This is a genomic window from Roseospira navarrensis (assembly GCF_009601025.1).
GTDB classification, from domain to species: Bacteria; Pseudomonadota; Alphaproteobacteria; order Rhodospirillales; family Rhodospirillaceae; genus Rhodospira; species Rhodospira navarrensis.
In genome coordinates this window covers 1-55265 of record NZ_WIVE01000015.1, presented here as the reverse complement: position 1 = coordinate 55265, position 55265 = coordinate 1, and the positions used below count along the sequence as shown (strand labels likewise).

General features: G+C 69.3%; 52 protein-coding genes and 1 pseudogene (1 of these 53 running past the window's edge). 23 read left to right on the top strand and 30 right to left on the bottom strand.

Going from position 1 to position 55265, the window contains the following annotated elements; all coding sequences use genetic code 11:
• The 3 genes from lhpI to gshB form a co-directional block, all read left to right on the top strand.
• A protein-coding gene (lhpI, locus tag GHC57_RS06980; protein WP_153342574.1) for a bifunctional Delta(1)-pyrroline-2-carboxylate/Delta(1)-piperideine-2-carboxylate reductase crosses the window boundary here: on the top strand, nt 1-134 show its end. It extends 826 nt beyond the left edge of the window; the window shows 134 of its 960 coding nt (coding positions 827-960); its start codon lies off the left edge, out of view; it ends in the stop codon at nt 132-134.
• Between the two features lie 86 nt (nt 135-220).
• A complete protein-coding gene (locus GHC57_RS06975) occupies nt 221-538 on the top strand; it encodes a P-II family nitrogen regulator (RefSeq protein WP_153342572.1) in 318 nt (105 codons plus the stop codon).
• A 128-nt stretch (nt 539-666) separates the two neighbouring features.
• Entirely contained in the window at nt 667-1620 is a 954-nt protein-coding gene (gshB, locus tag GHC57_RS06970) for a glutathione synthase (RefSeq protein ID WP_153342570.1), read from the top strand.
• Nucleotides 1621-1648: 28 nt separating this feature from the next.
• Here gshB and GHC57_RS06965 read toward each other — a convergent pair whose 3' ends face one another.
• From GHC57_RS06965 to GHC57_RS06940, 6 genes are all read right to left on the bottom strand, one after another.
• Nucleotides 1649-2125 (bottom strand): HEPN domain-containing protein, encoded by a 477-nt coding sequence (locus tag GHC57_RS06965; RefSeq protein ID WP_153342568.1) that lies wholly within the window; start codon nt 2123-2125, stop codon nt 1649-1651.
• Nucleotides 2126-2247: 122 nt separating this feature from the next.
• Nucleotides 2248-2592, bottom strand: a complete 345-nt coding sequence (locus tag GHC57_RS06960; protein WP_153342566.1) for a nucleotidyltransferase domain-containing protein — start codon at nt 2590-2592, stop codon at nt 2248-2250.
• Nucleotides 2589-3008 (bottom strand): HEPN domain-containing protein, encoded by a 420-nt coding sequence (locus GHC57_RS06955; protein WP_153342564.1) that lies wholly within the window; start codon nt 3006-3008, stop codon nt 2589-2591. Before GHC57_RS06955 ends, GHC57_RS06960 begins: the two co-directional genes overlap by 4 nt.
• A 9-nt stretch (nt 3009-3017) precedes the next feature.
• Complete coding sequence (locus tag GHC57_RS06950; protein ID WP_153342561.1) at nt 3018-4601, bottom strand: TRAP transporter large permease; 1584 nt, start codon at nt 4599-4601, stop codon at nt 3018-3020.
• Nucleotides 4598-5146 (bottom strand): TRAP transporter small permease subunit, encoded by a 549-nt coding sequence (locus GHC57_RS06945; protein ID WP_343031133.1) that lies wholly within the window; start codon nt 5144-5146, stop codon nt 4598-4600. Before GHC57_RS06945 ends, GHC57_RS06950 begins: the two co-directional genes overlap by 4 nt.
• A 159-nt stretch (nt 5147-5305) precedes the next feature.
• A complete protein-coding gene (locus tag GHC57_RS06940) occupies nt 5306-6406 on the bottom strand; it encodes a TRAP transporter substrate-binding protein (RefSeq protein WP_153342559.1) in 1101 nt (366 codons plus the stop codon).
• Nucleotides 6407-6699: 293 nt separating this feature from the next.
• On the opposite strand from GHC57_RS06940, the gene GHC57_RS06935 reads away from it, so the two are divergent.
• On the top strand, nt 6700-7434 hold the full coding sequence (locus GHC57_RS06935) for an SAM hydrolase/SAM-dependent halogenase family protein (RefSeq protein ID WP_343031132.1): 735 nt from the start codon (nt 6700-6702) through the stop codon (nt 7432-7434).
• A 12-nt stretch (nt 7435-7446) separates the two neighbouring features.
• Here the strand turns inward: GHC57_RS06935 and GHC57_RS06930 are convergent, their stop codons facing one another.
• Together GHC57_RS06930 and GHC57_RS06925 are read right to left on the bottom strand one after the other, a co-directional pair.
• Nucleotides 7447-7827, bottom strand: a complete 381-nt coding sequence (locus tag GHC57_RS06930; protein WP_153342557.1) for a DUF2237 family protein — start codon at nt 7825-7827, stop codon at nt 7447-7449.
• Between the two features lie 223 nt (nt 7828-8050).
• Nucleotides 8051-8575, bottom strand: a complete 525-nt coding sequence (locus GHC57_RS06925) for an Lrp/AsnC family transcriptional regulator (protein WP_153342555.1) — start codon at nt 8573-8575, stop codon at nt 8051-8053.
• A 164-nt stretch (nt 8576-8739) separates the two neighbouring features.
• On the opposite strand from GHC57_RS06925, the gene GHC57_RS06920 reads away from it, so the two are divergent.
• The gene (locus GHC57_RS06920; RefSeq protein WP_153342553.1) at nt 8740-9048 is read left to right on the top strand and encodes a hypothetical protein; all 309 of its coding nucleotides are present in this window, start codon (nt 8740-8742) and stop codon (nt 9046-9048) included.
• 75 nt (nt 9049-9123) lie between these two features.
• Nucleotides 9124-10260: a patatin-like phospholipase family protein gene (locus GHC57_RS06915; RefSeq protein ID WP_153342551.1), complete on the top strand. Its 1137-nt coding sequence runs from the start codon at nt 9124-9126 to the stop codon at nt 10258-10260.
• On the opposite strand, the gene GHC57_RS06910 is transcribed toward GHC57_RS06915, so the two are convergent.
• Nucleotides 10158-11474 (bottom strand): multidrug effflux MFS transporter, encoded by a 1317-nt coding sequence (locus GHC57_RS06910; protein ID WP_246152184.1) that lies wholly within the window; start codon nt 11472-11474, stop codon nt 10158-10160. The genes GHC57_RS06915 and GHC57_RS06910 overlap by 103 nt on opposite strands.
• Nucleotides 11475-11695: 221 nt before the next feature.
• Nucleotides 11696-12079 carry a GcrA family cell cycle regulator gene (locus tag GHC57_RS06905; RefSeq protein ID WP_153342549.1) on the bottom strand — a complete coding sequence of 128 codons (384 nt, stop codon included), beginning with the start codon at nt 12077-12079 and terminating at the stop codon, nt 11696-11698.
• A gap of 238 nt (nt 12080-12317) precedes the next feature.
• On the opposite strand from GHC57_RS06905, the gene GHC57_RS06900 reads away from it, so the two are divergent.
• Nucleotides 12318-12722, top strand: coding sequence for a carboxymuconolactone decarboxylase family protein (locus GHC57_RS06900; RefSeq protein WP_153342547.1), 405 nt, complete (start codon nt 12318-12320; stop codon nt 12720-12722).
• 45 nt (nt 12723-12767) lie between these two features.
• On the opposite strand, the gene GHC57_RS06895 is transcribed toward GHC57_RS06900, so the two are convergent.
• Complete coding sequence (locus GHC57_RS06895; protein WP_170294732.1) at nt 12768-14090, bottom strand: DUF2125 domain-containing protein; 1323 nt, start codon at nt 14088-14090, stop codon at nt 12768-12770.
• Nucleotides 14091-14221: 131 nt separating this feature from the next.
• On the opposite strand from GHC57_RS06895, the gene GHC57_RS06890 reads away from it, so the two are divergent.
• Together GHC57_RS06890 and GHC57_RS06885 are read left to right on the top strand one after the other, a co-directional pair.
• Nucleotides 14222-14821 carry a gamma-glutamylcyclotransferase gene (locus GHC57_RS06890; protein WP_153342543.1) on the top strand — a complete coding sequence of 200 codons (600 nt, stop codon included), beginning with the start codon at nt 14222-14224 and terminating at the stop codon, nt 14819-14821.
• Nucleotides 14822-14943: 122 nt separating this feature from the next.
• Complete coding sequence (locus GHC57_RS06885) at nt 14944-15228, top strand: hypothetical protein (RefSeq protein ID WP_153342540.1); 285 nt, start codon at nt 14944-14946, stop codon at nt 15226-15228.
• 61 nt (nt 15229-15289) lie between these two features.
• Here GHC57_RS06885 and GHC57_RS20420 read toward each other — a convergent pair whose 3' ends face one another.
• From GHC57_RS20420 to GHC57_RS06870, 3 genes are all read right to left on the bottom strand, one after another.
• Complete coding sequence (locus GHC57_RS20420; RefSeq protein ID WP_170294731.1) at nt 15290-16150, bottom strand: DUF4167 domain-containing protein; 861 nt, start codon at nt 16148-16150, stop codon at nt 15290-15292.
• 650 nt (nt 16151-16800) lie between these two features.
• Nucleotides 16801-17694 (bottom strand): peptide chain release factor N(5)-glutamine methyltransferase, encoded by an 894-nt coding sequence (gene prmC / locus GHC57_RS06875; RefSeq protein WP_153342537.1) that lies wholly within the window; start codon nt 17692-17694, stop codon nt 16801-16803.
• A gap of 76 nt (nt 17695-17770) precedes the next feature.
• Nucleotides 17771-21214, bottom strand: coding sequence for a LamG-like jellyroll fold domain-containing protein (locus GHC57_RS06870; RefSeq protein WP_153342535.1), 3444 nt, complete (start codon nt 21212-21214; stop codon nt 17771-17773).
• 432 nt (nt 21215-21646) lie between these two features.
• On the opposite strand from GHC57_RS06870, the gene GHC57_RS06865 reads away from it, so the two are divergent.
• The 3 genes from GHC57_RS06865 (at nt 21647) to GHC57_RS06855 (ending at nt 24888) form a co-directional block, all read left to right on the top strand.
• Nucleotides 21647-23059: an oligosaccharide flippase family protein gene (locus GHC57_RS06865; protein ID WP_170294729.1), complete on the top strand. Its 1413-nt coding sequence runs from the start codon at nt 21647-21649 to the stop codon at nt 23057-23059.
• A 152-nt stretch (nt 23060-23211) separates the two neighbouring features.
• Nucleotides 23212-24090 carry a class I SAM-dependent methyltransferase gene (locus tag GHC57_RS06860; protein ID WP_170294728.1) on the top strand — a complete coding sequence of 293 codons (879 nt, stop codon included), beginning with the start codon at nt 23212-23214 and terminating at the stop codon, nt 24088-24090.
• A gap of 330 nt (nt 24091-24420) precedes the next feature.
• Complete coding sequence (locus GHC57_RS06855; protein ID WP_343031131.1) at nt 24421-24888, top strand: helix-turn-helix domain-containing protein; 468 nt, start codon at nt 24421-24423, stop codon at nt 24886-24888.
• A 19-nt stretch (nt 24889-24907) separates the two neighbouring features.
• Here GHC57_RS06855 and GHC57_RS06850 read toward each other — a convergent pair whose 3' ends face one another.
• Both GHC57_RS06850 and GHC57_RS06845 read right to left on the bottom strand, forming a co-directional pair.
• Nucleotides 24908-25627, bottom strand: coding sequence for an alanyl-tRNA editing protein (locus GHC57_RS06850; protein WP_153342530.1), 720 nt, complete (start codon nt 25625-25627; stop codon nt 24908-24910).
• On the bottom strand, nt 25620-26645 hold the full coding sequence (locus GHC57_RS06845) for a threonine dehydratase (protein WP_246152183.1): 1026 nt from the start codon (nt 26643-26645) through the stop codon (nt 25620-25622). The genes GHC57_RS06850 and GHC57_RS06845 overlap by 8 nt, the downstream gene beginning before the upstream one ends.
• A gap of 186 nt (nt 26646-26831) precedes the next feature.
• On the opposite strand from GHC57_RS06845, the gene GHC57_RS06840 reads away from it, so the two are divergent.
• The 3 genes from GHC57_RS06840 to murA all read left to right on the top strand — a co-directional run bounded on the left by GHC57_RS06840 (nt 26832) and on the right by murA (nt 30478).
• Nucleotides 26832-28280, top strand: a complete 1449-nt coding sequence (locus GHC57_RS06840) for an aminotransferase-like domain-containing protein (RefSeq protein ID WP_153342528.1) — start codon at nt 26832-26834, stop codon at nt 28278-28280.
• A 280-nt stretch (nt 28281-28560) separates the two neighbouring features.
• The gene (gene dcd, locus GHC57_RS06835; protein WP_153342526.1) at nt 28561-29118 is read left to right on the top strand and encodes a dCTP deaminase; all 558 of its coding nucleotides are present in this window, start codon (nt 28561-28563) and stop codon (nt 29116-29118) included.
• Between the two features lie 76 nt (nt 29119-29194).
• Entirely contained in the window at nt 29195-30478 is a 1284-nt protein-coding gene (gene murA / locus GHC57_RS06830) for a UDP-N-acetylglucosamine 1-carboxyvinyltransferase (RefSeq protein WP_153342524.1), read from the top strand.
• A gap of 42 nt (nt 30479-30520) precedes the next feature.
• On the opposite strand, the gene GHC57_RS06825 is transcribed toward murA, so the two are convergent.
• From GHC57_RS06825 to GHC57_RS06815, 3 genes are all read right to left on the bottom strand, one after another.
• Nucleotides 30521-31063, bottom strand: a complete 543-nt coding sequence (locus GHC57_RS06825) for an EF-hand domain-containing protein (RefSeq protein WP_153342521.1) — start codon at nt 31061-31063, stop codon at nt 30521-30523.
• Nucleotides 31064-31127: 64 nt separating this feature from the next.
• Nucleotides 31128-32264, bottom strand: a complete 1137-nt coding sequence (locus GHC57_RS06820) for an outer membrane protein assembly factor BamB family protein (protein WP_153342519.1) — start codon at nt 32262-32264, stop codon at nt 31128-31130.
• 35 nt (nt 32265-32299) lie between these two features.
• Complete coding sequence (locus GHC57_RS06815) at nt 32300-33328, bottom strand: hypothetical protein (protein ID WP_153342517.1); 1029 nt, start codon at nt 33326-33328, stop codon at nt 32300-32302.
• A 548-nt stretch (nt 33329-33876) separates the two neighbouring features.
• On the opposite strand from GHC57_RS06815, the gene hisG reads away from it, so the two are divergent.
• From hisG to GHC57_RS06795, 4 genes are read left to right on the top strand one after another with little or no spacing between them, the layout of a single operon-like run.
• Nucleotides 33877-34539: an ATP phosphoribosyltransferase gene (gene hisG, locus GHC57_RS06810; RefSeq protein ID WP_153342515.1), complete on the top strand. Its 663-nt coding sequence runs from the start codon at nt 33877-33879 to the stop codon at nt 34537-34539.
• Complete coding sequence (gene hisD / locus GHC57_RS06805; protein ID WP_153342513.1) at nt 34529-35851, top strand: histidinol dehydrogenase; 1323 nt, start codon at nt 34529-34531, stop codon at nt 35849-35851. Before hisG ends, hisD begins: the two co-directional genes overlap by 11 nt.
• Nucleotides 35851-36354 carry a UPF0262 family protein gene (locus GHC57_RS06800; protein ID WP_153342511.1) on the top strand — a complete coding sequence of 168 codons (504 nt, stop codon included), beginning with the start codon at nt 35851-35853 and terminating at the stop codon, nt 36352-36354. The genes hisD and GHC57_RS06800 overlap by 1 nt, the downstream gene beginning before the upstream one ends.
• A gap of 5 nt (nt 36355-36359) precedes the next feature.
• On the top strand, nt 36360-36824 hold the full coding sequence (locus GHC57_RS06795) for an arsenate reductase/protein-tyrosine-phosphatase family protein (RefSeq protein WP_343031130.1): 465 nt from the start codon (nt 36360-36362) through the stop codon (nt 36822-36824).
• A gap of 24 nt (nt 36825-36848) precedes the next feature.
• Here the strand turns inward: GHC57_RS06795 and mdoH are convergent, their stop codons facing one another.
• The 10 genes from mdoH to GHC57_RS06745 all read right to left on the bottom strand — a co-directional run bounded on the left by mdoH (nt 36849) and on the right by GHC57_RS06745 (nt 49834).
• Nucleotides 36849-38945, bottom strand: a complete 2097-nt coding sequence (gene mdoH, locus GHC57_RS06790; protein WP_153342509.1) for a glucans biosynthesis glucosyltransferase MdoH — start codon at nt 38943-38945, stop codon at nt 36849-36851.
• A gap of 222 nt (nt 38946-39167) precedes the next feature.
• The gene (locus GHC57_RS06785) at nt 39168-39599 is read right to left on the bottom strand and encodes a hypothetical protein (protein WP_153342507.1); all 432 of its coding nucleotides are present in this window, start codon (nt 39597-39599) and stop codon (nt 39168-39170) included.
• Nucleotides 39600-39617: 18 nt separating this feature from the next.
• Nucleotides 39618-41192: an OpgD/OpgG family glucan biosynthesis protein gene (locus GHC57_RS06780; RefSeq protein WP_211369134.1), complete on the bottom strand. Its 1575-nt coding sequence runs from the start codon at nt 41190-41192 to the stop codon at nt 39618-39620.
• 321 nt (nt 41193-41513) lie between these two features.
• A complete protein-coding gene (locus GHC57_RS06775; protein WP_153342503.1) occupies nt 41514-42977 on the bottom strand; it encodes a RimK family protein in 1464 nt (487 codons plus the stop codon).
• Nucleotides 42974-44152 (bottom strand): GNAT family N-acetyltransferase/peptidase C39 family protein, encoded by a 1179-nt coding sequence (locus tag GHC57_RS06770; protein WP_153342501.1) that lies wholly within the window; start codon nt 44150-44152, stop codon nt 42974-42976. The genes GHC57_RS06775 and GHC57_RS06770 overlap by 4 nt, the downstream gene beginning before the upstream one ends.
• Before the next feature lie 125 nt (nt 44153-44277).
• The gene (locus GHC57_RS06765) at nt 44278-45915 is read right to left on the bottom strand and encodes an alpha-D-glucose phosphate-specific phosphoglucomutase (protein ID WP_153342499.1); all 1638 of its coding nucleotides are present in this window, start codon (nt 45913-45915) and stop codon (nt 44278-44280) included.
• Between the two features lie 84 nt (nt 45916-45999).
• Nucleotides 46000-47325 carry a UDP-glucose dehydrogenase family protein gene (locus GHC57_RS06760; protein ID WP_153342496.1) on the bottom strand — a complete coding sequence of 442 codons (1326 nt, stop codon included), beginning with the start codon at nt 47323-47325 and terminating at the stop codon, nt 46000-46002.
• Nucleotides 47326-47511: 186 nt separating this feature from the next.
• Nucleotides 47512-48768, bottom strand: a complete 1257-nt coding sequence (locus GHC57_RS06755) for a 6-phosphofructokinase (protein ID WP_153342494.1) — start codon at nt 48766-48768, stop codon at nt 47512-47514.
• A gap of 112 nt (nt 48769-48880) precedes the next feature.
• Nucleotides 48881-49375 (bottom strand): DUF2269 family protein, encoded by a 495-nt coding sequence (locus GHC57_RS06750; RefSeq protein WP_153342492.1) that lies wholly within the window; start codon nt 49373-49375, stop codon nt 48881-48883.
• A gap of 39 nt (nt 49376-49414) precedes the next feature.
• Nucleotides 49415-49834 (bottom strand): VOC family protein, encoded by a 420-nt coding sequence (locus tag GHC57_RS06745; RefSeq protein WP_153342490.1) that lies wholly within the window; start codon nt 49832-49834, stop codon nt 49415-49417.
• A 163-nt stretch (nt 49835-49997) separates the two neighbouring features.
• On the opposite strand from GHC57_RS06745, the gene GHC57_RS06740 reads away from it, so the two are divergent.
• The 4 genes from GHC57_RS06740 to tkt all read left to right on the top strand — a co-directional run bounded on the left by GHC57_RS06740 (nt 49998) and on the right by tkt (nt 54936).
• A complete protein-coding gene (locus GHC57_RS06740) occupies nt 49998-50636 on the top strand; it encodes a LuxR C-terminal-related transcriptional regulator (protein WP_153342488.1) in 639 nt (212 codons plus the stop codon).
• A gap of 187 nt (nt 50637-50823) precedes the next feature.
• Nucleotides 50824-51786 (top strand): class II fructose-bisphosphatase, encoded by a 963-nt coding sequence (gene glpX, locus GHC57_RS06735; protein WP_246152181.1) that lies wholly within the window; start codon nt 50824-50826, stop codon nt 51784-51786.
• A gap of 72 nt (nt 51787-51858) precedes the next feature.
• The gene (locus GHC57_RS06730) at nt 51859-52797 is read left to right on the top strand and encodes a phosphoribulokinase (RefSeq protein WP_153342486.1); all 939 of its coding nucleotides are present in this window, start codon (nt 51859-51861) and stop codon (nt 52795-52797) included.
• A 141-nt stretch (nt 52798-52938) separates the two neighbouring features.
• A complete protein-coding gene (gene tkt / locus GHC57_RS06725; RefSeq protein WP_153342484.1) occupies nt 52939-54936 on the top strand; it encodes a transketolase in 1998 nt (665 codons plus the stop codon).
• 138 nt (nt 54937-55074) lie between these two features.
• On the opposite strand, the pseudogene GHC57_RS19500 reads toward tkt, so the two are convergent.
• Nucleotides 55075-55265: pseudogene (locus tag GHC57_RS19500) on the bottom strand (IS110-like element ISEc32 family transposase); the annotation flags it as partial.

Here is a 55265-nt window from a genome sequence, read left to right as displayed (position 1 = left end):
ATCTGTTCCAGTTGACGCGCGGCGAACGGCCCGGGCGCGGCCGCGCCGACGAGATCACCATCTTCAAGTCCGTGGGCACCGCCCTGGAGGATCTGGCGGGGGCCGCCCTGGCCTACGAAACCGTCTCCGCCTGAATCGGGCTGGCCAAGCCGCGCCCCGCGCTCCAGTATAGCCACACACCTGATAGGGGCATACTGGAGCGCAGAAGAGGGGCCGAGCCATGGCGGTGCGCACGCATACCCGGAAGAAAGTGGAAATGCTGGTCGAGCGGCCGCTGCTGAAGCGGGTGCTGGAGGTGGTCAAGACCAGCGGCGCGCGGCGCTACACCGTTCTGCCGGCGCTGGAGGGGCGCGGACTCGACGGGGCCTGGCAGGACGGACAGCCGGTGGACGCCCAGCACATGGTGCAGGTGGTCGTTTTGACCAACGAGGCCAAGGCCGACGCCATCCTGGAGGGCATGGGCGCCCTGCTGGAAACCTGGCCCGGCGTGGTGTGCGCCTCGGACATCCAGGTGCTGCGGCCGGAGCGATTCACCTAGCGTCTCGGCGCGGGCATCTTCAAGGTCCGGCCCGAACCATCACGCAGTTTCCCGGTTGCTCGGACGGGGCCGAACGGTCATCGTCGGACCCTGTTCATATGAGACCCGCTGCGCGAGGAACCCCGTCCATGTCCCTGTCCGTCGCCATCCAGATGGACCCCATCACCCATATCGACATCACCGCCGACAGCACCTTCGTGCTGGCGCTGGAGGCCCAGGCGCGCGGCCATACCCTGTGGCATTATGGCCCACGCGACCTCAGCTTCCGGGACGGCAAGGTGCTGGCCCGCGCTCGCCCCATGGAGGTGCGACGTCTGGCTGGCGATCACTTCACGCTGGGCGACTCCGCGGTGCTGGATCTGGCCACGGTGGATGTGGTGCTGATGCGCCAGGACCCGCCCTTCGACATGGCCTACATCACGGCCACCCACATCCTGGATCACATCCACCCGCGGACGCTGGTGGTCAACAACCCGACCGAGGTCCGCAACGCGCCGGAAAAGCTGTTCGTGTGCCGCTGGCCGGACCTGATGCCGCCCACGCTGGTCAGCGGCGGCCTGGCCGAGATCAAGGCCTTCCGCGAGGTCCACAAGGACATCATCGTCAAGCCGCTGTTCGGCAACGGCGGCGCCGGCGTGTTCCACCTCAAGCCCGGCGACGAGAACCTGGGCGCGCTGGTCGAAATGTTCGGCTCGATCTCTCGCGAGCCGCTGATGGTGCAGCGCTATCTGCCGGAGATCCGTCAGGGCGACAAGCGCATCATCCTGGTGGACGGCGAGCCCATGGGGGCCATCAACCGCATCCCGGCGGACGGCGAGGCGCGCTCCAACATGCACGTGGGCGGGCGGCCCGTGGCCACCGACCTGACCGCCCGCGACCGCGAGATCTGCGCCGCCATCGGCCCGGACCTGCGCGACCGCGGGCTGATCTTCGTCGGCATCGACGTGATCGGCGACCACCTGACCGAGATCAACGTCACCTCGCCCACCGGGCTGCAGGAGGTGGCGCGCCTGGGCGGGCCGCGTCTGGAAGTGGCCCTGTGGGACGCCATCGAGCGGCGGGTGATGCCGACCGGGGGGTGACCGCCCCCGGTCTCGGCGGGAACCCGGGTCACCCCGTCATCTGCCGGGGCCCCGCAACGAAGCCGGGCCCCGCCAGTTCCGGCCCCAGCGGCAGGCCCCGACTGCGGGTGACGGTCGTCACCAGCGCCAGCACCCGCTGGCTGAGGGCCACGGCCGTCGCGGCCAGCGAGGCCGTTTCGTCGCGAGACCCGCCCCCTGCGGCCCGTTCCGGGTTGCGCACGCGGAGGGCCGTGGCCGGCAGGGTGTCCAAATCGCCCAGACCGGCCACATCGTCTTCGTCCAGGACCCCCAGTTCCATCAGGTCCATCGCCAGCAGCGCCGGATTGTCGGTCGCCAAAGGCCGATGCCCCGCATCCACGATCAGACCCTTCAGCGCCATCGCTGTGGCATGGTGCGCCGCGAGGCACGCCCAGTCCGCATGGCCGGCCTGCAGGGACCAGTGCGCATGAACAAGATCGTTCCGGGCCTGTCGCAGCCAACTGGTCGCAGCGTCTCGCGGTGACATCCCAATGCCCTCCGACGATGAATCCCCCCCATCGGTCAAGGATCGCAACAGTCCGGCGGCGCGGTCAATCGGCGCATTGGAAGGAGACGGCGCGAATCAAAAGGATCGGGCCTGTCGGTGGGTCAGGGCCAGAGCGGCACCGCGTCGGCGCGGAGATCCGCCACCATGCCGGCGTCGGCGTCGGCCTCTCCTGCCCCGTGCCATTGGGCGGGCGGAACGACCAGCACATCCACGGGCCGGTCGATGTCGGCGAACACACCGGACTCGAACGCCTCGCGCGCGCCGATGACCACGATGTCGGCGTCCGACAGACCGTCGAAATCCCCCCGCGCCACCGATCCCACCAGCATCACGGCCTCGATCCGCGCCGGATCACGGACGGCGGCGGCGCAGGCCGCCCGCAGCGCCGCGATCAGACCGTCGCGAACCCTCTCTCGGGCGTGTTGCAGGGCGGGCGCGCGGGTCATGCGCCGGTCTCGCCCAGAACCGCGCGCGCCCAGTCGAGGACGCGACCGGCGGTCTCCACGGCCTCGTCCACGCGACGGGGGCTGATGGCATCCCCGGGCGCCGTGAGGCCGTCGCCCAGCGGATACCGCGCGGTAATGCTGTACTCGGTGAGGGCGGAGAGGTCGCCCAAGCTGGCCAGGGTGCCCGCCTCCATCACTCCCGACTGCACCAGACGACGCGCCAGCGCCATCAGGTCATGGACCGACGGCGGTCGGGTTCCCTGGTCGATCAGCGCGGCCTTGAGGGCTTTCTCGGCGCACTGCTGGGCGGCATTGCAGGCCCATTCGGGGTCCCCAAGCTCGGCGGAACGACGAGCGTGCGCCAGATCCCGCTCCGCCTGCCTCAGCCATGCCGTTGCCCTGCGATCCGCGATCATGCTCCTGCCCTACCCGAAGATCACATCCGGCAGCCAGGTGGCCAGTTCCGGCCAGGCCGCGAGCACACCCAGCCCGATAATCTGGATCAGGATGAACGGCGCCACGCCCTTGTAGATGGACATGGTCCGGATCTCCGGCGGTGCGACCCCGCGCAGGTAGAACAGCGCGAAGCCGAACGGCGGCGTCAGGAACGAGGTCTGCAGGTTCATGGCGATCATCACCCCCAGCCACACCGGGTCGATGTCCATGCGCAGCAGCACCGGCCCGACGATGGGCACCACCACATAGATGATCTCGATGAAGTCCAGGAAGAAGCCCAGCACGAACATCACCAGCATGACCACCAGCATGGCCCCGAACACGCCGCCGGGCAGGTTGGTCAGGAACTCGTGCACCATCTCCTCGCCGCCCAGGCCCCGGAACACCAGCGAGAACAGGCCGGCGCCCACGATGATGACGAACACCATCGAGGAGATCATCAGGGTCTGGCGCATGACCTCCTGCAGGATGCCCATGGACCACACCCGGCGCAGGCTTTCGCCGATGCCCAGGAAGACGATCCCGGTGCAGACCACCGCGACCCAGATGCCGATCATGTCGCCCTGCCCGATGGTGTCGCGGGCGACGCGGAGGTCCACCCAGCGGGCCAGCATCAGCATGACCACCAGCGCGGCGAAGGTCAGCATGATCGGCCACCGGCGGCTATGCTCCAGTTTCATCCCGCCCAGCAGCAGGGCGCCCACCGCGCCCACGGCGGCGGCCTCCGTGGGGGTGGCCACGCCCGTCAGAATCGAGCCCAGCACCGCCACGATCAGGATGACGGGCGGCAGAAGCGCGTTGGCCAGGGTCTGGATGGTCTCCCAGGCGCTCATGTCGGCATCGGCCTCGTCCCGGATCGAGGGCGCGGCCTTCGGGCGCAGCCATGCGGTCAGCGCCACATAGGTGATGTACAGCACGACCAGCCCCAGGCCCGGCAGCAGGGCGCCGGCGAACAGGTCGCCGACCGAGACGGGCTCGGGTGACCAGTTGCCGATCGCCCGCTGGGCGTCGGTGTAGGCGTTGGAGATCTGGTCGCCCAGCAGCACCAGCACGATGGACGGCGGGATGATCTGGCCCAGCGTGCCGGCGGCGCAGATGGTGCCGCACGACAGGGCGGGATCGTAGCCCCGGCGCAGCATGGTGGGCAGGGACAGCAGGCCCATGGTCACCACGGTGGCGCCGACGATGCCGGTGGAGGCCGCCAGCAGCGCGCCGACAATGCACACCGAAATGCCCAGGCCGCCCCGCAGCGTGCCGAACAGCTTGCCCATGCTGTCCAGCAGGTCTTCGGCGACCCGCGAGCGCTCCAGCATCACCCCCATGAACACGAACAGGGGCACCGCGATCAGCACTTCGTTGGTCATGGTGCCGAAGATGCGCTGGGGCATCGCCGCCACGAAGCTCATGTCGAAAGCGCCGATGACCCAGCCGATGATGCCGAACAGCAGGGCCGAGCCACCCAGCGTGAAGGCCACCGGAAACCCGCAGATCAGAAACAGGCAGGTCCCGGCGAACATGATGAGCGCGAAAATCTCGCGTTCGAGGAGGCTCATCGCGCGGCCTCCCCGCTTCGGGCCGACGTGTCCTCGTCATCGACCCCCGCAAGGGTCAGGACCGAACGGGCGATCATGGAAAGGCCCTGCAGGATCACCAGGCCGCCGAACACCAGGATCACCGATTTCAACAGGTAGATGCCCTGAATGCCGCTGGTCTCCTTCGATCCCTCCAGGACCCGCCAGGAGTTCGCCACATAGCCGAACGAGACCCACAGGATCAGCACACAGAACGGAATCAGGAACAGCAGGCTGCCCAGCAGGTTGACCAGCGCCTTCCGGCGCGGCGAGGCCTCTCGGTAGAACACGTCCACGCGCACGTGCCCGTCCATCAGCAGCGTATACCCGGCCCCCACCATGAACAGCAGGCCGTGCATGTATGTGATGCTTTCCTGCATCCAGATGAAGCCAAGCCCGAAGACGTAGCGCAGAACGACGACCAGGAACTGCACCAGCACCATGATGAGCGCCAGCCAGGCGACCGTCTGTCCGACGCCCCGGCTGAAGCGGTCTATGGCACGAGCCAACGCGGAGAGCGAGGACACCGCCAACTCCTATAGCTGCGATGAAAGGGGGTGGTCCGGGGGGCGGACGCCCTTGACTGGCGTCCCGCCGATACGGGGAACGGCGCCCCCCGCCTGTCCCGAGGGAAGGCAGGGCGCGCCGCCCAGGAAGAGGGCACGCGGGGAGCCCCCCGCCGCCGATCAGCCCTTGGTGTACTCGTAGGGCAGCTCGCGGGCGTTCCAGTACGCCTGGTCCGCGATGCGGGCCCAGCCCATGGCCTTGGTCCGGAAGTCCAGGAACGAGTCGTAGACCTTCTGCGTCATCGGATCCTCGGCGGCGACCTCGGCCACCACCTCGCCGGCGGCCCCGCCGATGGCGGTCATCACCTCGTCGGAGAACTTCCGCAGTTCGACGCCGTGCTCGTTCACCAGCGTGTCCAGCGCGTCGCCGTTGCGGGCGTTGAACTCGGCCAGGGAATAGTCGTTCTCGGCGGTGGCGGCGGCCTCGATGATGGCCTTGTCCTCGCTGCTCAGGCCGTTCCAGACATCCAGGTTGACGCCGCCCGACAGCGTGGTGCCCGGCTCGTGGAAGCCCGGGTAGTAGTAGAACTTGGCGACCTTGTAGAAGCCGAACGCCAGGTCGTTCCAGGGGCCGACCCACTCGGTGGCGTCGATGGCGCCGGACTGCAGCGCCGGGAAGATCTCGCCGCCGGGCAGCGACACGGCGGCGGCGCCGATGCGGCGCAGCACCTCGCCGCCCAGGCCGGGCATGCGGATCTTGAGGCCCTTGTAGTCCTCCAGGCTGTTGATTTCCTTGTTGAACCAGCCGCCCATCTGCACGCCGGTGTTGGCCACCATCATCGGCTTGATGTTGAAGCCGGAGGACAGCTCGTCCCACAGGGCCTGGCCGCCGGCGTGGTGGATCCAGGAACTCATTTCGGTCGCGGTCAGGCCGAACGGCACCGCGGCGAAAAAGTTGAACGCCTTGGACTTGCCCTGCCAGTAGTACTCGGCCCCGTGGTACATGTCGGCCGTGCCGGACGACACCGCGTCGAACGCCTCGAACGGCGGCACCAGTTCACCGGCCGCGAACACCTTCACGGTCAGGCGGCCGCCGGACATGGCGGTGATGCGCTGGGCCAGACGCTCGGCGCTGGTGCCCAGGCCGGGGAAGTTCTTCGGCCAGGTGGTCACCATCTTCAGTTCGCGCATGTCCTGCGCGATCGCGGGCGTGGCCAGCGTGGACGCTGCGGCGCCGGCACCGGCGACGGCGGCGCCGGAGAGGAACTCACGACGTTTCATGGACAGTGTTCTCCCTCGATCTGTTGCGGACGGCCGCACCGTCCGATTGCCCGTCCGCCCCCCGGCTGAAACGGGCCCGGGGCGCCGGTGGGTGGTCCCCCGTGCCGTCCCCGAAGTGGTTCGTCCGCAGCATACACATGGACGGGAACGGGGAACAATGGCCAGGATCGGACGATCAGAGTAAAACAATCGATCGCACGACGTCTCGCGCACCGCCCGGTCGTTGCGCGGCCCGTCCGAACGCGCCCGGCCCCGCCCTCACCCCGGACTCAAGCAAAGGACCGCTCTCGTCCATGACCCTGATCGCCCTGTTCACGGATTTCGGGCTGGACGGCCCATACACCGGCCAGATGAAGGCCGTCCTGCACGCGGCCGCGCCCGATGTGCCCGTGGTGGACCTGTGCGCGGACGCGCCCCTGTTCGACCCCATGGGCGCGGCCTACCTGCTGGCGGCGCTGGCGCCGATCCTGCCGAGAGAGGCGATCGTCGTGGGCGTGGTGGACCCCGGCGTGGGTTCGGACCGGGGCACGATCATGCTGGAGGCCGACGGCCGCTGGTTCGTGGGACCGGACAACGGCCTGTTCGCGCTGATCGCCAGACGGGCCGAGACGGTGCGGGCCTTCCCCGCCTTTGCGGCCGAAGGCGCGGTCAGCGCCAGCTTCCACGGCCGCGACATCTTCGCCCCCGCCGCCGCCCGGCTGGCACGGGGGGAGCGTCCGGACGCGGCGACCGCGCTGCCCCCGGGCACGGTCGATCGCCCCGACTGGCCGGACGACCTGGACCGCGTCGTGTACGTGGACCGCTACGGCAACGTGATGACGGGCCGCCGGGCCTGGACCCTGAAGGGCGCGACCGACCTGATCGCCCACGGTCGCCCGGCACGACGGGCGCGCACGTTCTCCGACGTCCCCGTGGGACAGGTGTTCTGGTACGAAAACGCCAACGGCCTCGCCGAACTGGCCGTCAACCAGTGCCGCGCCGACACCGGCCTGGGGCTCAAGGTGGGCGACCCGATCACGGTGCGATGATCCGCCGGGCGATCACACCCGTGCGCGGTAGGCCTTCAGTTCCGGCAGTTCCAGGACCTCAAGGGCGCGCTCGTGGGTTGCCTCCAGCACCACCGGCGGGGCCAGCCCGGCCTCGAACGCCTCAAGCCAGCGGGTCGCGCACAGGCACCAGCGGTCGCCCTGCTTCAGGCCGGGGAAGCCGAACTCCGGCCGGGGGGTGAGCAGGTCGTTGCCCGCCCGTCGGCTGAACTCCAGGAACTCCAGGGTCATGACCGCGCACACGGTGTGCGCGCCCATGTCCGCCGCGCCGGTGTTGCAGCAGCCGTCGCGAAAAAAGCCGGTCAGGGGGCGCATGGAACAGGGTTCCAGGCGTCCGCCAAGCACATTGCGAGGGTCGGCGATCTGGTTGGGCATTGCGTCAAGGTCTCCCGTCCTGTGCCGGACTTAATACCAGCGGCGGGTGAGTGTGACTCACCCACCGAACGGCACCGGCCCTCTCCCCCACCCGACCCCCCATCGGATACTCTCGTGGGGGGTCGGGTGGAGGAGAAGGCGGGCCACGGACTTCAAGGGTCATCATCAGATGCCGGTGGTGGTACGGAGCACCGCCGCGTGCGGACCATCGGTGTCCCGGCCCTTATCGCGCAACGCCGCCGGCCCGTGCATCGAGCAGCGACGTTTCGGTCTTCAACTCCCGCAGCACGAAGCTGGAGCGCGAGTGCCGGATACCGGGGATCTTGTACAGGGTCTCGCGCAGGAAGCTCTCGTAATGCCGCGTCCCCGCCACCGCCACGCGGATCAGGTAGTCATAGTCGCCCGTCACCAGATAGGCCTCCATCACCTCCGGGATGTCCGCCAGCACCTGCCCGAAGCGCGCGAGCGTGTCCTCGTTGTGGCTTTCCAGCGTGACGTTGATGATGACGGTCTCCGGGAACCCCAGGGCCTCGCGGCTGAGGCGGGCGCCGTAGCCGATGATGAACCCGCGCGCCTCCAGCGCCTTGACCCGCTTCCAGCACGGGCTGGGCGACAGGCCGACGCGCGCCGCCAGATCGGCGTTGCTGATGCGACCCTCGGTGGACAGGGTCCGCAGGATGCGGCGGTCGATGGCGTCCAGTCGAACCGACGACGGGCCGGCGTCGGAGGACTCGTCCGGAGGTGACATGAGCGGCCTCCCGAGCCGGCGGGAAAGAATGTGCTCCCGGAATATGCGCCGTCCGCCAAAGGATTTCCAGAGCGCGTGACATCGGGGAAAACTTCAGCACCCGCTTTCCCGCCATCCGGAATAGAGTGGGGACAGGATCACACCCCCGCACAGGACCACTCCCCATGTTCGACACCGCCGCCGTGCTGGATCGCGACCCGGCCCCGACCTTCGACACCCCGTCCCACCCCGGCCGGCTGCGCTGCCGGATCGAGGGGGCGCGCGATCCCAACCTCCTGTCCCGCATCGTCGGGGAGCTTTGCCGCCGGTCCTGCGTGCCCGAGCACCTGGAGTCGGCCCCGGTGCCGGGCGATCCCGAGGCGCAGTGGGTGACCCTCTCGGTCACGCTGTCCGGCGCGCAGGAGGCCGCGCATCTGGCGGCCCGGTTCGCCTCCTGGCCCGTGGTGCGCACGGTGCAACGACTGGAGGGGTAGACCCGCTGGTCCTCCTGCCCGGGCACCCCCACATGTGTCCCTGAACCGATCACCAGGGCTGAAGGGGGCCGCGCCATGGCGGGATCACGGACCGGCACGACCAAATCGATCAACGTGGCCCTGCAGGGCGGCGGCGCGCACGGGGCGTTCACCTGGGGCGTGATCGACCGCCTGATCGAGGACGACCGGATCGACATCGACGGCCTGTCCGGCACCAGCGCCGGGTCGATGAACGCCGTCGTCTACGCCTACGGGCGGATGACGGGCGGGCGGGACGGCGCCCGCGCCGCGCTGCACGACTTCTGGGCGGACATCAGCCGCGCCGGCGACCGCTTCTCCCCCGTGCGCATGCTGCCCTGGGAGCGCTGGACCGGGTCGTGGAACATGGACGCCTCGCCGCTGTACCTGGCGTTCGACGCCCTGACGCGGGCGGTCTCGCCCTATGTCCTGAACCCGTTCGACTTCAACCCGTTGCGCGACGTGCTGACCCGCGCCGTGGACTTCGAGCGGCTGGTGCACTGCGACTGCGCCCGCCTGTTCATCAGCGCCACCAACTTGCGCACCGGCCGGGTGCGGGTATTCACCGCGCCGGAGATGACGGCCGACGTGGTCATGGCCTCGGCCTGCCTGCCGTTCCTGTTCCGGGCCGTGGAGATCGACGGCGAGGCGTATTGGGACGGCGGGTACATGGGCAATCCGTCGCTGTTCCCGTTCTACTATCACACCGGCACCGACGACGTGCTCATCATCAACATCAACCCGATCGAGCGCCAGGAGGTCCCCCGCACCGCCCCGGACATCATGAACCGGGTCAACGAGATCAGCTTCAACAGCCCGCTGCTGGGCGAGATGCGGGCCATCGCCTTCGTGCAGAAGCTGATCGACGAGGACTGGCTCAACGACGCCCACAAGGGCAAGCTGCGCCGCGTGCGGTTCCACGCCATCCGGGCCGATCAGGTCATGTGCGACCTGTCGGTGGCGAGCAAGTTCAACACCGGCTGGGATTTCCTGTGCGACCTGCGCGACCGCGGCCGGGCCGCGGCGGACTCCTGGATGCAGGCCCATTTCGACGATGTGGGCGCGCGCTCCACCGTGGACCTGCACCACGACTACCTGGGGCCGGACGGCTCGGTCGGTCCGGATCCGGTCGCGGAGGCGTCGGCAGATCCGTCGGCGGATGCGGCCGCCGCCGGGCGCACCAGTCCCCAATAGGCCAGCGCGGACGCCACCCCCATCACCGCCATGATGGTGGTCAGGGAATGGGTGGTGCCGTCGTGCAGCGCGCCCACCAGATAGCCCGCCGTGGCCCCGATGGTCATCTGGATGAAGCCGAGCAGCGAACTCACCGCGCCCGCGATGCGCGGGAACGGTCCCATGGCCCCGGCGGTGCCCAGCGGGATGATCCAGGCCGTCGCGAAGAAATACACGCTGATGAAGGGGATCAAGGTGGCCAGCGACTGCAGCCCCAGCCAGGACAGCACCGCCGCCGCCCCGCCCGCCACGACGGCGAGCGCGGTCCCCAGGGCCAGCAGCCGGTCGATGCCGACGCGCCCGCTCAGGCGACCGCCGCTGAAGGCGCCGATGATGTAGCCGACAACCACCGCCATGAACGCGAACCCGAAATACTGCGGCGGCAGACCCAGCACATCGATGATGACGAACGACGACCCGCTGATGAACGAGAACAGCCCGGCGAACCCGAAGCTCACCACCAGGGTGTAGCCCAGGAACGTCCGGTTGCGCAGCAGCAGCCCGAAAGTGCCGATCACCCGCGCCGGCCGGAGGGCGCCCGGGTCCTTGTGCCGGTTGGTCTCGCCCAGAAGACGCCAGGTGGCGACCAGGACCGCCACGCCGAACAGGGTCAGCAGCACGAAGTTCGCCCGCCAGCCGAACAGGGTGAACATCCAGCCGCCGACGATGGGCGCGATCGCGGGCGCCAGGGCCATCGCCGACGCCATGGTGGACAGCATGCGCGCGGCCTGGGCGCGGTCATGCACGTCGCGCACCACGGCGCGGCCGATCACCGGCCCGCAACAGGCCCCCACCGCCTGGAAGAAGCGCGCGGCAATAAGCGCGTCGATTCCGTCGGCCACCAGACAGGCGATCGAGGCGGCGACGTAGACCAGGATGCCGCCGAGCAGCACCGGCCGGCGTCCGAAGCGGTCCGCGAGCGGTCCATAGATCAGCATGCCCACGGCGAATCCGGCCATGAACATGGACAGGGTGAGCTGGGCGCGGCTGACGGACGTGCCGAACGCATCCACCATCGCCGGCAGCGACGGCAGATAGAGGTCCGTGGAGACGGGACCGAACGCCACCAGGGCGGTCAGCAGGACGGCGACGGTGCGCGAGCGGGGATCCGGAAAGCGGCCGCGCGCGGCGGCCATCGCCGGGTCGGCCGCGCCCGCCGGAAGGTCATCGGTCATGGGACTGGCGGTCTTTCGGGGTCTCGGGTCCGCGCCACCGCGCCCGCTGGCGCGGACCGGGGCCGAGACCCGTTGTGCCAACGGCCTCTGACGATGACCGTTGACGTCCGTTGCCGGCCCTCTCCCCCACCCGGCCTCCCACAGGATACTCACGTTGGGTGGCCGGGTGGGGGAGAGGGCCGGTGCCGCTCGGCGGATGAGTCATACTCATCCGCCCTTTTTCACGCGGCGTCCTCGTCCTTGTTGCTGCCACGGCTGGACGAGGAGACATAGGCGACGGCCGCATGCTCGGGGCAATACGGCTTGGCGGGAATCGCGGGCTTGCCGCAGAAGTGGAAGCCCGGCTCGCGCGGATCGCCGATCGGCCATCGGCAGGTGTGCGCGGACAGGTCGATCACGGAGCGGATCTTCGGTTCCTGCTTGGGCTTGGTCTGCTTGGCCCGCTTGATCGGAGACGGCCGGCCCTTCAGCCCGAGACGATGCGCCTTGCCCACCACGGCATTCTTGGACACGCCCAGGGCCTTGCCGATCTCGCCGGTGGTCAGCCCCTCCCCCCAGAGGCGTTTCAGTTCCTCGACCCGTTCATCGGTCCACACGACGGTCATTTCGACTTGGTCCTCCACGGAAAGCGTGCACTGACACGCGCTTTATCAACCAAAGGCGTCCGGCCCGACTGATGGCCGCCCTCCTGCCCATCATTCGGAGTATATCATCGGCCAGGGAGCCCCGTCACCATGCTGGGGCAACCCGTGAGCCCGGCCCCAGACGTCCCGACCCCGGCGGGTCGATCCCGGCCCGGGCCGCTCGCGCCCCGTTCGATACCGCACCTGGAGACACAGCGCCATGGCCACCATCACGCCGCCCGCCGCCCCCGAAGAGAACCCGCGCGTCAAGGCGGTCTTCGACGACATCCGCGCCACGCGCGGCACCGACTTCATCAACAATGTCTGGCGGTATCTCGCCTTCGACCCCGCCCTTCTGGAGAGTGTGTGGTCCGAGGTCAAGGCGGTGATGGCCACGCCCTCCGCGATCGACCCCAAGACCAAGGAGATGATCTACGTCGCGGTCTCCATCGCCAATGGCTGCGGATACTGCACCCACTCGCACACCGCCGCCGCCAAGGCCAAGGGCATGACCCCCGAAGAGCACGCGGATCTGCTGCGCGTGGTGGGTACGGCATCGCGGCTGAACGCGCTGCTCGGCGCCATGGACGTGCCGGTGGATCCTGCGTTCCAGGCGGATGGCTAGCCGTCGAGCCGACGCGACTCGCCGGAGTGGGCGACAAGTCGCCGGCTATTCATTCGGGATCACGGCGCCGTCGCGGTCGATGGTGAAGCCCGGCCGCACCCCGGCGTCGCCCAGACTGCCCGGCGGCGGCCCCCAGGGCATGCGCGGCAGCGGCATCAGGGCGATGGGGCCGGCCCACAGCATGCCGTCCCGCAGCACCACGGGGATTTCCAGAACCGGCTCTCCCTCCGGTCCCGGTCGGGACATCGTGCCCAGGACGACCTTGGCCATGGTGGCGTCGCGGCCCCGCATGACCCCCTCGCGGGCCAGCCCGTCGATGGTCTGCAGGAAGCCGGAAACACGGGTCCGCAGGGTCCCTTCCGGCTGAAGCGCCATGTCCAGGGCCAGCGACCCGCCCGCGTCCATGGTCAACGGCGCCCACTCCACGAACAGGCTGTTCACGCGCAGGCGTCCGTCCTCGGCCTTCCAGGACCGCAACGCCGTCTCCAGCGGTTCGGTCAGGTCCAGCGGACCCATCACGTCGGCGTCCAATCCGGCGGTCTGCACCGTGGCGGCGAACGGTCCCTCGGGACCCGCGGGCAGGTGCAGGCCTTCCAGGCGGCCGGTCAGGGACTGGGACACCTCTTCCGGCACGGCATCGTCAAAAAACCCCTTTTGTTGATTCGCTGTATACGCAACGTCAAGCGCGGCCAGGGTCACCGGCCCCTCCGGCCAGGCCGGCGACTCCACCACGGCATCCCGCACGGTCAGGCCCACCCCGTCCGGCGGCCCGTCGAAGCGCAGGGCCATGGTCAACGTGGCCTCGCCCGCCAGCCCGCTGAACCGCAGGGTCCGTCCCCGGGTCGGCACCGTGACCTGATGGGGAGCCGCGTGCAGGTGAACCGTCAGCTTCGACGGGTTCCAGGGCGCCACCTCGAACCGGATCCTTGGGGTACTCCAGGTCCAGCCCCCGTTTTCCGGCGTGGCCTGCGCCCGCATGTCCTCGACCGTGGCCGTGACCTTCAGAGGAAAGCCGCCGATCTCGGCCGGCCCGTAGGTCACATCAACACCGGCCGCCCGCTGTTGGGCCACCCAGGCTTCCAGGCCGCTCTGCATGCCGCGCGCCGTGACCACCCAGGCCCCGCCGTACCCCAGCAGCAGCAGCCCGAACAGGATGTTGGCCAGCACCAGCGGAGACAGCCGGAAGCGCCGCCGCCGACGGCGCGTCTTGCCAGCCGGGGCGTCCCCTTTGCCCGCCGCGTCGTCTTCCGGAGCGCGCGCCGCCTTGCCGTCGCGTCCGGCTGGTCCCGTTCGGCGATCCGCCGTCTCCCGGCGGCCTCCCCGCGCGGACCCGGCGGTCCGGTCTGAGCTGGATCGCGGCTGTCGCATGTCGAGATCTCCCGTGTCGCGGCGAGGGGTTGGCATGCCCCCCCGGGGGTGATGGTATACACGACCCCTGGGTGCGATCGCATCGGTCAATCGGCGGCACGGTTCCGTCGCGGCAGAACACGGGAGCGGACATGACGGGCAACGGAGCCATCGGGGACCCGGCGACGACCACCGAAGGGGACGGGGCGTATTGGGTGTTCGGATACGGGTCCCTGATGTGGAATCCCGGGTTCGTCTTCGAGGATCGCCACGCCGCTTTGCTGTCGGGCTATCACCGCGACATGTGCGTGCTGTCCCTGCGCTACCGGGGCACGCCCGAGCGTCCGGGCCTCGTCCTGGGCCTGCGCGGGCGCGGCTCGTGCCGGGGCATCGCCTACCGGGTGGCGCCCGAGCGGTGGCCGGAGGTCAGCGCCTATCTGCATGAGCGGGAGATGACCACATACGCCTATATCCCCCGCCGGCTGCGGGTGCGCCTGGACGACGGCCGCCGGGTCATGGTGCACACCTATGTCGCCGATCCGCGCCACGACCAGTACGCCGGGCACCTGAGCCTGGAGGACCGCATCCGCCTGCTGCGCCAGGGCGTGGGGCCGAAGGGCTCGGCCCGGGACTATCTGGCGAGCACGGTGGAGCATCTGGACGCGCTGGGCATCCGCGACGGCCACATGCATGATCTGCTGGATTACGTGGACGGCCGGCGGGCGGCCGGCGGCCCTGTTGCGGTTCGATGAAGACTGACGAACGGCCGCGACCGCCGCATTGGTCCGCGCGCCGGTCCTGGACTAGGCTACCCTGCCGTGGGCACACCGCCCCGCCCGCGCGGCCCCCGCCCAAACAAGGATGACCCGCTGCCATGGCCACCATCACCTATATGGCCCAGATGCTCGACGCCGCCGCCGGCCCGGATGCGACCTACGAATTCGAGGCCGACGACACCCTGTTCGACCGCCCGCGCATGGAACTCATCGCCCGGTTCATGGACCACGTGGATCACGTGGAGTTGCCGAAGGAAGACGTCGGCTACGAGATCTACTCGGCCTTCAAGAACCGCGACCTGAAGGTGGTCACGGCCATGGGCGCCCTGCGCCTCGCGCACGGCGACATCCCGTTCATGGTGATGATCTCACCGAAGAAGTAGGCGCGGCCCGTCCGGGCCCGGGCGTCGCGACGACGCCCGGGGTGCCGGATCGCGGGATCGGTCAGGCCGAGGAGCCGTCCGCCGCCGGGCCATCCGATGCCTCGGCCGCGCGCTCGCCATCGGCGCCCTTGCCGCCCGAGGATGCGGTGCGACGCGGATTGCGGCGGCTGCGGCGGGGCGGCGCCGCGTCCTCACCCGCCGTGGCGGACGCATCCTCGTCGCCGGACCCGCTGTCCTCGGCGGTTCCGTCATCGCGCCCGGCCGAGCGGGTCGAGGACCGGACCGAGCGACGCGAGGTGCGTCGGCGTGGCGCCTGGCCCTCGTCCGAACGGGCCGACTCGTCCGCCCCGTCCTGGGCGTCGGTGTCACCGTCGCCGCCGGGCTCACCATCGTTGCCGGCCGACATGGTCCGCGCTTCGTCAGACGACGCGCCCCCGCGCGATGTCCCGTTGCCGCGACGGCCACGATCCCGACCGACCTGATCGCGCCCGTTGCCACGCCGTGGGGCGTCGGCGGCAAAGTCATCGTCGCCTTCGGCGTCGCCCGTGCCGTCACCGTCACGCCGCGAGCCGGAGCCCTCGAAGCCGCCGATGTCGTCGGCGCCGCCGTTGGCGTTGGAGGGCCGCGCCCCCCCGCCCTGTCCCGGACGGGCCGCATCCGCCTGGCCGGTCAGGGCCATGTAGACACGGTAATAGTGGTCGGCGTGCTGCAAATAGTTCTCGGACAAGACCCGATCACCCTGGGACCCGGCGTCGCGGGCCAGGCCGGTGTACTTTTCCACCAGCTGCATCGCATTGCCCCGCAGCCGGATCCCCGGCCCGTTGCTGTCGAAGGTCTGGTTCCTGTTCGGAGTCCGCTTGCCGCCACTTCCGCCGCCGACACGGCCGCGAGGGCGTCCCCTGGTGTTCGAGCCTTGTTTCATGAGTCCGTCAAGTTCGATTCGAGATGAGGTTCACATTCTGCCTGTATCACCGTCCGGAAGAACCGATGGAGCCGGATCGACACGGCATTCGGACCGCACTCCGGTCCTGTCCTGGCCGGGGGCACGCCCTCCGGCCCGTTCCAAGTGCAGCAGCCCCGATGGCGCTGGTTCCGGCCAGGGTCCGCCGTCCCTCGGCGGAGCGTCCTGCCCGACCCGATCCGGCCGAACCGCGGCGCCGTTCTCTCGGCCCGCGCCGGTCGCCGGACCAGCCCTGTCCGTCATCGGTTGCCCTGAGGACTGGACGGAAACCCATGCCCCGACTGGGGCGCCGCAGAGCTTCGCGCGACCTGTCTCTCGCGGGAACAGAGAGGGGACCGTTTTCGTCGGTCTGGAGCACCCAGGGCCCCGGACCACGTTCGGGCATCCTCGTCGCCTGGGTTGGGCGGGAAATTCCCAAGCCCACCATTCGAACGCCTGATTCGAAGACACCCGCGTGCATGGCTTATGCGCCAACGGGTTACGACGTGCCAGCAGGCGTGTCGGAAAGACCGTAGGGCGAACGCGGCGGCATTCCAAGCCTTTTTTCGCCGCACGTGCGTGATTCTTCCGCGTCACGGCAGGGCAGGCCCGCCCATCGCGCCCCGGTCGGGTCAGCCGTCGCGCCGGGCGATGACGCAGCGGTCGATCCCCGCCAGGTCCCGGACCAGGGCCGGCGCGCCCAGCCCGGCCGCGGCCACCAGGGCCGAGACGGCCGCCGCCTGTCCGGCCCCCACCTCCAGGGCCAGCCACCCGCCCGGTCCCAGCCGCGCCGCGGCGAGCGGGATCAGGGTCCGGTAGGCCGCAAGGCCGTCTGCGCCGCCATCCAGCGCCCCCCGGGGATCATGGCCGCGCACTTCGGGATCCAGGGTGTCCAGCGCGGCGGTCTCGATATACGGCGGATTGGACGCGATGACATCGAACGGCCCCGGCGCCTCCGCCAGTCCGTCCGCCCAATCGGCGCAGAGGAACCGGGCCCGGTCCGCGAGACCGTGCCGGCGGGCGTTGTCCTCGGCCACGGCCACCGCACCGGGGGCGATATCGACGCCGATGCCCCGCGCCCGAGGCAGATCCGCCAGCAGCGCCAGCACGATCGCGCCCGTCCCGGTGCCCAGGTCGAGCAGCGTCAGCGGCGCCCCCCGATCCGGCAGGCGGTCGAGCACGGCGGTCACCACCGTTTCGGTATCGGGCCGGGGCTCCAGGGTGTCCGGCCCCAGAGCGAGGTCCAGAGTCCAGAAGCCGCGCCGGCCCAGGATGCGCCCCACCGGCTCGCGCGCCGCCCGCCGTGCGACCAGCGCCGCAAGGGCGCAGTCCGCCCCCTCCGGGACGGGATCGCCCATCCGTACGGACAGAGCGCCCGGCGACGGCAGCCCCAGCACGTGCGCCGCCAGCAGCCGGGCATCCAGACGCGGTTCGGGCACGCCGGCTTCGGTCAGCCGGCGCACGACATCGGACAGGGCCTGCCCGAGCGTGGGCGCGGCGTCGGAGGAAGCAGGACGGGAAGACATGGCGACACCATGCGGCAGCGCGCCCGCGCCCGCAACGCCGAAGAGGGGCCCAGACCCCGGCCCGTGCCCCGGCGCGTTATCCGATCAGACCATCCCCGCCGACGGGCGCGACGACCGCATCCGCAATGTCGTGGCCGACGAACCCGTCGTAGATGGCCAGGGACCCCACATCGCCGCTCAGACTGCGGCCCCAGTCCGTACCGCCCAGCCACAGGTCGTAGCGGGAGGTCTCGACCAGGGACACCCCCGAAAGGACCTCGTCCGCCACCAGGGCGCCGTCCAGATAGGCCTGAAAGGCCCCTGTTGTCGCATCCACCGCAAATCCCACCGTGTGCCACTGGCCGTCGATCACGCCCGGATCCGAGACCGTCACGGTCTGACGGTCCCCGTCCAGGAAGGTGAAGGCCAGATCCCCGTCCTGCCCCAGAATCACCCCCATGTTCATGTGGTGCCAGAACAGGCGCGCGTCCTCGAACGGCGCGGCATCCGTCCGGAATTCGAAGAACACGCTGAGCTGGTCGGTCCCGGTCAGGCCTGATGTGTCCGAGAAGCTCACATACCCATCCGTGGTGTCCACGTAGCCCGGTCCGTCTGCGCCGCCACCGGCGTCGCGAACCATCGTGGCGCCCCCCTCCAGGGTCGCCGCCGCGCGGCCTTGGCCATCCAGAGCCTGCACCCCATCGAAGCTCAGGGCGGCCTGAAGCGACCCGGGTCCGGACACATCGGACGGGGCGCTCCACGGCGTCAGGGCCGACAGGACGGCGGCCGTCTCCCGATCCACATGGGCGTTGTAAATCGCCAGATTGTCCACGGCGCCGTCGAGACTTCGCCCCCAGGCCGTGCCCCCGAACCAGATTTCGTAATCCGAGGTCTCCGCCAGCGACACGCCACGCAAGGTCTCGCTGGCGATCAGCGCGCCGTCCATATAGGCCTGGAAGGCCCCGGTGTCGGTGTCGACCGAAAAGCCCAGCCGGTGCCAACCGCCATCGGTCAGGCCGGGGTCGGACACGGTCACGGTCTGACGGTCACCGTCCATGAATCTGAAGACCAGATCGCCGTCGTCCCCCAGGATCACGCCCACGTTCAAATGGTGCCAGAACAGGCGGGCCTCCTGACCCGGCACCGTATCGGCGCGAACATCGAAAAAGACGCTCAGTTGGTCCTGCCCCATCATGTCCGCGTCATCACGGACCCTGACATAGCCGTCGGCGGTGTGCACGGACCGGGATCCGTCCGCGTCAGTGCGCACGGCGGCTTCGCCTTCCAGGCTGACCGTGGCGGGGTCGTAGGCATCGGCGGCAAAGGCGAACCGGGTCTCGGGCTGCCCCGTTCCGCGCGGCGGGTCCACCGGATCGATCGGAGTGACCGGGTCCGCGACGGCGGCGGCCGAGGTCAGGACCTCGGGCACCGACGCGCCGGCGCCCGTCAGATAGGCGTCGAACGCGCTGTCCAACGCGCGCACGTCCGCCGTGTCGCTGGCGTTGGCCGACAGGGTCAGGTGCGACAGATACCCCAGAGCCCCGCCCTTCCAGACGTTACCGATATGGGGGTCCCAGGACGCCCGGAGGAGGGTCGTCCCGGAGATGTCGCCGGCGCCGACCAGCCGGCCGTCCACATAAATGCCCAACTCACCCGCCGCCGAGTCGTAGCTGACAGCCACATGGTGCCAGTCGGTATTCTTGAGGGCGGCCCCGCGCGTGACGATGGTCACGTCCTGGCCATCCTGCGTGGCCATCCAGACCGCGATCTCGGCCTTCTCCGTCACGGACACGGTGAAGGATTGATGCATCCGGAAGATGTCGCCTTCCCCGTCGAGCGCATAGGCGCGGCGCAGGCCAAAATCCAGCGTGAAGCCGTCCAGCCCGTAAAGGTGTTCGTTCGGCCCCAGATCAAGGTTCAGACCCTGCGTTTCGGACAGGTTCAGGGCGGTGATCCCTTCGACGGTGGCGAACACCGCACCTGACACGGCCGATCCATCCCCGTCGTAGAGGGAAAGGTCATCAATGCGGCCGGATTGAAAGTCGAGCGCCATCAGCACGCTGTCGCCGACGTGGACCTGGGTCAGATTGGTCGCCTGCGTGCCGTCGGCCCCGGTCACCGTAAGCTCGGCGGTGTAGAGACCGGGGACCTCCGTCACAAAGGCGGCGCGGGGCCCGGTCTGGGTCGCGACCTGGGTGCCCTCGGCATCGCGGATCGTCCAGGTGAAGGCCGCCGAATCGCCGGACACGGGACCGCCCGGCCCTCGACTCAGGCTGGCGTCGAACGTCATGGGTTCGCCCGTCAGCACCTCGTTGTCCTGAAAGTGGATGGCGGCGGTCAGGGCATCCGGCCGCGCATCGAAGCGTGTCAGGCTGGCGCCGTAGCCCGCGGCCGGGCTGCCGGGCAGGACCTGCAGATCCTCGGGCACCGAGACCGTGCGCCCGCCCAGGGAGTCCACGAACACGCTCTGGACGTAGTGCGGCGCATTCGGATCGGCGGCCTGCGTCACATAATTGTCGCCGAGCGAACTCCTCGGATCGCGCGTCTGCAGAACCGGCGGGAACGGCACGATATTGCCGGTGATGGACACGTTGAAGGACTCGCCATTGGCGTTGATCTTCGGGATCGCCACGGTGGCCGTATCCCCGTTCTCCGATTGCACGATGGTGTTGTTCCGGATCACCAAACCGTCGGTCTCGCCAACCGTGATTCCGTGCGCCTGAGACGCGTGGATGACGTTGTTCTCGATCAACACGTTCCGGTAGTACATGTCGTAGCCGCCGTCTTGGGAGTCCACGACCTCGTTGCGCATGAAGATGGACTGGGTCGCGTCCCCGTCGCCGCGATCCAGGATGTTCCCGCGAATCACCACGTTGGTGGTGGGGCTGGTGGTGCCGTTGGTCCAGAACTGGATGAAGTCCATGTGGCTCGGATCGTCGGGGTGCTTCCGGAAGTCGTGGAAGTGGTTGTCCTCGATCAGCACGCCGGTGACGGCCGCGAAGTTCACCCCGTCGGACGACATGTTGGAAAACGTGTTGCCGGTGACGGTCAGGCCATCCACTTGTCCGAAAACCGCGGCGCGATGAAACGTGTCGAACGTGCTGTCCTCAATGACAACGTCCCGGCTCGCGCGGACATTCAGCCCGAAGCCCGTGCCGTAGCCGTCCGCGTGGGAGCCGGTGCCACTGGCCACGTCGCCGGTGAAGCTGGCGTTGCGGAATTCGATGCGCGCCGCTTCGGTCACCGAGAAGGGCTTGGTCCTGGATGTGTCACCCTCAACAAACGTATAGGAAAATTCGATGGAGTCGAATGTCAGATTGATCGCGTCATGAATTCCCAGGCCGGACAACGTGGCAGGATTATTGGGATCCTCTGATACAATCGTCACGGTAGAAGACAAGTTTTGAAGATTCGGCGCTTTGCCACCGACCAGTTTCAGCGTGCCATAATGACCACCTTCAAGAATGATTGTCTCGCCACCTCTTATTTTTTCAATAATCGAATTCAGTTCTTCACTGTTCGTGGCGTGATAGGTTGTCATAGTCCCCTCTTTCTAAACTTGAATTTCAGGAGTTCGCCCATCTTCTCGGGCGTCGTCACAGAATTCCCCCCAAGGCCATATTTTTTTCTCACGAATCAGCTTTAATTTTTTGATTTGGCTTGGATTTTGATTTCAGGCGGCAGTTTAGCCTGAATTTTGGCATTATTTTGACCATGTTCAGACCGGGCTCACCCAGGGGGCGCCGACGGCCGCGCCACGGCCCACGTCTCCGACGATGGCGACTGGACTCCTTGGCCGACCCGATGGAAACAGTCCTGCAGCGAGGCGGAAGCCCGCGATCATGCGATCCGTCGCGCCGCCGGAATGGCGTGCTTGCACTCAGCGGCCAGTGATGGGACCCATGACGCCCGGACTCACAAGAACCGGCCTTCGACCCCAAGGACGGTTCACATCCATAGGCATATGAACGGGATGGTCAGAAGCACCTTGGTCCTCCTCGGCGGCCGCACCTCGGAAGCACTGCTGCGGTTCCTGCGCAATGTATTGTTGGCCCGCCTGCTCGGCGTCGAGGACTACGGCATCGCGGGCACGTTCGTGTTGGCCGCCAGCATGGTTGAGGTCGTGAGCGATCTGGCCCTCGAACGCATGGTGGTCCAGGACCGCGAGGGCAACAACCCGCGCTTCGTCTCCGCCATCCAGACGCTGGTGGTGATCCGCTCGATCCTCATCGCGGGGATCGTCTACCTGTGCGGCGATCTGCTGGCGCTGCTGTTCGGCTTTCCGGAATTGGGCTGGGCCTATCAACTCCTCGCCGTCGTCCCCCTCATCCGGGGCTTCTTCCACCTGGACATCATGCGCGAACAGCGCGGCATGCGGTTCGGACGGCAGGTGCTCGCCGAGTTCCTGACGGTGCTTGGCACGCTGCTGCTCCTGTGGCCCCTGGCCGCCTGGATCGGCGACTTCCGCGTAATCCTGTGGATCATCTGCATCGACGCCGGCGTGCGCACGGTCTTCAGCCATGTCCTGGCCTCGGAACGGTTCCGGCTCGGGTGGGACATTCCCATTTTCAAGCGCGCCATCCTGTTCGGCGCGCCCCTGCTGGCCGCGAACATCCTGATGTTCCTGAACACGCAGGGGGATCGCATCATCATCGCCAACCAGTTCTCCGCTTTTGAACTGGGCGTGTTCACCGCCGCCTTCACCCTTTTCATGACGCCCGTCAGCACCGGGGCGAATATCATGCGGCAATTGTTCCTGCCCCTGATTGCTCGGGAGCGGGACAACCCCGTGCTGTTTGAACGGCGCTGTTCCGAGACCCTCCAGGCCAACCTCGTCCTGGGCTGCGCCGTCATGATCGGCGGCGCCCTCATCGGCGAGCCGGCCTTTCTGCTCGCGTTCGGACAGGAGTTCGCCGCGGGTCTGCCGTGGATCGTGCCGCTCTGCGTGATGTTCGGGGCGCGCTTCGCCTCCGTTGGACCCGTCGTGGTGGCCGTGGCCGGCGGCCGCACCATAAACGTAACGATCCGCAACGCCGTCCGCATGGCGTTTGTGCCCGTTGCCCTTGGCATCGCAGTGTCAGGAGGGACCATTCTGGCGCTGATCTACATCGCCGCCGCGGGCGAGGTCGTTGCCTATGGCGTGGGCATCGCACTGGTCCGGTACCGACTGGCCCTAAGGAAAGCGACGAACCGCATGTGGCTCCCTGCAGCTCTAGCAATCGCGATCGCATCTGTGGTACTGTCTGCTCGAATGTTGCCATTTGACTATTGGTGGATCCAGGTGACCGCCACAGGGTTGCTCGTCTTTCTGTTTGCGTCTTGCGTCGATTTTTGGACCTGGATGTATCGTGGCGCTTCAACCCGCCTTAAGAAAAAGTTGGCTTAGTCAAGATCTCTCTTCTCCTTTTCTGGGGCGCAGAAGTATGTCCCCGTTGTTAGGAATTGGTGGCTTCGTTCGAGACAGAGTATTAATATCGCGTCTGTCGCGGACATAAAACAAGATCAATCACAAACGCTCAGACGCCTAGGAGAATGGTAATGATTAACAGGATCGCTCGAAAACTGGGCAACCTGACTTATGGTACAGTTGAATCTATCTTTCGAATTTATGAGCATTCTAATTTGAGCCGTGCTCCTGGATTGGCAGATATTCCAAAATACAAGAAGCGCCAGGGCGGACTTGGGACGACAACCTATGGAGAATGGTGCTATACAGTCGGGTTGTTTCAAGGCATTCTGAAGCTTGCCTTGCCTGCAGAGCGGCCCCTAAAGATACTGGATGTCGGATGCGGAGTCGGCCGCTTGTATTTGGCGGCACGCCCAAGCATGAACGAAGAAGACCATTATACTGGCCTTGATCTGAGCAAACGTTGCATTGACATATGCAAGAGCACATACAAGGAAGATAATGCGACCTTTGTCTATTACAGCACGAACAACTCATACTACAAGAGCAAAGAGGCAAACAACCTCCAGCCTTGGCCACTTGAGGATAACTCTTTCAATATGGTAACCGCGCTTTCCGTATGGACTCACCTGCGGGAAGAAGATTGGGTCTTCTACTTGAGTGAAGTCAAAAGAGTTCTTTCTCCTGGGGGGAAGGCCGTCATTTCATTCTTTGTCCTGGACAAGGACTATGACGCCGCGTTGCCGAGAAAAACAGATGAGATTTCACCATACTATCCCCAACAAAAAAACAAGTGGATATTCGATAAAGGTGCGTATGGAAGTAAAAATTGGCTGTGTCCTGCCTGGGTCAGCGTTCCGGAAGTTGCAATAGGCGTTCGGGAGCATGCCTTCCTGGATGCGATCGAGAAGGCCGGCTTGCGCATTTCTCGGTTTCACTCTGGATCCTGGAAAGACCAGCCGGCCCTTTTCTTCCAGGATATCGTCGAGCTTGAACACAAACTGGATTGATTTGGGCACACTTTTCAATGAACGCCCTGGCGCCGAACCAAGGGCACGCGCCCGCAGGATGAACAGCGGGACCGACGCAACGCACGCGACCGAACCGGCGCTGCTCCACCAAGGATCGCGGCACCTGTTCACCGTCGCCACGCAAACGCCGTCCTGCACCGTCGTCCCGCCCTGCCAGGATCACGCGCATCCCCTGCCCGTGCGCGGAAAGTCGTTGAGGCCACGCTACGTGTGCACTACAACTTTTCGCGGGACAACCGCGAACAGCAGGACCGGGGCCGTCGGACACACGGGCTCCGCCACCGCAACCGGGCAGGAGGGGTCTCGGCCGTGAACAAAGTAACGTACGATCAGGACGAGGGCCGGCGCTCCCATCCCGACCCGGTGGACGTGTACGTGGGCAAACGGCTGCGCACCCAGCGGCTGCACCTGCGCATGAGCCAGGAGCAACTTGCCCAGGCCGTCGGGGTGACCTTCCAGCAGATCCAGAAGTACGAGCGCGGGGCGAACCGCATCAGCGCGAGCCGCCTGTACGACATCGCCTCGGTGATGGGCGTGCCCATCAACTTCTTCTTCGATCATATCGAGGACTTCATCAAGGACCGCCCCCAGGGCCACGGCGTGGCCGAGCCGCGCCCGACGTTCGAGGCGCCCTCGACCGTGCCGACGGAGCAGATCAACCTGGTCACGGCCTACTGGAAGCTGCCGTCGGACGACATCCGCAAGAAGGCGCTGGCCCTGCTGTGCTCCATGTCGGGCCTGAAGGAAAAGAAGGGCGAACCCGTCCCCGACGACTAGGCCGCGCCCGCCCCCCTGCCTATCCGACCGGCGCGAACGCCAGATTCACGCGCCGGTTCTGGCGGCCCTTCTTCTCGATCTTGGTGACCACGACCGGCCCGATCTCGCCCGTGCGCGCCACGTGGGTGCCGCCGCAGGGTTGCAGGTCGATCCCCGCCACCTCCATCAGCCGCACCCGCCCGGAGCCCGTGGGCGGCGCGACCGACATGGTGCGCACCAGCTCGGGCTGGGCCGACAGCTCGTCATCGGTGATCCAGCGCATGGAGACCGGCGCGTCCCGCGCGATCAGGTCGTTGAGGGCGGCGGTCAGCCCCTCCTTGTCCACGGTCTTTTCGGGCAGATCGAAGTCCAGTCGGCCCTTGCCGTCGCCCACGCTGCCGCCGGTCACCCCGCCGGCCACCAGGGAACTGAGCAGGTGCAGGCAGGTGTGCATCCGCATCAGGCGGTGCCGCCGGTCCCAGTCGATCTCCGCCGTCACCGTCGCGCCCACAGCCGGCAGGACGGCGCCCTCGCCCGGCAGGTGGAGGATATCACCGCTCTCCGGGTCCTTGCGGGTATCGACGATGGGCACCTCCGTCCCCGCGCCGGCGACCACCAGACGGCCGGTGTCGCCGGGCTGGCCGCCGCCCATGGGGTAGAACACGGTCCGGTCCAGCCGGATGCCCTCCGGCGCGGCCGCGATCACCGTGGCTTCGCAGGTCGTGAGGTAGGAGTCGGTCCGGAACAGTTCCTCAGTCATGGTCCCCCTGCTCCATCGTCGCCAGCGCGCGGGCGTACAGCGCCCGGTCGGGATTGCCGCCCGAGAGGATCAGACCGACCCGCCGGCCGGTCAACCCCAGGGCATCGCGATAGCGCATCAGCCCGGCCAAGGGCGCGGCGCCCGCCCCCTCGGCGATGGTGTGCGCGGTGGTGAAATAGCGCCCCATGGCGGCCAGGATCTCGGCATCGCTGACGGTCAGCACGTCCGCGACCCCGGCCAGGATCGCCTCCAGCGCCGTGGGATTGGGCACGCGCACCGCGATGCCGTCCGCCAGCGTGTCGGCGCAGTCGCAGGGCACCGGCGCGCCGGCCAGGAACGAGCGGCGGTAGGCGTCCACTGTCTCGCTGACCACACCATACACCTTGGTCCGCAGGCCCAGGGCATCCCGGGCCGCGACCACGCCGCAAATGCCCGAGCCCATGCCGATGGGCACGAACACGGCCTCCAGGTCCGGGGCGGCGGTGAACAGCTCCAGCGCATAGATGCCCACGCCGGCCACCAGCCAGGGATGGAACGAGGGGACCGGGTGCAGACCGCGTTCGGCGGCCAACGCCTTGGCGTGATCCGACGCCTCGACGAAATCGGATCCGTGGACGATCACCTCGGCGCCATAGGCGCGCATGGCGGCGTTCTTTTCCGGGTTGTTGCACCCCGGAACGACGATGGTGGCCGTCAGCCCGACCCGGGCCGCCGCCAGCGCCACCGACTGGCCATGATTGCCGCGCGTGGCGCAGACGACCCCCGACACGTCCGGGCGTTCGGCCTTCAGGCGGGTCATGTAGACCAGCCCGCCACGCACCTTGAACGCGCCGGTGGGATTGTGGTTCTCGTGCTTGACGAGGACCTCGCAGCCGGTCGCCTCGTCCAGCAGGGGCCAGCGGGTCTGCGGCGTGGGACTCAGCAGGCCGTCCAGCAGGGCGCGGGCGGCCTCCAGCTCGGCGCGGCCCACCAGCGCGCGGCCGTCGGGTTCGGGCGCCTGTCGGGGCATGGCGGTCATGGCGTGATCTCTCCGGTCAGGACGGAAACGGCACGGCACGCCCCCCGGCTCTCGATCATTGTCTTACCTCAATCATCCCGGAGTGCGTGGATTGTTCCGCATTCCCAAGTCTCCCTTTGACATTGTTCGGCTGTCAATGCTTAGATTGTCATACTGACAATCGCCCTGAAAGGCCCCCGTCCCGCCATGAGCGACGCCGCCTGGACTCCCCGCGCGCTGGCGCCCGACACGCCGGTCTATCGCGCCATCGCCGATGCCCTGGCGGCGGACGTGGCGGACGGGCGCGTGCCCGCCGGCGCCCGCCTGCCCACCCACCGCGCGCTGGCCGAGTCGCTGGGGGTCACGGTGACCACCGTCAGCCGCGCCTATGCCGAGGCCGCCCGGCGTGGCCTGACCGAAAGCACCGTGGGGCGCGGCACCTTCGCCCGTGCCCCCCACCCGACCGAGCCGGCGGCCACCGCGCCGCCACGCGGGCCGCTCACGTTCGACTTCCCCCAGACGCACGCGCCCGGGGTGCCGGCGGACCCCGGCGCGCCGGTGGATCTGGGCCCCAACCTGCCGGTCCCGCTGGGCCTGGGCCGCCGGCTGGCGGAGACGCTGGCGGACCTGTCCACCGCGCCGGCCGCTCTGGCGCCGCTGCTGGACTACCACCTGCACCACGAGGAAACCCGCCACCGCGCGGCCGCCGCCGCCTGGATGGCGCGGGCGGGGGCGCACGACGACCCGGACGCCGTGGTCATCACGGCCGGCGTGCAGCACGGGCTCGCGGTGGCGCTGATGACCCTGCTGCGGCCCGGCGACACGCTGCTGTGCGCCACCCTGACCTATCCGAACCTCAAGCTGCTGGCGGACCGGCAGGGCGTATCCCTGCACGGCGTGGCGCTCGACGCTGAAGGGCTGGTGCCCGAGGCGGTGGACGAGGCCGCCGCCCGCACCGGGGCGCGCGCCCTGTTCTGCATGCCCACGCTGCAGAACCCGACGGCGGTTGTGGCCTCCTCCACCCGGCGGGAGGCCCTGGCAGGGGTCGCCGCGCGCCACGGCCTCGCCGTCATCGAGGACGACATCTACGGCCTGTTGCCGGCCGACCGGCCGCCGCCGCTGGCCGCGCTGATCCCCGCGCGCACCGTGTTCCTGACCAGTTCCGCCAAGACCCTGGCCCCCGGCCTGCGCACCGGCTTCGCGCTGGTGCCGCCGCCGTGGCGGGCCCTGTTTGCCGCGTGCCTGCGCGCCACCATCTGGATGGCCACGCCCCTGACCGTGGAGATCACCACCCGCTGGATCGAGGACGGCACCGCCGACGCCCTGGTGCAGGGCCAGCGCCGCGCCCTGGCCGCCCGCCTGGACCTCGCCGCCGAGGCCCTGGACGGCCTCCCCTGGCAGGGCGCACCCGGAACGCCCCACCTGTGGCTGCCCCTGCCCGCACCCTGGCGCGCCGAAACGTTCCGCGATGCCCTGACCCGGCGCGGCGTGCTGGTGCAGCCGGCCGCCGTCTTCCATGTGGGTCCCGGGACCATGCCGGAGGCCGTGCGCCTGTGCCTGGGCGCGGAGCCGGATCCGGCGCGGCTGCGGCACGCCCTGGGCGTGGTGCGCGCGGTGCTGAGCGCGGGCCCCGCCGCCCGCGCCATGGGGCCGTGAGGCCGCTTGACGCCGTCTTGTCATCTGGTCAGAGTGCCGCCATGACAGACCCCGCCTCACCCCCGGGATCCGGGCGCCCCAGCGACTCTCGGCAGGACTCCCGACAGGACCCCAGACAGGACCCCAGACAGGACCGCCAAGACCGCAGCGCCGCCGCGCTGCGCGCCAATCTGGCGCGCCGCAAGGCCCAGGTGCGCGCGCGGGCGGAAGAGCCGTCGGCGGCGGCCCCCTCCGACCCCCCGGACGACGGCGACACCACCGCTGACGGCGAGACCCGACCATGCCCGTGATGCCCGACACCTGGATCCGCCAGCGCGCCGAACGCGACGGCATGATCGAGCCGTTCGTGGACCGGCTGGAGCGGGCGGGCGTGATCTCCTACGGGCTGTCGTCCTACGGCTACGACGCCCGCGTCTCCAACGAGTTCAAGGTCTTCACCAACGTGGACTCGGCGGTGGTGGACCCCAAGCACTTCTCGGACAAGAGCTTCGTCAACCGCGACGCCCAGGACCACGTCATCATCCCGCCCAACAGCTTCGCCCTGGCGCGCACGGTGGAATACTTCCGCATCCCGCGCGACGTGCTGGTGATCTGCCTGGGCAAGAGCACCTATGCCCGCTGCGGCATCATCGTCAACGTCACCCCCCTGGAGCCCGAATGGGAAGGGCACGTGACGCTGGAGTTCTCCAACACCACGCCGCTGCCCGCGAAGGTGTACGCCAACGAGGGCGCGTGCCAGTTCATCTTCCTGCAGGGGGCCGAGCCCTGCGCCCTGTCGTACGCCGACCGCAAGGGCAAGTATCAAGGACAACAAGGTGTCACACTCCCCCGTCTCTGACGCGCTCCTCGCCGAGGCCCTGCTGGATCCGGAGCCGGCGGGCCCCGCCCGGGGGCAGACAGGAAGGACCCCAGGCATGGACCGGATCAGCATCACGGGCGGCGGGCCGCTCCTGGGCGACATCACCATCGGCGGCGCGAAGAACGCGGCCCTGGCGGTGATGCCGGCGTGCCTGCTGACCGATGCGCCGCTGACGCTGACCAACGTGCCCCGGCTGGCCGATATCGAGTCCATGACCAGCCTGCTGGGTCAGCACGGGGCGGCCGCCGATGCGTCGTTCGGCAACGGATCCGGGGAGTCGCGCCGCCTGGTCCTGCACGCGCGGACCATCGCCAGCGACACCGCGCCCTATGACATCGTCCGCAAGATGCGGGCGTCCGTGCTGGTGCTCGGCCCCCTGCTCGCCCGCCATGGCCACGCGCGCGTCTCGCTGCCCGGCGGCTGCGCCATCGGCACGCGGCCGGTGGACCTGCATCTGAAGGCGCTGGAGGCCCTGGGGGCGCGCATCGAGCTGCAGGGCGGCTACATCGAGGCGACGGCGCCCCCGGGCGGGCTGGTCGGGGCGGAGATCGTGTTCCCCACCGTGACCGTGGGCGGGACCGAGAACGCGCTGATGGCGGCCACCCTGGCCCGGGGCGAAACGGTAATCGAGAACGCGGCGCGGGAGCCGGAGATCGCCGACCTCGCCGCCTGCCTGACCGCCATGGGGGCGCGGATCGAGGGCATCGGCACGAACACCCTGCGGGTGACGGGGGTGCCCGCCCTGCACGCGGCGACCCATGCCATCCTGCCCGACCGCATCGAGACCGGCACCTACGCCCTCGCCGCCGCGATCACGCGCGGCTGTGTCCGCCTGCGCAACACCCGGGCGGACCTGCTGCATGCGGTGATCGAGGCGCTGGAGGAGACCGGCGCGACCGTCACCCGCCATGACGACGGGTTCATGGTGGATGCCCGCGACCGCGCCCTGGTCGGCGTGGACGTGATGACCAAGCCCTACCCCGGCTTTCCGACGGACATGCAGGCCCAGTGGATGGCCCTGATGGCCACCGCCGAGGGGGCGTCGATGATTACGGAAAGCATCTTCGAGAACCGCTTCATGCATGTGCCGGAACTGGCCCGCATGGGGGCGGACATCAACATCCACGGCGGCTCGGCCATTGTGCGCGGCCGCTCCCGGCTTTCGGGCGCCGAGGTGATGGCGACCGACCTGCGGGCCTCGGTCTGTCTGGTGCTGGCGGGGCTGGCGGCCGAAGGCGAGACCACCATCAACCGCGTCTACCACCTGGACCGCGGCTACGAAACGGTTGAAGAGAAGCTGGCCGCCTGCGGCGCCACCATCGCCCGCCTGCGGGATTGATCCCGCCATCCGTCACGCATCACGGCCGCGACCGAACAGCCCTCAGCCGCCCGGCCCGGTGGGCGGCCCGATATCATCGCGCACGCCCGCCGTGGTGTCGGCCAGGGTGCGGAGCGGTCCGGACTCGTCCTCATCCCCGAGGCGGCGGCCGCTGTTCAGCAGGCCGGCCGTGGAGCCCGCATCAAAGGCGCCGGCGTCCGGGTCATACCGGCCCGCCGAAAGGGCGGTGACGATGGGTGCGGCCGGTGCGGGCGCGTCTTCCTGCGCCGTCAGCAGGGCGGACATCATCTCCGGCGACACCAGACCCGACAGCGCCCGGGGCGGCCCGGACTGCAGTTCCGGCAGGCTGAGCGCATCGTCGGCGTTCGCGTCGAGTTGCGCGAACGCCTCGTCTTCGGTCAGGCGTGCGCCGCCAGGCCCCTCCGGCCCGGGGCCATTGGCCCGCATGTCCGCGAATTCGGCGCGCGACAGGCCCCCGCTGCCATCCGCGTCGGCGGCCTGGAACCGCTGGGCGAGCACCGTCCGCGCGGTCTCCGTCACGGCCGACCGATCATAAAGCGTGCCCAGGATGGCTTCGACAAGCATGCGCTGCCTCCGTTCCCCGATGGACGCCCCGAGGGGCCGTCGGTTCAAGACGCTGGCATTTGTCTTAATTTGGGCTCAGCGGGGCGTCCTGTCGAGTCCCTGTCGGGCCGGGCACGTGCAGGCGGGCGAGCTCACCCCCCAGACTGCCCACGATCACGTCCGTCCCGTCCCCGACGGGCACCACGAACGGCCGGGCGGGAAACGGCAGGCGGACGGTGGCGACCTCGGCCCCCGTATCCAGGTCCAGCCCGTGCAGGGTGGCGGCCATGTCCAGCACCCACAGGCGCGCCCGGTCGGCCTCGGGCTCGGCCATCACCATGCCCCAGTCGTCGCGGCCATCGGACCCGAACCGATGGGTGCGGGTGCGCCACACCCGCGCGCCTGAATGGGCATCCAGGGCCTCCATCCAGCCGGTGGGCGACCAGAAATAGACCCGGCCCCCGGCGACCCGCTGACTGTTGATGAAGTTGCCGGCGTCATGGCGCCACAGAATGGCGCCGTCGTGGGGAGTCAGGCCGTACAGGTCATCCTGATACCCGCCGGCCACCAGCACCCGGCCGTCCGCCGTGGCCGCCATCTGCCGCAGGTACTGCCACAGGCCGCCCCGGTCCACGGACCAGCGCACCGCCCCCGTCGCAGGATCCAGCGCGACCAGGCGGCCATCGCCCGCACCCAGGAACAGGGTGCCGCCCACCGCCGACGGCGCGTAATGGACCTTGGCGTTGCCCTCGACCCTGTGCCGCCACAGCGGCGTGCCATCCGCCGCCCGGAACGCCGCGAGGTCGGAGCCGTCCCCCAGGAAAAGACGGCCGTCGTGAAGGAAGGGGGCGCCGAAGGCCGTCTCGGGCCGGGCTTCCCAGAGAACGCGGCCGCTGGCGGCATCCAGAACGGCCAGGCCCGCTCGCCCGACCACCGCGACCCGCCCCCCGGACACCCGGGGGCGATAGTGCGCGGGTGTCTGCACCGTCGTCCGCCAGACCAGATCCCCGGCCAGGGTCCACGCCTCGGCCGCGCTGTCGCCGGCCGCGAACAGAGTGCCCGCGTCCAGCGCCGCCGGGACCAGGATCCCGTTGTCGGAGATCACGCGCCACACGGTCCGGACCGCATCACCCGCCGCCGCCGGCCCGGTCCAGGCCGTCACGTGCAGAAGCACCATCAGGGCCGGCAGAACCCCCCGACGGCCGGAGACGGGACGGCGCATCGCGCCGCCCCGCCCCCGCGCGCCGAGGCGTCCGATCAGTCGCACGGCGCGCCCTGGTCGATCCACTGCATCAGGATCTGCAGGTTCGGATGGTCCCGGTTCTCGCTCGGCTCGATTCCGGCGGGCATCCGGTTCTCGACCAGACGCTGGTACAGGGGCGAGCCCTCGGCATCACCGGGGAACACGATCCTGACGGGCGGCAGCCCCTCCTCCGCCTTGGCGATGGCGTCGGCGCCGAGCATGACGCCGTCGTAGCTGGTCAGGTCCAGTTCGTGGAAGCTGGGCGGCTCCTGGTTGGACATGTGGCACTCGGTACAGGCCTGGAACCCGCCGAAGGCGGTGCGGTCCTTGAACAGCGGCAGCACCGTCTGGCGGAAGACGTCGTCGTCCCGGGCGCCCTCGTCGATCCACTGCTTGACCGCGCGGATGTTGGCGGTGTCGGTGGGCGCATCGAACGGCACGCCGAAGGGCATGCGGTTGTTGCGCAGGTGGCGGCGCAGGCGGCTCTCAGAGGCCTTGCCGGGCTCGAAGATGACACGCTGCGGGGGCTCCATCGCGCCGCGCTTGATGCCCTCGCAGGTGGACAGGTCCAGGCCCCGATAGCTGTGCTGCGGCGTGTTGGACGAATGGCACAGCACGCAGGCCGCGCCCTCACCGAACGCATTCGGAATCCGCATCAACATGGAGATGTAATCATACGGGATGGTGATGTCCCGCTGCTGCACCAGACGCTGCACCGCGTATTCGGGGCCGGTGCCGTTGCCGTAGCGTTCGTCGTACGTGGCGTAGTAGTTTCTGAGCACGTCATCGGCGTGCTGGGACCCGCCGCCGTGTTCCGCCGCCTCGTCGTGGCCGTCCTCTTCCTCGTGTTCTTCAGCCTCGTCGTGCTCCTCGGCCTCGTCGTGCGGGTCCATGCCGCCCTCGCCGGCCGACCCGCTGTCGGCCATCCGGACAGGCTCGACATAGCCGGTGTCGACCGCGTGCGTCTCCCCCGCGTCCTGGGCGGCCCACGCCGCCGATGTGGTCACTGAAGCCCACACCAGGGCGCCGGCCGCGGTCCCCATGATCCCCATCAGCGGACGGTCCCACAGGCTCCCGAGTCCCCCCAAAGGGCTCCGCGCCGGACCGTGCGTCTCTCGTCTTTCCATGATCTGTCTCCCTGATCGCATAGGCGGAATGCGCCAGGGGAACCCTCACGGGAGTCCGGAGCCCCACGCCGGCCGCACCGCGACCGCCGCCTTCCGGACGGCTCAACCGACCGACTGGCCTGAGCGAAGCCATTCACTGACCGAAACCGTTCGCCACCCCCCTTGTGTCTCCCCCTGGTGCCTGTGGCGGGTTCCATCCTTGTTATTTTGTTCCCGCACCGTTCTCGTTACCGCAATCATATGTCGCGAATCAAGTCGTGACTTGTAAGAAAATGTGCTGCACCGCACCCACATTGCCCGCCGGCCGCGCGCGAACGCCAGAAAGCGGCCCCGCCCTGCGCGCATGCTTGGCAACCCGGGCCGTGGCCGTGCTAAACAGGCGTCGAGCCCGCCGGCCGGTCTCCGGACAGGGTCATCCTGTTCGGAGGCCGATCTTCCCCACCGTCCACCTGCCGAGCCGTTTCATGTCCCGGGACACACTGGTCATCGCGCTGCCCAAGGGCCGCATCCTGTCCGAAGCCATGCCGATGCTGCGCGCCGTCGGCATCGAGCCCGAACCCGCCTTCACCGATCCGGAGTCGCGGGCGCTGCGGTTCCATACCAACCATGCGCATATCGACCTGATCCGCGTGCGCTCGTTCGACGTGGCGACCTTCGTGGCCTTCGGCGCCGCCCAGTTGGGCATCTGTGGCCAGGACGTCATCATGGAGTTCGGCTATCCCGAGCTTTATGCGCCGCTGGACCTGGGCATCGGCGCCTGCCGACTGGCTGTGGCCGAACCGAAACACCTGAGCGGTCATGACGACCCCTCCCGGTGGTCTCACGTGCGGGTCGCCACCAAGTATCCGGACGTGACCCGCCGGCACTTCCAGGCGCGCGGGGTGCAGGCCGAATGCATCAAGCTGAACGGAGCGATGGAACTCGCCCCCGCCCTGGGCCTGTGCCGGCGCATCGTGGACCTGGTCTCGACCGGCAGCACGCTGCGGGCCAATGGACTGGTGGAGATCGAGCACATCGCCGACATCACGTCGCGCCTGATCGTGAACCGCCCGGCCCTGAAGACCCGCGCCGCCGAGTTGAACCACTGGATCGACGCCATGACCGAGGCCGTCAACAATGCCCGTTGAGCTGAACACCGCCGACCCCGACTTCGAGGCCGCGTTCGCCGCCCTGCTGGCGGCGCGGGCCGAGTTCGACACCAGCGTGGACCCCGTCGTCGCCGACATCCTGGCCGACGTGAAGGCGCGCGGCGATGCCGCCGTGGTCGAGTACACCCAGCGCTTCGACCGGGTGCATCTGACGACCGATGCCCTCCGCCTGGACGACGAGACCGTGGACGCCGCCGCCGGGCAGGTGGACGCGGAGACGCTGGCGGCGCTGAACGTGGCGGCGGAGCGCATCACCCGCTTCCACGAACACCAGAAGCCCACCGACATCGCCTTCACCGACCCGACTGGCGTGCGCCTGGGTCAGCGCCACACGCCCGTGGACGCGGTCGGGCTGTATGTGCCGGGCGGCACGGCGGCCTATCCCTCTTCGGTGCTGATGAACGCCATCCCGGCCAAGGTCGCGGGCGTGGGCCGGCTGGTGATGGTGGTGCCCACTCCCGACGGCATCATCAATCCGCTGGTGATGGCGGCCGCCCGCCTCGCCGAGGTGGACGAGATCTACCGCATCGGCGGCGCCCAGGCGATCGGCGCGCTGGCCTACGGCACCGGGGTCATCGCGCCGGTGGACAAGATCGTGGGGCCCGGCAACGCCTATGTGGCGTCGGCCAAGAAGCAGGTGTTCGGCACGGTCGGGATCGACATGATCGCGGGCCCGTCGGAAATCCTGGTGGTGGCGGACGCCGGCAACGATCCGGCCTGGATCGCCGCCGACCTGCTCAGCCAGGCCGAGCATGACGCAGCCGCCCAGGCGATCCTCATCACCGACGATGCCGACTTCGCCGCCGCCGTGGGCCGCGCCGTCGAGGGTCACCTGAAGACCCTGCCGCGCACCGCCATCGCCGCCGAAAGCTGGGCCCGGCACGGCGCGCTGATCGTCGTCGAGGACCTGATGGAACAGGCTCCGCCGCTGGTGAACCGGATCGCGCCCGAGCACCTGGAACTGGCCGTCGGCGATCCGGATGCCCTCGCCGCGCGGGTGCGCCACGCCGGCGCGATCTTCCTGGGCCGGCACACGCCGGAGGCCGTGGGCGATTACGTGGGCGGTCCCAACCACGTGCTGCCCACGTCGCGCGGCGCACGGTTCTCCTCCGGGCTGGGCGTGCTCGACTTCATGAAGCGCACCACGCTGCTGGGCTGCGATTCCAGCGCCCTGGCCACCATCGGGCCGGCCGCCGTGCGGCTGGCGGAGGCCGAGGGCCTGCAGGCGCACGGCCTGTCGGTCGCCCTCCGCCTGAACATGCCACGCCCCGACGCCCGGGACGGCGCGTGATGCTGGGGGCCGGCGCATCCGGCGGGACGTTCCGTCCCGACGAACGGCTGGTTGACGTCCGCCTGGACGAAACCACCCTGGTGCGCCGCCGGCCCGAGGTGGAACACGAACGCGCGGTGGCGATCTTCGACCTGCTGGAGGACAACAGCTTCCGCCTGAAGGGCGCGCGCGGGCCGTTCGTGCTGCACCTGAGCCTGGAGGACGACCGTCTGGTCATGGACGTGCGCGCCGAGGACGGCGCCCCCCTGCACCGCTTCCTGCTCTCCACCAAGCCGTTCCGGCGCATCGTGAAAGAGTACTTCATGGTGTGCGAGAGCTACTACGGCGCCATCAAGTCCGGCGCCTCGCCGTCGCGCATCGAGTCCATCGACATGGGCCGGCGCGGGCTCCACAACGAGGGCAGCGACCTGCTGCGCGAGCGTCTGGACGGCAAGGTGGAGATCGACCACGACACCGCGCGGCGCCTGTTCACGCTGATCTGCGTCCTGCATATCAAGGCCTGACCGCCGTGGACGCGCCCGTCGCCCCGCCGCCCCCCCTGCCCGGTGCGGTGCTGTTCGCCTGCACCCACAACGCCGTGCGCTCGCCCATGGCCGCCGGCATTCTCCAGCGCTACCACGGCACCCGCATTTTCGTGGACTCGGTGGGTGTGCGCCCGCGCGAGACCAACGGCTTCGCCATCGCGGTGATGGACGAGATCGGCGTGGACCTGACCCGCCACACCCCGCGCAGCTTCGAACAGCTTGAGGACGAGAACTTCGATGTCATCGTCTCGCTGTCGCCCGAAGCCCAGCACAAGGCCGTGGACATGACCCGGACCATGCATTGCGAGGTGCTGTTCTGGAACACGTTCGATCCCTCGCTGGCCAAAGGCAACCGCGAGGTCAAGCTGGACGCCTACCGCGAGGTCCGCGACCAGCTCGTCCGCCGCATCCTGGACCAGTTCCCCGTGCCCCGGATGGGGCAGGTGTAGGGGCAAAGGGCAGGATCTCGCGCATTACGCCGCCGCGGTCGGCGCGCCCGCGTCCGGCGCGGCGTCGCAATCCGCCGCCCAGATGTGCTCATGGACGCGGGCCAGGCTGTCGGCGCGCTCCAGCAGGGCACGCCGCTCGTCCCGGGTCAGCACCCCGGGCCCCAGGCGCATGGCGAGGACCTCGGCCCGCTGCGCCATCTCCGCCGAAAGCCGCGACTCCTCGCCGATCTCGGCCAGCAGGGCACAGTGGCGGGCGTTCGTCTCCGGCTCCACCAGCACGGCGCGGAAGCGGTCTTCCGGCGCCGCCGCCAGGAGGGCCTTGAAGCGGGCTTCATGCGCGTCGATCGCGGACAGCACCGGCAGCGGGTCCAGGTCCTCCGGAATCGTCAACGCGCCGCGCGACGGCCCCCAGCCGCGGGCTTCGCCGCTGTCCAGCAGCAGGCTGAGCACGGGGGCGCCCACCAGCCCCGCCAGCACGGGCACGAGCCACCAGCCCAGCGTCGGCGCGTAGAGCAGCACGGCGACGGTGGCCGCCACCCCGAGCACCAGCACGTCGAGGTTCGCCCGCACGGCGTCCGCCAGGGTCAGCCCGCCCGCCGTGCGACGCTGCGGGGTCCAGGCGACCTTGGAGCCGGTTAGGATGGCGATCACGAAGCGGGTGTGGCGCACCATCATCACCGGCGCGATCAGCGCGGACACCACGGTCTCGACCAGCGCCCCGCCCACCAGACGCAGCCCGCCGCCCCGCGCCCGCCGGCCGGGTCCATCGGCCAGGGCCAGCAGCAGCCCCCAGAGCTTCGGCAGGAACAGCAGCCCCATCATGGCGGCCAGCAGCACCGCCGCCTCGCCCTCGCGCGAGATCGGCCAGGTGGCCCAGGGCGTGCCCTCCTGGAAATAGACCGGCTCGGCCACCGACAGCGTCCAGCCCTGCAGGCCCGCCAGGATCAGGAACAGAAACCACAGCGGCGAGGTCAGATAGCTCATGATCCCGGTCAGCAAGTGGGCCCGGCTGACCCAGTGCAACCGTCGTGCGATCACCACATGGCCATGCTGCAGGTTGCCCTGACACCACCGCCGGTCCCGCACCATGAAGTCGGACAGGGTGGGCGGCGGCTCCTCGTAGCTGCCGGACAGATCCCAGGCCATTTCCACGCGCCAGCCGGCGCGCCGCAACAGGGCCGCCTCGACGAAATCGTGGCTCAGGATCTCGCCGCCCAGCGGCTCCCGCCCGGGCAGCTTCGGCAGCCCGCACCAGCGGGCGAAGGCGCTGAGCCGGATGATGGCGTTGTGGCCCCAGTAGTTGCCCTCGCCCCCGGCCCAGAAGGCGATGCCGGCGGCGCTGAGCGGGCCGTAGACATCACCGGCGAACTGCAGCAGGCGGGCGAACAGCGTCTGGCCCCGCACCAGCTTCGGCGGGGCCTGGATCAGCGCCGTGCGCGGCCGCGCATCCAGCCGCCGGGTCAGGTGCCAGATGGTGCGGGCGTCCAGCAGGCTGTCCGCGTCCAGCGTGACCATGGCGCCGTAGGCGCCGCCCCAGCGCTCCACGAAGTCCTTGATGTTGCCGGTCTTGCGGCCGGTGTTGTCGAGCCGGCGGCGGTAGTACACCGGCGGCAGGGCGGCGGGGTCGCGCGCGCTTTCGGCCCGCCACGCCTCGGACTCGGCCAGCCACAGGTCCGGGTCCGTGGTGTCGGAGATCACGAACACATCGAACCGCGACGCCACGCCCAGCGCCGCCAGATCGTCGCGCATGGCCGCCACCCCCGCGAACACCCGCGCGGTGTCCTCGTTGTAGACCGGCATGACCAGGGCGACGCGCGGCAGATGGGGCGCCAGACCGGCGGCCCGGTCCTCCGGGTCCACATGCAGGAGGTCGCCGCCCCGGATGCGATGGCCGGCCAGCAGCAGCGCTCCCGCCGTCAGCGTGCAGAACGACTGCGCCAGCCACGCGGCCAGCGGCACGAAGACCACGATCAGCGCCACGTTGAGCAGCGACAGGCCATTCGCGCCCAGCACCTGGACGAACGACTGAGTCGCCAGCAGCGTGATCGTCAGCACGCACAACAGGAACAGGCGGCGCCGGGTCAGCATCGCGAGCCTCTCTTCTTTGTTTTGATCGGCCATCAACCCGGACTCGTCCGGGTTGATGGCCTCCGCCGCTGCGCGGCGCCGGCCCGGTCGGGCCGGGTGGTCTTCATCGGCGATGAGCCGGATTCGTCCGGGTCATGGCCTCCGCCGCTGCGCGGCGCCGGCCCGGTCGGGCCGGGTGGTCTTCATCGGCGATGACCCGGATTCGTCCGGGTCATGGCCTCCGCCGCTGCGCGGCGCCGGCCCGGTCGGGCTGGATCACCCCGTCGGGCTCGGCAGAGCCAGCAGCACCATCGCGAAGATGGCCCCGGCGCTCACGAGGGCCCGCAGGGCCGGCAACTGGCCCACGAGCCGCCGGCCGCCACTGCGGGAGCGGTCGCCCAGGTCGGCCAGCGTCAGGGGATCCAGCGGCTGTTGCCGCATGGGCCGGCCCTGGCGCGCCGGCACCGGCGGAGCCGCCCCTGCGGGGCCGCGACCCGGCAGCGCCATGGTCATGCGCCGGGCCACGCGGATGACGGCCGGATAAGCCTGCTGGACCGCGGCGGGCCGCAAGCCGGCCATCACCTGGCGCGCGGCCTCGCCGGCGACCCGGTCGGCGGTGTCGGGGTCCAGGCGGTGGGCCTGGCTGAGGTAGACCCGGGCCTTGTCGGCCAGCAGACCCTCGAACGTGCGGGGTGAAAGCGTCATCATGGGTGGCAGTCTCCCGTCCTACGCAGCCGCCGGAGGCCGCCACTGCATGGTCCAGGTCTCCGAGATCGGCGCCCCGTCCCGCGCAAGATGGCACCGCAGGTTCATGGGGCCATGGCCGTTCGCGACGGTATCCAGGAACACCCGGACCCCGCCGGTGTGGTCGTTCAGCACGGCAACCGGGCGATCCATCCGGCCGCCATCGACCGAGGCGACCACCGCGACATCGTCCGGGGTGCACAGATTGCGCACGGGCCCGCCAACGAAATCGATCACCCACTTGCGCCCCAACCGGCGCATGGTTTCGTCCAGTTCGGTCGAGGGCAGACCGTAGTGACCGGCGCGGGTGTCCTCGCACCAGGCGCGTTCGGGCCGGGGGCCGTCCAGCGTCCAGTCGATATCGTAATCCATGGCCAGCGGCAGCCCCGGCTCGAACGGAATCGCCGGCTTCCAGAACGCCACGATGTTGTCCCGGGTCTCGTCCGGCGTCGGGATCTCCACCAGGATCACCGCGCCGTCGCCCCAATCGCCGTGCGGCGTGACCCAGGCGCTGGGGCGCCGGTGGTACTGGGCCTCCAGGTCCTGGTAACGGTCGAACTGCCGCACCCGCTGCATCAGCCCGAACCCGCCCGGGTTCGGCATCTGGAAGACGTTGACCTCCAGCCGGTCCGGATTGTTCAGCGGCCGCCAAAGCCACTCGCCGGACTCCGTCCGCATGCTCAGCCCCTGGGAGTCATGGACCCGGGGACGGAAATCCTCGACGCCGGCCCGGTCCACGGGCGCGAAGTCGAACATGCTGGTGAGGACCCCCATGCCCAATTGCTCCACGCGCCGGCGGGCGAACAGACGCGCCTGCACGGTCGTGCGGGTGGTCATGCCCGGCGTCACCTCGAATCGGTAGGCGCCGGCCAGCGACGGCCCGTCGAGCAGGGCATACAGCACGATCGACTCGGCCCCGGCCGCCGGCCGCTCCACATAAAGCTCGGTGAAGGCGGGAAACTCCTCGCCGTCCGGGCGCGCCGTGTTCACCGCCACGCCCCGCGCCGACAGCCCGTAGACCGCGCCGGCGCACAGGGCGCGGAAATAGCTCGCCCCCTGCAACACGATCAACTCGTCCATCACGGTCGGATCGTTGAGCGCGTACATCAGACGCAGCCCGGAGAAGCCCAGCTCGCCGAACGCCGACGCATCAATGCCGGTCCGGCCGAAATCGAACAGATCCGGCCGGTAGGTCTCCGGCGTGACCCGCCCGTTCTCCACCGTGTGCACGCGGACGGGCCGCTTCAGGTAGTGGCCCAGATGCAGCAGGTGCACCTCGAACGGGGACTCGCCGTGCCAGATGGCGCGGTCCCGGCGAAAGCGGATGTCGCGGATGTCGTCGTAGGTCAGGTCGGCCAGGACCTCGGGCAAATCGTCAGCCGGCGCTTTGTAGGTCGCGTTGGCCTTGGCGGCGGCGCGATCGACCAGGCGGGCGAAAAAGGTGGTCTCGTCCGGGGCGGCCACGACGCGGACCGGCGGCAGACCCGCGGCGGTCACACCCGCCAGACCGGCAAGCCCGGACAGCACGCGGCGACGGGAAAGATGGGGAGGCCACATGACGGACGACGACTCAGGCGACATGCTGGAACGGGCTCCAAGGGAGAGACGACGGGATCGGACGGACCTCAGCCGGTCCGGACGGATGCATACCATCGGCCGATGCCGGTGACACGCCCGCCTTTCGGCACACCGCGGATGACAGGCCCGGTTTGTGTCAGGACGATGGTGCCCGCGATACGGATTGCGTCAGCACTGTGAAACGCGGGCCGGGGTTCCTGCCGCGTGCGGGGGCGCCATGCCCCCAAGGGAAACACCGGGGTTGACGACTCAACGCACCGTTCGCTCCCGCGTTCCCCACTACCCCGCGAGGGCCGCGACTCACCGCCGCTCCAGGCGCTCCAGGAACCAGGTCAGCAGGCGACGCCACAGCTCGTCCTTGAGCACGGCGCCTTCGATCGCGGTATCCATGTTGGGATTGTCGTTGATCTCGATGACGAACACGCCGCGATCGTTCTGCTTCAGGTCCACGCCGTAGAGGCCGTCGCCGATGGCCCGGGTGGCCCGCACGGCGATGTCGATCACGTCGGCCGGCGCGTCCTCGACCGCGAAGGTCCGGAAACGGCCCTCGACCACCGAGCCGTCCGCCCGGTGGTTGATGATCTGCCAGTGGTTGCGGGCCATCAGGTACTGACAGGCGAACAAAGGCCGGCCCCCCAGCACGCCCACGCGCCAATCAAACGTCGTGGGCATGAACGCCTGGGCGAGCAGCAGATCGGTGTCCTTGAACAGCGCCCGGGCGCGTTCGGCCAGGGTGTCGCGGCTGTCGATCTTGTGCACGCCCCGGCTGAACGAGCCGTCCGGCACCTTCAGCACGAGGGGAAAGCCCAGCCGCGCCTCGGCCCGCGCTAGGTCGGCGGCCCCGGCGAGCACCAGGCTGTCCGGCATGGGCAGCCGGGCGGCCTCCAGCAGTTCCTTCAGGTAGACCTTGTTGGTGCAGCGGATCATGGACTGGGTGTCGTCGATGACCGGCATGCCCTCCTGCTCGGCCCGGCGGGCGAAGCGATAGGTGTGGGTGTCGATGTTGGTGGTCTCGCGAATGAACAGGGCGTCGAACTCGGCCAGCCTGGCGAAGTCCGTCTTCTGGATCGGCTCCACCTCGACGCCCATGCGCGCGCCCACCTGCGCCAGCCGCTCCAGCGAACTGGTCTTGGACGGGGCCATGGCCTCGCGCGGACTGTGCAGCACCGCCAGAGACCAGCGGGCCGGCACGCGCACCTTCGGGCCGCGCCACGCCCGGGTCGTGTAGCGGGCGAGCTGGTCGAAAAAGAACGTGCGCACCTCACCTGTGAGCCGCATGGGCGACAGCGGACGCAAGCGCTCAATTCGCCACCACGGGCCCGGGCGCACGGCGACCTCGATGATCGGGCAGCGGAACCAGTCGAACAGGAGACGGGCGAAGCGGGCATAGCCCGCGGCCTCGGCCTGGCCGAACACCACCAGCAGCTTGAACGGCGCGGACGGCGGGTCGTCCAGTTTCGGGACCAGCGCGTTCAGGCTCTCTTCCAGGTCGGGCAGCGCCGCCCGATAGAGCGCCTTGCGGCTCAACTCCAGCATGGTCTGCACGGTGGGCAGGGCGCGGTGGCCGCGCGCCTCCGCCAGCAGCGCGGCGTAATACCCGCTGCTCTGGTAGGCATAGCTGCGCGACAGGTTGATGATCCCGGGCCGCCGCCCTTCGAACAACTGCGGGCGGGCCAAGTATTCGCGCACGGTCATGACCTTGTGCGGCGTCTCCCCCTGGGGGATGTCGCGGCTCTGGTCGGTCAGAATCAGCCAGTCCGTCATGGTCGGGAACGGTCCTCAACGGGCCCAAGCACCAACGCCGCCTGAAGCCGATCGCGGCCGAAGCGGGCCATGCGGTCCAGTTCGCTCCAGGGAATCGGCAGATCCGCCGCGGCCAGCGGCGTTTCCAGGTCGTCGGGCTCCACCCACGGATCGTGAACGAACACCCGCCGCCCGTCATGCCCGAAGGCCAGCACCCAGTGCGGTGTGCGCGTGCCCAGCATGCGGTAATGACTGACCAGCAGCACGGCCACCCGGCCCGCGTCAAGCGCCGCGCGCAGGTCCTCCATGGAGAGGGCCGACTCGGTCACGGGCAGGCCGGCCGCCTCGGCCTGCTCGCGGAAGTCCACCTGGGTCAGGGCCATGATCTCGCGCTTGTCCGGATCGCGCACGCTGTCCAGGAAGTACGGGGGCGGACGGCTCACGTGGATGCGGACCGAAACACCCCGGCGAGCGGCCGCCAGCGCCAGCCCGAACGGCTCGCAGCCGCCATGCCCGGCCGCCATGAAGATGGTGGTCGCCTCGCGCCACAGGCGGAACTCCAGGCGCCGGTCCAGCGGGCGGGCCGGGTCGAGCGCCCCCAACCCCATCATCAGGGCCGCCGGGCCGCAGGTGAAGTCCGTCGTCTGCGCATAGTAGCGGGGCGCGGGATGCGCGGACCCAACGGGGCGGAGCGCCCGCTGCATGCGGACGGCGTCGGTCTGATCGGCGTAATAGCCCTTCAGGCGCCCGAACGGCCGATAGCCGAGACGGCGATACAGCGCCTGGGCGGTCGCGTTGTCGGCGCGCACCTCCAGGCGCAGCAGCACGCGGTCTCGTTCCAGAGCCGCCGCCTCGGCCGCTTGCACCAGGACCGCGCCGATCCCCTGCCCGCGCGCCTGCGGGTCCACCGCGATGGAGTACAGGCGGGCGAGCGCCGTGCCGGAGCGGAACAGGGTCAGGACGTAGCCGAGAATGCGGCCGTCGGGCGCGGCCACGCAGCACGCCGCCCGGCCATGGTGGATGAACCGGCGGAAACTGCGGCGGGACAGGCGGTCGGAGTCGAAGGCGCGGGTTTCGAGGGCAACCAGGGCGTCCAGATCATCCAGCGTGGCGGGGCGGACTCCGGACGGTGTGTCGGTGCTGGCCGGCTTGGGGGCAGGCTGGCCGCGTAAGGACCCCACGACGGACGGCGCCATGCGCCCTTCCCTCCCTCGGGACGGACCGGGTTGGCGCTGGGGCGCGCCACCGGATCAGCGCAGACCATACGCCAGCCGGGTGGCGGATGCCATGGGGATGGTGGGGTGGAACAGAGGAGAGCCCCCTACGTCACCACCGTCGGGCCATCGCGGCCCGTGCGCTGCTGGATCCCGGCCAGGGCGTCGGCGGTGGCGATCAGGTCGGCCAGGGCCGCTTGGGTGTCCATGTCCTGGCGGGCGGGGTCGTCCTCGGGCCGTTCGATGTAGACGCGCAGGGTCGCCCCCGCCGTGCCGGTCCCGGACAGCCGGTAGACGATGCGCGCGCCGTCGTCGAACAGCACCCGCACGCCCTGCTTGCTCGCCTTGGAGCCGTCCACGGGGTCCGTATAGGCGAAGTCGTCCGCCAGCATGACCGTCCGGCCCCCATGCGCCGTGCCGAAAAGACCGCCGAGGCTGGCTCGCAGGTCGTCCATCAGGGTTTCGGCGATCCTGCTCGGCAGCTCTTCATAGTCGTGGCGGGTGTAGTAGATGCGGCCCACCTTGGCCCACATGTCGCGCACCAGCGCTTCCACCGTCTGGCCGGTGGCCGCCACCAGATTGAGCCAGAACAGCACGGCCCACAGGCCGTCCTTCTCCCGCACGTGATCGGAGCCGGTGCCGAAGCTCTCCTCGCCGCACAGGGTGGCCTTGCCGGCATCCAGCAGGGTGCCGAAGAACTTCCAGCCCGTGGGCGTCTCGTAGCAGTCGATGCCCAGCAGTTGGGCGACCCGGTCGGGGGCGCGGCTGGTGGGCATGGAGCGGGCGACCCCCGCGAGCCCTCGCGCATAGCCCGGGGCGTGGGCGGCGTTCAGGGTCAGCACCGCCAGGCTGTCGCTGGGCGTCACATAGAACCGGCGGCCCAGGATCATGTTGCGGTCGCCGTCGCCGTCGCTGGCCGCGCCCATGTCGGGCGCGCCGTCGGTGGCGAACAGCTTTTCGACCAGATCGTGGGCGTGGACCAGGTTGGGATCCGGATGGCCCTCGCCGAAGTCATCCAGCGGCACGCCGTTGATGACGGTGCCCTTGGGCGCGCCCAGCCGGTTTTCCAGGATCTCGGTGGCATAGGGGCCGGTGACCGCGTGCATGCCGTCGAAGCACATGCGGAACCCGCCCTGGAACAGTCCCCGGATGGCGTCGAAGTCGAACAGGGTTTCCATGAGGGCGGCGTAATCGGCCACCGGGTCGATGACCTCCACCACCATGTCATCCACCAGGGTCTCGCCCAGCGTGGAGAGGTCCACCTCGGGCGTGTCCAGGATGCAGTATTCGCTGATCGTGCCGGTGCGCTCAAAGATCGCGTCGGTGATGCGCTCGGGCGCCGGGCCGCCGTTCGACGGGTTGAACTTGATGCCGAAGTCGCCGTCGGGACCGCCCGGGTTGTGGCTGGCCGACAGGATGATGCCGCCCCAGGCCTGACGGGCGCGGATCACGCACGACGCGCCGGGCGTGGACAGCAGACCGTCCCGCCCGACCAGCACGCGGGCGATGCCGTTGGCGGCGGCCATGCGCAGGATGGTCTGGATGGCGGTCTTGTTGTGGAACCGCCCGTCCCCGCCCAGGACCAGGGTGGCGCCCTGCCGCCCCGGCACGGCATCGAAAATGGCCTGGACGAAGTTTTCCAGGTAGTGCGGCTTGCGGAACACCGACACTGTCTTGCGCAGGCCGGAGGTTCCGGGTTTCTGGCCCTCGAACGGAGTCGTGGGCACCACGCGGATCGCACTCATGGGTCGTCCCTCCTGACCCGGCCCGGAGCGCCGCCCGCGGGCCGGGAATGGCAGTGTCGCTGTCGGTCTCGCTCCCGCCCGGGCCTAGCCCTCGGACGGGTCGGGCGTCGGACGGCCGATGCTGGTGTAGCGGAAACCCGCCGCCACCATGTCGGCCGGGGTATACACGTTGCGCAGGTCCACCATCACCGGCGCCTTGAGCAGCGCCTTGGCGCGCTCCAGGTTCAGCGCGCGGAACTCGTTCCACTCGGTCAGGAGCACGACCACGTCCGCCCCGGTCATGGCGTCGTAGGCATCGTCGCAATAGGTGATGTCGGGCAGCAGGCCCCTGGCCTCGTCCATGCCCTCGGGGTCGAAGGCGCGGACCGTGGCCCCGGCCTCCACCAGCGCCGGCACGATATCCAGGCTGGGCGAGTCGCGCATGTCGTCGGTGTTGGGCTTGAAGGTCAGGCCCAGCACCGCGACCGTCTTGCCCTCCAGGCTGCCGTCGCAGGCGTCCAGCACGCGGGTCGCCATCGCCTTCTTGCGCTTGGCATTGATGTCCACGACCGTCTCGACGATGCGCAGGGGGGCCCCTTCCTCCTGGGCGGTCTTGACCAGCGCCAGGGTGTCCTTGGGGAAGCACGATCCGCCGTAGCCCGGGCCGGCGTGCAGGAACTTGCGGCCGATGCGGTTGTCCAGGCCGATGCCGCGGGCGACGTCGTGGACGTTGGCGCCCACCTTCTCGCACAGGTCGGCGATCTCGTTGATGAAGGTGATCTTGGTCGCCAGGAAGGTGTTGGCGGCGTACTTGATGAGCTCCGAGGTCTCCAGTTCGGTGAACAGGATCGGCGTCTCGATCAGGTACAGCACGCGGTAGAGCTGGCGCATGACCTCCTGGGCGCGCGGGCTGCTGGTGCCGATCACCACGCGGTCCGGGCGCATGAAGTCCTGGATGGCCGAGCCCTCGCGCAGGAACTCGGGGTTGGAGACCACGTCGAAGTCCGCGTCCGGGCGTTCCTCGCGGATGATGCGGGCCACCTCGCGGCCGGTGCCCACGGGCACCGTGGACTTGGTCACGACCACCGTATAGCCGGTCATGGCCCGCGCGATCTCGCGCGCGGCGGCGTAGACGTAGCTCAGATCGGCATGGCCGTCGCCGCGCCGGCTGGGCGTGCCGACGGCGATGAACACCGCGTCGGAGGCCGCAACGGCCTCGCTCAGGTCGGTGGTGAACGACAGGCGGCCGGCGGCCACGTTGCTTGCCACCAGGGCATCAAGGCCGGGCTCGAAGATGGGGATCTCGCCATTGTTGAGGCGGTCGATCTTGCGGGCGTCCTTGTCCACGCAGGTGACATCGACACCGAATTCGGAGAAGCACGTACCCGACACGAGGCCCACGTAGCCCGTGCCGATCATGGAAATGCGCATGACTCGTGTAACCCTGGACAGCGGTTCGGGACACGGGCGCCGGCGGCCCCCGCCGGGATCGCTCTACCGCGAAGCCGGAGCCGTGACCACCCCCAATCTGGGCGCGCCCGCCCTGGCGCGCCCCCTGTGCGCGGACGGTCCCGCCGACGTGGCACGAAGGCCACGCCGAAGGGACCAACGCGGCCATTACAGCGCGGTGGACCAGGGGGCGTTGGTCCACGGTTTATCCTTGTGCAGCACGCGCTCGACGAAGTTGCTGGACCGCAGGCGATAGGCATCCGGCATGCCCCGCCCCAGCAGGGGCCGCAGGTAGAGCCGGAACGCATCGGTGATGTCGTTGTTGCTGTCGGCGATGAATTCGTCGGGCATGGTGCGGGTCTTGCCGGCCACGGCGGTCAGGTCGGAGAGCTGGTAGTCCACCGAGTAGAAGCCGGTCCGGTGGATGGTCACCGACCCGGTCTTGGCGCCCCACATTGCGTACTGAACGGCCTTTTCACCGACCTCGCGCGCCTCGCGCTGGTCCACGTCGGACACGCAGCCCACGAACGAGCGCTGCAGATAGCCCAGGGTGTCGCCGCGCACGCGCTTGATGCCCGCCTTGTCCTTGACGACCTGCACCAGCAGGTCGGCCAGCGCGCCGGTGCCGGAGAGCTGGACGTTGCCGTGGTCGTCGCGCTCCACCTGCTTGGCCAGCGTGGTGATGATGGGGTTGCCGGAGCCGTCGTGAATGCCCTCGCTGACGGCCACCACGCAGCGGCCCAGGCGGTCGTGCACCGCCTTCACGTCGGAGATGAAGCGATCCACGCTGAACTCGCGCTCGGGCATGTAGATCAGGTGCGGGCCGTCCTCGTTGAACTTCTTGCCCAGCGCCGAGGCGGCGGTCAGAAAGCCCGCGTGACGGCCCATGACGACGCCGATGTACACGCCGGGCAGCGCCCAGTTGTCCAGGTTGATGCCCATGAACGCCTGCGCCACATAACGCGCGGCGGACGGATAGCCCGGCGTGTGGTCGTTGATGACCAGATCGTTGTCGATCGTCTTCGGGATGTGGATGCAGGACAGATCGTAGTCGGCCTTTTGCGCCTGCTCGGCGACGATGCGCACGGTGTCGGACGAGTCGTTGCCGCCCACGTAGAAGAAATAGCCGACCTGATGCGCCTGCAGGACGCGGAAGATCTCCTTGCAGTATTCCAGGTCGGGCTTGTCGCGGGTGGACCCCAGAGCGGACGACGGTGTGTCGGCCACCATTTCCAGGTTGTGAGTGGTCTCCTGGGTCAAATCCAGGAAATCCTCGTTGACGATGCCGCGGACCCCGTGAAAGGCGCCGTAGACCCGCTCCACGTTACGGAACTTGCGGGATTCCAGGACCGCGCCCACGAGCGACTGGTTGATGACGGCGGTGGGTCCGCCCCCCTGCGCCACAAGCACCTTGCCATGGGACATCGTCGTACCCTCCTCGCCTGATGATTCATCTTTGAATTGATCGCTGCACGCGGTCCGCCCGGGTGCCGCGCCATCCTGCCCCCGAAGCGCGAGCCGCGCAACCGCGCGGGCGTCAGGGCTTGACCACCATCAGATACAGATTGAGCGCCGGAAGAAGGATGGCAACGATCCCTACCCACAACCAGACGCGCGACAGAGTCCAGTAGACGGCGGGGATCGGGCCGCCGTCCTGGAAGCGCCGCGCCATGCGGGCCTGCACGATCTGGATGGGGATCAGGATCGCGCCCCACAGCACGCCGGAGGCGAGGAACAGCCCGAAGCCCCATTGCAGCCACCCCGGCCCGAAGCCGCCCCAGGGGGTCAGCCAGCCGGTCAGCGCGGCCATGGCGTAGCCGCTGGCCAGGATCAGGGCCACGCCGCCGGCCGTGAAGACCCAGTCGGTCAGGGTCACGAGGCGCTGGGCGAAGGCAATGGTCCGCGCGTCCCCGGTCCGGTCGGCCAACGCCTTCCAGACCGCCGTGACGATCACGTTGCCCAGGAAGATCGCGATGCCCGCGACATGGACCACGCGCCATTCGGTGCGGTCGAGCAGGAACAGGGTCTCCATGAGGGCTCCCGGGTGCGGTGCGTCAACGGCACCCCGGTCCTACCACGTTCCGGTGTTCTCCATCGACGCCCAGGGCTCGGCCGGCGGCAGCGCCTCGCCCTTCTGCAGCAGCTCCACCGAAATGCCGTCCGGCGAGCGGATGAACGCCATGCGGCCGTCGCGGGGCGGCCGGTTGATGGTCACGCCCCGGTCCATGATGCGTTGGCAGGCCGCATAGACGTCGTCCACCGCGAAGGCGACATGGCCGAAGTTGCGCCCGCCGTCCAGCTCCTCCGGATCCCAGTTCCAGGTCAGCTCGATTTCGGCCTCGGGGTTTTCCGACGCCCCCAGGTAGACCAGCGTGAAGCGGCCCTTTTCGCTCTCCTTGCGGCGGGTCTCGGTCAGGCCGAGGGTATCGCGCCAGAACGCCATCGCGGCCTCCAGGTCGGAGACACGCACCATGGTGTGCAGGTATTTCATCACAGGACATCCTTTTTGACTCGGTATGGGTGGACGCGGGGACACCGGGCGCCCCCACTCCCGATCTGAGCCCTTGCGCTCGACTTTCAATCGGGGCGAGGATGAGCGCCAGCGGGGCGCGCCGGGGCGGACGGCAGGCCCACGGAGGGACCAGAGGCGGACAATGGAGACACGAGAACGACCCCTGGTAGACGTGTTCGTCGCCGACAAGAGTCCGCTCGTGCGCATGGCGATGAAGACCCTGCTGGGGGCCGATCCCCGGTTCAATCTGCTGGGCACGGCGGAAGACGGCGAGCTGTTCTTGCGGGCGGTTGACCGGCTCCGCTTTGACGTGGGCGTGATCGGCTGGACCATGCCCTACATGGACGGGGCGGCGGTGCTGCGGGCGTTGCGGGAGCGGCCCCAGGCGCCGCGCATGCTGGTCTACACCGGCGATCCCGATCCGGACATCCCCCGGCGCGTCATGGATCTGGGCGGCGCCGGGTTCTGTCCGAAGGCCGACAGCCCCGAGCGCCTGCTGGCCGCCATTGATCTGGTGGCGCGCGGCCACATGACCTTTCCGTACACCGACGTGCCCCGGATGACGGCGCGCCCGACCTCGCCGCTGGACGGCCTGACGGCGCGCGAAAAGGAGCTGCTCGCCTGCCTGGCCGAGGGCATGTCCAACGCCCGCATCGCGGAACGCTTCGGCATCTCCGTCCACACCGTCAAGTTCCACCTGAAGAACGTGTTCGGCAAGCTGGCCGTCTCCAACCGGGCCGGCGCGGTGGCGGTGTTCCTCGCTGCCTCCGACCGGCGGTAGGCCCAGCGCCCGCCCCATGCAGACCGCTCGTTCGGGTAGCTGCCTCCTCCCCCAAAGAGTTTAATCCCCCACCCGGGCGAGGGTTTCGCCGCGCGGGTTCGAGTATTAGAGATTTCGCATAAACATTGGCCGGCGTGTGCGCGCCGGCCGCCACCGCCCAATGACCATGGGGGGGAGAAAGACGGCCATGATGACCATGACCGGGGAAAGCGCGCCCCTGTTCCTGTATGCCCTGCGCACCGTGACCGAGGCGGCGGCGGCCGCCGCCTATGACTGGATCGGCCGCGGCCGCAAGGAGGACGGCGACGGCGCCGCCGTGGACGCCATGCGCGACGCCCTCAACCAGCTCGCCATCGACGGCCTGGTGGTGATCGGCGAGGGCGAGAAGGACGAAGCGCCCGCGCTCTTCAACGGCGAACGCCTCGGCACCGCCGGCGACGATGTGCAACTGGACATCGCGGTGGACCCCATCGAGGGCACCACCTACATGGCGACGGGCCTGAGCAACTCGCTGGCCGTGATCGCGGCCGCCCCCCGCGGGTCGATGATGGACCCGGGACCGGCGTTCTACATGGAGAAGCTGGCGGTCCCCCCGGCCGCCAAGGGCAGGATCGATCCGTCCTGGCCGGTGGAACGGCGCCTGACCGCGCTCGCTCAGGCGCTGGACAAGCCGATCGGCGAGCTGACCATCTACGTGCTGGACAAGCCGCGTCACAAGAAGATGGTCGAGCGCATCCACGAGGCCGGCGCCCGCGTCGCGCTCTATCCGGCCGGCGACGTGGCCGGCGCGCTGATGGCGGCCATTCCGGACTCGGGCATCGACGCCCTGATGGGCACCGGCGGCACGCCGGAAGGGGTCATGACCGCCTGTGCCGTGCGCGCGCTCGGCGGCGACTTCATGGGTCGCCTGGACCCCCAGCTTCCCAGCGAGCAGATCGCCGTGCGCGACGCCGGCCTGAGCACCGAGACCTGGTACGCCATGGAGGACATGATCTCGTCGCAGAACGTGTTCTTCTGCGCGACCGGCATCACCCCGGGGCTTTTGCTGGACGGGGTCCAGCGCCACAAGGATCATCACCGCCTGCACACCCTGATGATCTCCGGCGCCAGCGGCGAGCGGCAGTTCCTCACCAACTGGCGGCCGCGCTGACCCCGGGCGGGCATCCGGCCCGGCCCGACCCCGACTGCAGAAGAACACCGATCACGGGAGGGACCCTCCGTCATGCCTCTGAAGCGCTTTGATCGCCCCGTCATCCTGGGCATGGTCGGTGACTCGGCCAGCGGCAAGACCACCCTGGCGCGCGGCGTGGCCCGCATCCTGGGCGAACACCGCGTCGCCGCCATCCGCACCGACGACTATCACCGCTACACCCGCGCAGAGCGGGCCATGAACGGCCTGTCGGCGCTGGACCCGCGCGCCAACTACATGGACATCCTGGAGCAGCACCTTGGATTGCTGAGCCAGGGCAAGCCCATCCTCAAGCCGGTCTACGACCACGCCACGGGCACGCTGGCCCCGGCCGAGTACGTCACGCCCAAGCCCTTCATCATCGTCGAGGGTCTGCTGGGCTACAGCACCAAGGAGATGCGCGACTGCTTCGACGTGAAGGTCTACCTGGACCCCGAGGAGGACCTGCGCGTGGACTGGAAGGTTCAGCGCGACACGGCTGAGCGCGGCTACACCCGCGACCAGGTCATGGCGTCGCTGGAGAAGCGCCGGTCGGACAGCCCGACCTATATCCACCCGCAGCGGGCCTTCGCCGACATCGTGGTGCAGTTCCGCCGGCCGGAGGGCCAGGAGGACGAGCGCGGCGCCCATCTGGACGTGCGCCACATCCTGCGCCCCACCCTGCCCCACCCGAACCTGGCGCCGCTGGTGGACGCCGGGGCCAAGAACGAACTGAGCCTCGACCTGACCCGCGACGAGGACGGCAAGCCCGTGGATGTGCTGGGCCTGTCCGGGTCGATGACGGACGAGCGCGCGGCGGCCCTGGAAAACCTGCTGTGGGAGTTGATCCCGGAAGCCAGCCACCTGCGCGACAACGTCGGCGAGTTCACCAACGCCGACAAGGAGCAGGTGGTCAGCCATCCCCTGGCCCTGTCCCAGCTTCTGATCGCCTATCACATGGTCAAGGCCGCGCTGGGCATTCACGTGATCTAGAGGCTTGCGGTCGGCGCCCGTGCGTGGTCCAACCCGCACGGGCCGCCGCCTCTCCTTCACCAAGGCCGGCCACAAGACCGGCCCGTCGATCTCCGCCGCCCCGGCCCCCGGCCGGCGGACCACCGTGACGAGGAACGCTCCATGACGCACCAGACTTCCGCCACCGCCAGCCACGCGGACATGGCCAACTGCATCCGCTTCCTGGCCGCCGACGCGGTCCAAGCCGCCAAGTCCGGCCACCCCGGCATGCCCATGGGCATGGCCGACGTGGCCACGGTGCTGTTCACCCGCTTCATGAAGTTCGACGCGGCCGATCCGACCTGGCCGGACCGCGATCGGTTCGTGCTGTCGGCCGGGCACGGATCCATGCTGATCTACGCCCTGGCCTACCTGACCGGCATGCCGGGCATGGAGATCGAGGACCTCAAGAATTTCCGCCAGGTGGGCGCCAAGACGGCCGGCCACCCCGAGTACGGCCACGCCCCCGGCATCGAGGTCACCACCGGCCCGCTGGGCCAGGGCATCGCCACCTCGGTCGGCATGGCGCTGGGCGAGCACATGGCGGCCGCGCGCTTCGGCGCCGATCTGACCGATCACTACACCTATGTGATCGCCGGGGACGGCTGCCTGATGGAGGGCATCAGCCAGGAGGCCATTTCGATGGCCGGCCACCTGAAGCTGTCCAAGCTGATCGTGCTGTGGGACGACAACAGCATCTCCATCGACGGCTCCACCGACCTGTCCACCTCCGACGACCAGCTCGCCCGCTTCGAGGCCAGCGGCTGGGAGGCCACCCGCGTGGACGGCCACGACCCTGAAGCGGTCGCCGCCGCCATCGCCGCCGCGCAGAAGAGCGACAAGCCGAGCCTGATCGCCTGCAAGACCGTCATCGGCTGGGGGGCCCCCACCAAGCAGGGCAGCCACTCCACCCACGGCGCGCCGCTGGGCGACGACGAGATCGGCGCCATGCGCGGCACCCTGGGCTGGAGCCATGAGCCCTTCGCCCTGCCCGAGGACGCGCTGGCCGCCTGGCGCGCCGCCGGCGCGCGCGGCGCGAAGGCCCGCGCCGACTGGCAGGCCCGCCTGGATGCCGCGCCGGCCGACCTGCGCGCCGCCATGACCACGGCCCTGTCCGGCGACCTGCCCGAGGGCTGGGACACCGCCCTGAACGCGCACATCGCCGCCCTGATCGCCGACAAGCCCAAGGTGGCCACCCGCGTGGCCTCGCAGAAGGCGCTGGACGCCCTGGTGCCGTCCGTCCCGGCGATGATCGGCGGCTCGGCCGACCTGACCGGGTCCAACAACACCAAGGCCGCCGGCATGACGCCGGTCAAGCCCGGCGACTTCAGCGGCAATTACATCCACTACGGCGTGCGCGAGCACGGCATGGCCGCCGCCATGAACGGCCTGGCCCTGCACGGCGAGTTCATCCCGTATGGCGGCACCTTCCTGGTGTTCGCGGACTACTGCCGTCCGTCGATCCGCCTCGCCGCGCTGATGGGCATCCGGGTCATCCACGTCATGACCCACGACTCCATCGGCCTGGGCGAGGACGGCCCGACCCACCAGCCGGTCGAGCACCTGGCCTCGCTGCGCGCCATGCCGAACGTCCACGTCTTCCGCCCCGCCGACGCGGTGGAAACCGCCGAGTGCTGGGCGCTGGCGCTGCAGACCAAGACCGGCCCGAGCATTCTGGCGCTCAGCCGCCAGGGCCTGCCGACGCTGCGCGCCGAGGGCGCCGACGCCATGCCCAGCGCCAAGGGCGCCTACGTGCTGGCCGAGGCCGAAGGCGGCGACCGCAAGGTGACGCTGCTCGCCACCGGCTCCGAGGTGGAAATCGCCATGACGGCGCGCGAGGCGCTGCAGGCCGAGGGCATTCCCACCGCCGTGGTCTCCATGCCCTGCTGGGAGCTGTTCGCCGCCCAGGACCAGAGCTACCGGGACAGCGTGCTCGGCCCGGGCACCGTGCGCGTGGCCGTCGAGGCCGCCGGCGGCATGGGCTGGGAGCGCTGGACCGGCGAGGCCGGCGCCTTCGTCGGCATGGAGGGCTTCGGCGCCTCCGGCCCGGCCCCGGCGCTGTACCAGCACTTCGGCATCACGGCCGAGGCGGTCGCCGCCGCCGCCAAGGCGCGCCTGTAGACGATCGCGCACCGGCCCCAGGGCTCCGAACGCGGATTACCGTTCTGAGACACCGATGGGGTCGAACCCACCTCTCGAGGTCCTTCGGTCGCTTCGCTCCCTCAGGATGACACACTTTTAGTAGATATTGTCATCAACTCAGTTTGTGGCGGGTTCGGGCTGAGGCCGGAGGACCGCGTTTGCGATGGTGACGAGCTTTCTGGCAACGGCGAGGAGTGCGCCTTTTGGTGTCTTTTTGTTTCCGATAAGCCGTTCGTAGAAGGCCTTGAGGTCGGGGTTGTATCGCACGGCGGAGAGCGCGGCCATGAAGAGCTTGGATCGCAAGGCGC

What these genes read in the sequence shown, in the direction of transcription:
- GHC57_RS06975 (WP_153342572.1), top strand. Translation starts at nt 221, where the DNA reads ATGGCGGTGCGCACGCATACCCGGAAGAAAGTGGAAATGCTGGTCGAG.
- gshB (WP_153342570.1), top strand. Translation starts at nt 667, where the DNA reads ATGTCCCTGTCCGTCGCCATCCAGATGGACCCCATCACCCATATCGAC.
- GHC57_RS06965 (WP_153342568.1), bottom strand. Translation starts at nt 2,125, where the DNA reads ATGTCACCGCGAGACGCTGCGACCAGTTGGCTGCGACAGGCCCGGAAC.
- GHC57_RS06960 (WP_153342566.1), bottom strand. Translation starts at nt 2,592, where the DNA reads ATGACCCGCGCGCCCGCCCTGCAACACGCCCGAGAGAGGGTTCGCGAC.
- GHC57_RS06955 (WP_153342564.1), bottom strand. Translation starts at nt 3,008, where the DNA reads ATGATCGCGGATCGCAGGGCAACGGCATGGCTGAGGCAGGCGGAGCGG.
- GHC57_RS06950 (WP_153342561.1), bottom strand. Translation starts at nt 4,601, where the DNA reads ATGAGCCTCCTCGAACGCGAGATTTTCGCGCTCATCATGTTCGCCGGG.
- GHC57_RS06940 (WP_153342559.1), bottom strand. Translation starts at nt 6,406, where the DNA reads ATGAAACGTCGTGAGTTCCTCTCCGGCGCCGCCGTCGCCGGTGCCGGC.
- GHC57_RS06935 (WP_343031132.1), top strand. Translation starts at nt 6,700, where the DNA reads ATGACCCTGATCGCCCTGTTCACGGATTTCGGGCTGGACGGCCCATAC.
- GHC57_RS06930 (WP_153342557.1), bottom strand. Translation starts at nt 7,827, where the DNA reads ATGCCCAACCAGATCGCCGACCCTCGCAATGTGCTTGGCGGACGCCTG.
- GHC57_RS06925 (WP_153342555.1), bottom strand. Translation starts at nt 8,575, where the DNA reads ATGTCACCTCCGGACGAGTCCTCCGACGCCGGCCCGTCGTCGGTTCGA.
- GHC57_RS06920 (WP_153342553.1), top strand. Translation starts at nt 8,740, where the DNA reads ATGTTCGACACCGCCGCCGTGCTGGATCGCGACCCGGCCCCGACCTTC.
- GHC57_RS06915 (WP_153342551.1), top strand. Translation starts at nt 9,124, where the DNA reads ATGGCGGGATCACGGACCGGCACGACCAAATCGATCAACGTGGCCCTG.
- GHC57_RS06910 (WP_246152184.1), bottom strand. Translation starts at nt 11,474, where the DNA reads ATGACCGATGACCTTCCGGCGGGCGCGGCCGACCCGGCGATGGCCGCC.
- GHC57_RS06905 (WP_153342549.1), bottom strand. Translation starts at nt 12,079, where the DNA reads ATGACCGTCGTGTGGACCGATGAACGGGTCGAGGAACTGAAACGCCTC.
- GHC57_RS06900 (WP_153342547.1), top strand. Translation starts at nt 12,318, where the DNA reads ATGGCCACCATCACGCCGCCCGCCGCCCCCGAAGAGAACCCGCGCGTC.
- GHC57_RS06895 (WP_170294732.1), bottom strand. Translation starts at nt 14,090, where the DNA reads ATGCGACAGCCGCGATCCAGCTCAGACCGGACCGCCGGGTCCGCGCGG.
- GHC57_RS06890 (WP_153342543.1), top strand. Translation starts at nt 14,222, where the DNA reads ATGACGGGCAACGGAGCCATCGGGGACCCGGCGACGACCACCGAAGGG.
- GHC57_RS06885 (WP_153342540.1), top strand. Translation starts at nt 14,944, where the DNA reads ATGGCCACCATCACCTATATGGCCCAGATGCTCGACGCCGCCGCCGGC.
- GHC57_RS20420 (WP_170294731.1), bottom strand. Translation starts at nt 16,150, where the DNA reads ATGAAACAAGGCTCGAACACCAGGGGACGCCCTCGCGGCCGTGTCGGC.
- prmC (WP_153342537.1), bottom strand. Translation starts at nt 17,694, where the DNA reads ATGTCTTCCCGTCCTGCTTCCTCCGACGCCGCGCCCACGCTCGGGCAG.
- GHC57_RS06870 (WP_153342535.1), bottom strand. Translation starts at nt 21,214, where the DNA reads ATGACAACCTATCACGCCACGAACAGTGAAGAACTGAATTCGATTATT.
- GHC57_RS06865 (WP_170294729.1), top strand. Translation starts at nt 21,647, where the DNA reads ATGGTCAGAAGCACCTTGGTCCTCCTCGGCGGCCGCACCTCGGAAGCA.
- GHC57_RS06860 (WP_170294728.1), top strand. Translation starts at nt 23,212, where the DNA reads ATGATTAACAGGATCGCTCGAAAACTGGGCAACCTGACTTATGGTACA.
- GHC57_RS06850 (WP_153342530.1), bottom strand. Translation starts at nt 25,627, where the DNA reads ATGACTGAGGAACTGTTCCGGACCGACTCCTACCTCACGACCTGCGAA.
- GHC57_RS06845 (WP_246152183.1), bottom strand. Translation starts at nt 26,645, where the DNA reads ATGACCGCCATGCCCCGACAGGCGCCCGAACCCGACGGCCGCGCGCTG.
- GHC57_RS06840 (WP_153342528.1), top strand. Translation starts at nt 26,832, where the DNA reads ATGAGCGACGCCGCCTGGACTCCCCGCGCGCTGGCGCCCGACACGCCG.
- dcd (WP_153342526.1), top strand. Translation starts at nt 28,561, where the DNA reads ATGCCCGTGATGCCCGACACCTGGATCCGCCAGCGCGCCGAACGCGAC.
- murA (WP_153342524.1), top strand. Translation starts at nt 29,195, where the DNA reads ATGGACCGGATCAGCATCACGGGCGGCGGGCCGCTCCTGGGCGACATC.
- GHC57_RS06825 (WP_153342521.1), bottom strand. Translation starts at nt 31,063, where the DNA reads ATGCTTGTCGAAGCCATCCTGGGCACGCTTTATGATCGGTCGGCCGTG.
- GHC57_RS06820 (WP_153342519.1), bottom strand. Translation starts at nt 32,264, where the DNA reads ATGCGCCGTCCCGTCTCCGGCCGTCGGGGGGTTCTGCCGGCCCTGATG.
- GHC57_RS06815 (WP_153342517.1), bottom strand. Translation starts at nt 33,328, where the DNA reads ATGGGGACCGCGGCCGGCGCCCTGGTGTGGGCTTCAGTGACCACATCG.
- hisG (WP_153342515.1), top strand. Translation starts at nt 33,877, where the DNA reads ATGTCCCGGGACACACTGGTCATCGCGCTGCCCAAGGGCCGCATCCTG.
- hisD (WP_153342513.1), top strand. Translation starts at nt 34,529, where the DNA reads ATGCCCGTTGAGCTGAACACCGCCGACCCCGACTTCGAGGCCGCGTTC.
- GHC57_RS06800 (WP_153342511.1), top strand. Translation starts at nt 35,851, where the DNA reads ATGCTGGGGGCCGGCGCATCCGGCGGGACGTTCCGTCCCGACGAACGG.
- mdoH (WP_153342509.1), bottom strand. Translation starts at nt 38,945, where the DNA reads ATGGCCGATCAAAACAAAGAAGAGAGGCTCGCGATGCTGACCCGGCGC.
- GHC57_RS06785 (WP_153342507.1), bottom strand. Translation starts at nt 39,599, where the DNA reads ATGATGACGCTTTCACCCCGCACGTTCGAGGGTCTGCTGGCCGACAAG.
- GHC57_RS06780 (WP_211369134.1), bottom strand. Translation starts at nt 41,192, where the DNA reads ATGTGGCCTCCCCATCTTTCCCGTCGCCGCGTGCTGTCCGGGCTTGCC.
- GHC57_RS06775 (WP_153342503.1), bottom strand. Translation starts at nt 42,977, where the DNA reads ATGACGGACTGGCTGATTCTGACCGACCAGAGCCGCGACATCCCCCAG.
- GHC57_RS06770 (WP_153342501.1), bottom strand. Translation starts at nt 44,152, where the DNA reads ATGGCGCCGTCCGTCGTGGGGTCCTTACGCGGCCAGCCTGCCCCCAAG.
- GHC57_RS06765 (WP_153342499.1), bottom strand. Translation starts at nt 45,915, where the DNA reads ATGAGTGCGATCCGCGTGGTGCCCACGACTCCGTTCGAGGGCCAGAAA.
- GHC57_RS06760 (WP_153342496.1), bottom strand. Translation starts at nt 47,325, where the DNA reads ATGCGCATTTCCATGATCGGCACGGGCTACGTGGGCCTCGTGTCGGGT.
- GHC57_RS06755 (WP_153342494.1), bottom strand. Translation starts at nt 48,768, where the DNA reads ATGTCCCATGGCAAGGTGCTTGTGGCGCAGGGGGGCGGACCCACCGCC.
- GHC57_RS06750 (WP_153342492.1), bottom strand. Translation starts at nt 49,375, where the DNA reads ATGGAGACCCTGTTCCTGCTCGACCGCACCGAATGGCGCGTGGTCCAT.
- GHC57_RS06745 (WP_153342490.1), bottom strand. Translation starts at nt 49,834, where the DNA reads ATGAAATACCTGCACACCATGGTGCGTGTCTCCGACCTGGAGGCCGCG.
- GHC57_RS06740 (WP_153342488.1), top strand. Translation starts at nt 49,998, where the DNA reads ATGGAGACACGAGAACGACCCCTGGTAGACGTGTTCGTCGCCGACAAG.
- glpX (WP_246152181.1), top strand. Translation starts at nt 50,824, where the DNA reads ATGATGACCATGACCGGGGAAAGCGCGCCCCTGTTCCTGTATGCCCTG.
- GHC57_RS06730 (WP_153342486.1), top strand. Translation starts at nt 51,859, where the DNA reads ATGCCTCTGAAGCGCTTTGATCGCCCCGTCATCCTGGGCATGGTCGGT.
- tkt (WP_153342484.1), top strand. Translation starts at nt 52,939, where the DNA reads ATGACGCACCAGACTTCCGCCACCGCCAGCCACGCGGACATGGCCAAC.